At 57.8% G+C, this 45,020-nt stretch carries 38 protein-coding genes and 2 pseudogenes; 9 read left to right on the top strand and 31 right to left on the bottom strand.

Features of this window, described 5'->3' with window-relative positions:
- Window positions 1-101: 101 nt before the first annotated feature.
- Complete coding sequence (locus AS026_RS03150) at window positions 102-1,214, bottom strand: tyrosine-type recombinase/integrase (RefSeq protein ID WP_028748910.1); 1,113 nt, start codon at window positions 1,212-1,214, stop codon at window positions 102-104.
- A 127-nt stretch (window positions 1,215-1,341) separates the two neighbouring features.
- On the opposite strand from AS026_RS03150, the gene AS026_RS03145 reads away from it, so the two are divergent.
- Together AS026_RS03145 and scpB are read left to right on the top strand one after the other, a co-directional pair.
- Window positions 1,342-2,301 carry a DUF1403 family protein gene (locus AS026_RS03145; protein WP_028748909.1) on the top strand — a complete coding sequence of 320 codons (960 nt, stop codon included), beginning with the start codon at window positions 1,342-1,344 and terminating at the stop codon, window positions 2,299-2,301.
- Between the two features lie 2 nt (window positions 2,302-2,303).
- Window positions 2,304-2,996, top strand: coding sequence for an SMC-Scp complex subunit ScpB (gene scpB / locus AS026_RS03140; protein ID WP_051321166.1), 693 nt, complete (start codon window positions 2,304-2,306; stop codon window positions 2,994-2,996).
- Window positions 2,997-3,025: 29 nt separating this feature from the next.
- Here scpB and AS026_RS03135 read toward each other — a convergent pair whose 3' ends face one another.
- From AS026_RS03135 to AS026_RS03125, 3 genes are read right to left on the bottom strand one after another with little or no spacing between them, the layout of a single operon-like run.
- Window positions 3,026-4,048 (bottom strand): TniQ family protein, encoded by a 1,023-nt coding sequence (locus AS026_RS03135; protein WP_028746974.1) that lies wholly within the window; start codon window positions 4,046-4,048, stop codon window positions 3,026-3,028.
- Window positions 4,045-4,923, bottom strand: coding sequence for a TniB family NTP-binding protein (locus AS026_RS03130; protein WP_028746973.1), 879 nt, complete (start codon window positions 4,921-4,923; stop codon window positions 4,045-4,047). Before AS026_RS03130 ends, AS026_RS03135 begins: the two co-directional genes overlap by 4 nt.
- Window positions 4,924-4,925: 2 nt before the next feature.
- Window positions 4,926-6,512 (bottom strand): Mu transposase C-terminal domain-containing protein, encoded by a 1,587-nt coding sequence (locus AS026_RS03125; RefSeq protein ID WP_235777076.1) that lies wholly within the window; start codon window positions 6,510-6,512, stop codon window positions 4,926-4,928.
- A 171-nt stretch (window positions 6,513-6,683) separates the two neighbouring features.
- Between AS026_RS03125 and AS026_RS03120 the strand changes: the two are divergent.
- A pseudogene (locus tag AS026_RS03120) lies at window positions 6,684-7,748 on the top strand (RHE_PE00001 family protein); the annotation flags it as partial.
- 102 nt (window positions 7,749-7,850) lie between these two features.
- On the opposite strand, the gene AS026_RS03115 reads toward AS026_RS03120, so the two are convergent.
- The 11 genes and pseudogenes from AS026_RS03115 to dndB form a co-directional block, all read right to left on the bottom strand.
- Complete coding sequence (locus AS026_RS03115) at window positions 7,851-8,393, bottom strand: GNAT family N-acetyltransferase (RefSeq protein ID WP_081687992.1); 543 nt, start codon at window positions 8,391-8,393, stop codon at window positions 7,851-7,853.
- On the bottom strand, window positions 8,381-10,318 hold the full coding sequence (locus AS026_RS03110; protein WP_051321142.1) for a carbamoyltransferase C-terminal domain-containing protein: 1,938 nt from the start codon (window positions 10,316-10,318) through the stop codon (window positions 8,381-8,383). The genes AS026_RS03115 and AS026_RS03110 overlap by 13 nt, the downstream gene beginning before the upstream one ends.
- A 1-nt stretch (window position 10,319) precedes the next feature.
- Entirely contained in the window at window positions 10,320-11,033 is a 714-nt protein-coding gene (locus tag AS026_RS39120; protein WP_131815270.1) for a 2OG-Fe(II) oxygenase, read from the bottom strand.
- Window positions 11,034-11,047: 14 nt separating this feature from the next.
- A complete protein-coding gene (locus tag AS026_RS03100; protein WP_028748373.1) occupies window positions 11,048-12,853 on the bottom strand; it encodes a B12-binding domain-containing radical SAM protein in 1,806 nt (601 codons plus the stop codon).
- Window positions 12,853-13,527, bottom strand: coding sequence for a hypothetical protein (locus AS026_RS03095; RefSeq protein WP_028748374.1), 675 nt, complete (start codon window positions 13,525-13,527; stop codon window positions 12,853-12,855). The genes AS026_RS03100 and AS026_RS03095 overlap by 1 nt, the downstream gene beginning before the upstream one ends.
- Before the next feature lie 54 nt (window positions 13,528-13,581).
- Complete coding sequence (locus AS026_RS03090) at window positions 13,582-13,860, bottom strand: hypothetical protein (protein WP_028748375.1); 279 nt, start codon at window positions 13,858-13,860, stop codon at window positions 13,582-13,584.
- Between the two features lie 163 nt (window positions 13,861-14,023).
- A pseudogene (locus tag AS026_RS39115) lies at window positions 14,024-14,198 on the bottom strand (helix-turn-helix domain-containing protein); the annotation flags it as partial.
- Between the two features lie 40 nt (window positions 14,199-14,238).
- Window positions 14,239-14,613 carry a DNA sulfur modification protein DndE gene (gene dndE, locus AS026_RS39110; RefSeq protein ID WP_028748376.1) on the bottom strand — a complete coding sequence of 125 codons (375 nt, stop codon included), beginning with the start codon at window positions 14,611-14,613 and terminating at the stop codon, window positions 14,239-14,241.
- Window positions 14,613-16,595, bottom strand: a complete 1,983-nt coding sequence (dndD, locus tag AS026_RS03085; protein ID WP_028748377.1) for a DNA sulfur modification protein DndD — start codon at window positions 16,593-16,595, stop codon at window positions 14,613-14,615. Before dndD ends, dndE begins: the two co-directional genes overlap by 1 nt.
- Entirely contained in the window at window positions 16,592-18,166 is a 1,575-nt protein-coding gene (gene dndC / locus AS026_RS03080) for a DNA phosphorothioation system sulfurtransferase DndC (protein WP_062368618.1), read from the bottom strand. Before dndC ends, dndD begins: the two co-directional genes overlap by 4 nt.
- Entirely contained in the window at window positions 18,156-19,241 is a 1,086-nt protein-coding gene (dndB, locus tag AS026_RS03075) for a DNA sulfur modification protein DndB (protein ID WP_081687995.1), read from the bottom strand. The genes dndC and dndB overlap by 11 nt, the downstream gene beginning before the upstream one ends.
- A gap of 88 nt (window positions 19,242-19,329) precedes the next feature.
- Here dndB and dndA point away from each other — a divergent pair, with 88 nt between their 5' ends.
- Window positions 19,330-20,466 (top strand): cysteine desulfurase DndA, encoded by a 1,137-nt coding sequence (gene dndA, locus AS026_RS03070; protein WP_028748379.1) that lies wholly within the window; start codon window positions 19,330-19,332, stop codon window positions 20,464-20,466.
- A 9-nt stretch (window positions 20,467-20,475) separates the two neighbouring features.
- Window positions 20,476-21,291 (top strand): restriction endonuclease, encoded by an 816-nt coding sequence (locus AS026_RS03065; RefSeq protein WP_028748380.1) that lies wholly within the window; start codon window positions 20,476-20,478, stop codon window positions 21,289-21,291.
- 189 nt (window positions 21,292-21,480) lie between these two features.
- Here the strand turns inward: AS026_RS03065 and AS026_RS03060 are convergent, their stop codons facing one another.
- From AS026_RS03060 to AS026_RS03020, 9 genes are all read right to left on the bottom strand, one after another.
- Window positions 21,481-21,951, bottom strand: coding sequence for a hypothetical protein (locus AS026_RS03060; RefSeq protein WP_028748381.1), 471 nt, complete (start codon window positions 21,949-21,951; stop codon window positions 21,481-21,483).
- Window positions 21,951-23,921 carry a coiled-coil domain-containing protein gene (locus AS026_RS03055; protein WP_028748382.1) on the bottom strand — a complete coding sequence of 657 codons (1,971 nt, stop codon included), beginning with the start codon at window positions 23,919-23,921 and terminating at the stop codon, window positions 21,951-21,953. Before AS026_RS03055 ends, AS026_RS03060 begins: the two co-directional genes overlap by 1 nt.
- A complete protein-coding gene (locus AS026_RS03050; RefSeq protein ID WP_037075844.1) occupies window positions 23,921-24,169 on the bottom strand; it encodes a CxC ATPase DNA modification system associated small protein in 249 nt (82 codons plus the stop codon). Before AS026_RS03050 ends, AS026_RS03055 begins: the two co-directional genes overlap by 1 nt.
- On the bottom strand, window positions 24,166-26,091 hold the full coding sequence (locus tag AS026_RS03045) for a DEAD/DEAH box helicase family protein (protein WP_028748383.1): 1,926 nt from the start codon (window positions 26,089-26,091) through the stop codon (window positions 24,166-24,168). The genes AS026_RS03050 and AS026_RS03045 overlap by 4 nt, the downstream gene beginning before the upstream one ends.
- 242 nt (window positions 26,092-26,333) lie before the next feature.
- Window positions 26,334-27,299, bottom strand: a complete 966-nt coding sequence (locus tag AS026_RS03040; protein ID WP_028748384.1) for an HNH endonuclease — start codon at window positions 27,297-27,299, stop codon at window positions 26,334-26,336.
- A gap of 4 nt (window positions 27,300-27,303) precedes the next feature.
- A complete protein-coding gene (locus tag AS026_RS03035) occupies window positions 27,304-28,650 on the bottom strand; it encodes a ParB N-terminal domain-containing protein (protein ID WP_131815269.1) in 1,347 nt (448 codons plus the stop codon).
- 584 nt (window positions 28,651-29,234) lie between these two features.
- Window positions 29,235-30,296: an NAD(P)/FAD-dependent oxidoreductase gene (locus AS026_RS03030; protein WP_028748386.1), complete on the bottom strand. Its 1,062-nt coding sequence runs from the start codon at window positions 30,294-30,296 to the stop codon at window positions 29,235-29,237.
- Window positions 30,293-34,534, bottom strand: a complete 4,242-nt coding sequence (locus AS026_RS03025) for a LodA/GoxA family CTQ-dependent oxidase (protein WP_028748387.1) — start codon at window positions 34,532-34,534, stop codon at window positions 30,293-30,295. Before AS026_RS03025 ends, AS026_RS03030 begins: the two co-directional genes overlap by 4 nt.
- Window positions 34,535-34,918: 384 nt before the next feature.
- Window positions 34,919-35,599 (bottom strand): hypothetical protein, encoded by a 681-nt coding sequence (locus AS026_RS03020; RefSeq protein ID WP_028748389.1) that lies wholly within the window; start codon window positions 35,597-35,599, stop codon window positions 34,919-34,921.
- 339 nt (window positions 35,600-35,938) lie between these two features.
- Between AS026_RS03020 and AS026_RS03015 the strand changes: the two genes are divergently transcribed.
- The gene (locus AS026_RS03015; protein WP_028748390.1) at window positions 35,939-36,418 is read left to right on the top strand and encodes a molybdopterin-dependent oxidoreductase; all 480 of its coding nucleotides are present in this window, start codon (window positions 35,939-35,941) and stop codon (window positions 36,416-36,418) included.
- 99 nt (window positions 36,419-36,517) lie between these two features.
- Here the strand turns inward: AS026_RS03015 and AS026_RS03010 are convergent, their stop codons facing one another.
- The 3 genes from AS026_RS03010 to AS026_RS03000 all read right to left on the bottom strand — a co-directional run bounded on the left by AS026_RS03010 (window position 36,518) and on the right by AS026_RS03000 (window position 38,487).
- Window positions 36,518-37,558: a nucleotidyl transferase AbiEii/AbiGii toxin family protein gene (locus tag AS026_RS03010; protein ID WP_028748391.1), complete on the bottom strand. Its 1,041-nt coding sequence runs from the start codon at window positions 37,556-37,558 to the stop codon at window positions 36,518-36,520.
- Window positions 37,551-38,144 (bottom strand): DUF6088 family protein, encoded by a 594-nt coding sequence (locus AS026_RS03005; RefSeq protein WP_028748392.1) that lies wholly within the window; start codon window positions 38,142-38,144, stop codon window positions 37,551-37,553. The genes AS026_RS03010 and AS026_RS03005 overlap by 8 nt, the downstream gene beginning before the upstream one ends.
- Before the next feature lie 136 nt (window positions 38,145-38,280).
- Window positions 38,281-38,487: a hypothetical protein gene (locus tag AS026_RS03000; protein WP_028748393.1), complete on the bottom strand. Its 207-nt coding sequence runs from the start codon at window positions 38,485-38,487 to the stop codon at window positions 38,281-38,283.
- A gap of 602 nt (window positions 38,488-39,089) precedes the next feature.
- Between AS026_RS03000 and AS026_RS02995 the strand changes: the two genes are divergently transcribed.
- From AS026_RS02995 to AS026_RS02985, 3 genes are all read left to right on the top strand, one after another.
- The gene (locus AS026_RS02995) at window positions 39,090-41,024 is read left to right on the top strand and encodes a ParB/RepB/Spo0J family partition protein (protein ID WP_028748394.1); all 1,935 of its coding nucleotides are present in this window, start codon (window positions 39,090-39,092) and stop codon (window positions 41,022-41,024) included.
- A 70-nt stretch (window positions 41,025-41,094) separates the two neighbouring features.
- Window positions 41,095-41,277: a hypothetical protein gene (locus AS026_RS02990; protein WP_028748395.1), complete on the top strand. Its 183-nt coding sequence runs from the start codon at window positions 41,095-41,097 to the stop codon at window positions 41,275-41,277.
- 203 nt (window positions 41,278-41,480) lie between these two features.
- Entirely contained in the window at window positions 41,481-41,867 is a 387-nt protein-coding gene (locus AS026_RS02985; protein ID WP_062368617.1) for a hypothetical protein, read from the top strand.
- Between the two features lie 65 nt (window positions 41,868-41,932).
- Here the strand turns inward: AS026_RS02985 and AS026_RS02980 are convergent, their stop codons facing one another.
- The 4 genes from AS026_RS02980 to tnpA are packed head-to-tail and all read right to left on the bottom strand — an operon-like array spanning window position 41,933 to window position 44,939.
- A complete protein-coding gene (locus AS026_RS02980; RefSeq protein ID WP_062368490.1) occupies window positions 41,933-42,496 on the bottom strand; it encodes a UPF0149 family protein in 564 nt (187 codons plus the stop codon).
- Window positions 42,493-44,067, bottom strand: coding sequence for an IS66 family transposase (gene tnpC / locus AS026_RS02975; RefSeq protein ID WP_028749712.1), 1,575 nt, complete (start codon window positions 44,065-44,067; stop codon window positions 42,493-42,495). The genes AS026_RS02980 and tnpC overlap by 4 nt, the downstream gene beginning before the upstream one ends.
- A gap of 48 nt (window positions 44,068-44,115) precedes the next feature.
- The gene (gene tnpB / locus AS026_RS02970; RefSeq protein ID WP_028749713.1) at window positions 44,116-44,472 is read right to left on the bottom strand and encodes an IS66 family insertion sequence element accessory protein TnpB; all 357 of its coding nucleotides are present in this window, start codon (window positions 44,470-44,472) and stop codon (window positions 44,116-44,118) included.
- Window positions 44,469-44,939 (bottom strand): IS66-like element accessory protein TnpA, encoded by a 471-nt coding sequence (gene tnpA, locus AS026_RS02965; protein WP_062368489.1) that lies wholly within the window; start codon window positions 44,937-44,939, stop codon window positions 44,469-44,471. The genes tnpB and tnpA overlap by 4 nt, the downstream gene beginning before the upstream one ends.
- Window positions 44,940-45,020: the final 81 nt, after the last annotated feature.

Genomic DNA, 45,020 nt, shown 5'->3' with positions numbered 1-45,020 from the left:
GCTGTGGCTTTTGCTTCCCGATTTCAATTGAAGCGCTAAGCTGAAAATCCGGCACGCAATTTTGACCTAACGATTTCATGCCGGGCGAGGGGAGGGGCCTCTTAAAGCCCTGACGCCTTTGTCAGATTGGTGCGGAAGCGGTCGCGCCGCCGCTGATATTTACGCGTCATCTCCGCCGAGGCGTGACCCAGCTGTTTCTGAACATACCGCTCCTCGATGTCGGCTGAGGAGGCAAGGCCGGCGCGCAGCGAGTGGCCTGAGAACAGCAACGCACGTTCCCCTTCCGTAAGATCGGAACGGACGCCTGCGGCGAGTGCGGTCTGCTTGACCAGACGGGCGACATGTTTGTCGGAAAGCCGCTCGACGTCGACCGTCTTGTTGTCCTTGAAGATGCGGCGGAAGAGGGGGCCGCGCGCAATCCGGCCGAAGCGGATCCAGCTCTCGAGGGCTGCCACGGGGCAGGTCTCGCTGGAGGCGCCGCGGCCGACCTCGACCTCGCGCCATCCGGTTTTGCCGCGCAGCGTCACCAGGACGCCTTGGTCGGGAAAAATCTCGATCCAGCCATGGCCATCGCTCTTGTCGTCGCGGACAGCGTCGAGGCCGGCGATCTCGGAGCGCCGCAGGCCGCCGGCGAAGCCCAGGAGCAGGATGGCCCGGTCACGCAGGCCCCTCAGATCGTGGCCGAGGGTGTTGACCATCGCCTTGATGTCGTCGCCAAGCACGGCCTCCTTCTGTCGCGGCGGCTTGGCGTGCTTGCGGCGAATGCCGGCGAGCACCGTCGCAATATGCCGGTCGGTGCGATCCATCGGCACGCCGCGCTGGGTAAAATTCCAGGCGAGGCCGGAGAGACGTCGCTCGATCGTCGCCACCGAGAGGGCAGGGGCACTGCGTTTCGGGTTTTCGGCAGAGATGCCCGAAGCACAGGCGCCGATATAGAGGCCGATCACCTGGCTTGAGGGGGGCAGCGGTTCAAAACCTTCGCGGCGGCACCAGGCGGTGAAATGCCGCCAGTCCTTGGCGTAGGCATCGCGGGTGTTTTCGGAACTGGCGGCGTTGGCATAAGCTGTCGCGGTCTCGACCAAGGCTTCCAGCCGCGCCGGGACACGGGGTGTCGGCCCGGGGGCGGGAGGTGAAGCGCCCAATTCGCTGCCGGGATCGACGACGTTGGTGCTAGAATCGTCGATTTTGGGCGTGTTTGCCGGGGGATTTTCCATGGTTCGGGATGCTATCACTTTATGTCCGGTAATGGAAGGTTACCGGACATAAAACAGTGTTGACGGGCCGTGCGGTTTCGGCAGAACCGCATGGCATAAACTGCACGCTTCGATTATGCTCGGCAGCATGGATTCGCGCTCCCGCTCGCCTCTCGTCACCCCAGTTCCGCCCACGGCCGTGCCGCCCCTGCCGGCCTGGGTTTTGCCGCGCGGCGGCGAGCTGGGTGAGGCGGACGCCGCCTTCGCCGCCGGCATCGCCCTGAAATCCTTGGACGATCTGGTGCGCACCGAACCCGCTTGGGCCGGCTGCTGGCGTCAACGGCTGGCGCTCAGATGCGCGCAATCGGCGGTGCAGCTGATCGGCCGCACCGAGAGCGAACCGGCCTTGCGCGATGCGCTGCTGCTCACCACACCCGACGACGATCCCGGACCGGCCGGCACAATGGTTTTGGCCTTCCAAAGGCTGGCGGCGAAGAAGCGGACGATCGGCAGCAAGGTTCTGCAGGGGTTGGCGGCACTGATCGGCTTGCGCCGCGACGGCCTGGACGAGCTCGCCGATCTGTTCGACGCCGCGCTGCAGTCGCCGCGCACAGCACCCTTCGCCGTCGCCGAGCTGGTGGCGAAAATCTGCGCCGCCCGGCCCGACGCTGAAATCCTCGCCTGGTGGTTGGCCGATCGGCTGTTGGCGGAAAAACTCGGCTGGGCGTGCGGCGTGCCGCTGCTGATGGCCGAACGCTATGGCGCCGCATTTAAGACGATCGGCGGCCGCGGACGGGTGCGGTCCGGCGAGCCTGGCTTTGCGCGGGCAGTGTGCCTGGCGCTCGTGTCAGGGACGACCGAGGCCCTGCGGCAGGCCAATGACATCGGCCGGCGCGCCGAGGCATTGCTGGCGGCGGCGCCGAAGGTGCGGACGAAGGGCGCCGGTGTCGTCTTCGAAAAGCTGCTCGACGAGGATGCCGTGCCGGCTTCCGCGCCCGGCAGCGATCTTTCCCGCTGGGCGGCGACGCGGCTGTTCGAGCGGCTCGAGAGTTTTGGCGCGGTGCGCGAACTCTCCGGCCGCACGTCCTTCCGGATTTTTGGATTGTGACGATGACCGGATCGGGGGCAACCAGGACACATCGAGGAAGGAAATCGAGGTCGGAGGATGAAATCCTCTATGACCGGGAACTTGAGGATCTACCGCCGGAGCTGCGCTGGCGCGAATGGATGCTGAGGGTGGAGGCGGTCATTTTTGCCGCCGTGGAACCGGTTAGCCGCGAGACGCTGGCGCGGGTGGTCGGAAAGAGCTGCAGCATCGAGCTGCTCATCGATGATCTGCGCGAGGACCTGCGGTCGCGTCCTTATGACATCGTTACGGTCGCCGGCGGCTGGCAGCACCGAAGCCGCTCGGCCTATGCGGCCGCGATCCGCGCGTCGCAGGCGCCGACGCGGTCGTCTCCGGTGTCGCTGTCCGAGCACGAAGCCGCGGTGCTGGCGGCCATCGCCTACCTGCAACCGGTGACCCGCGGCGAGCTGTCGAAGATGTTCGGCAAAGAGGTGAGCCGCGACACGATCGCCAGTTTGCGCGACGCCGGCTTTCTTGGCTCCGGGCCGCGCAGCCCGACACCCGGCGCGCCCTATACTTATGTGACCACCAGGCATTTCCTGTCGGCGTTCGGCCTCGAGACGCTACGCGATCTTCCCGACCTCGAACGGTTGGAGGACGCGGGACTGCTCAGCCGGCAGGCGCTCGAGGGGGATGCACTGCCGATGCGCGAGAGCGAAGCATCGGAGAACGACTGATTCATCCAAGAGCTATGTTTCGGCCTGTCTCACGCCGATCGACGACGTCGACCACGCTCCATCACACGCGCATACGCTCCGAGCAGGGCGGCCACGTCCACGGGCTTTGGCTGGACAGTCGTCTTAGCCTGGCGTTCCCGGAGTTCTCTTCGTTTCTCGAGGCAGTCCGCAAAACGCTCGATGAGCCTCCGGTGGCCCTTCGCCGCCAAGATCAGAAGTCGCCACTGCGCGGCTGCCGTTTCGTCGCCGGCCGTCAGCCAGTCGTCGTCCGGTCGGTTTGCTGCCCACGCAATGCAGTGCGCCCGTGCCGCCGTGGACAGGCTGATCAGGTTCGCCGTCGAATAGATGCCATCGGGCAGGTTCAAAAGGCGTCGAATGAGCGAACGGCTGGATGGCGTATTTCTCATCCCTTCCAATCGACAGATGTCGTCGATGCAGCGATCGAGTTGTCTTGCCGCTGGACTGATGCCAATTCTCGATGCGCGACGCAGGTCGTAGCCACAGCGGGCACAGTAATGTTGCGGCACCAGTTCAGCTTGGTCAAAGACCGCGATGCAGCTTTGGCAGGACGGACATCGGTCGCGCAATCGACAGCTATGTTTCGAGCATGAAACCCGGGTTGCCAGTCGCCATCTCCGCCGAAAATAGGGCTGTGCATCCTCGGCGAGACAGTAAGAACAAAACTGCAGCCAGGTTGACTCTGTCCGATGTCCGCCGTTGCGAAGCGGCAGCAGAAGCTGCCTCGGCAGGGCGTGCGGCAACATCATCGCCGCCAGCTCATCGGGCGCGATACCGGTGTTGGCGCTCAGCAGCTTTGCGATTTCACCCGGCAGCCGGAAATCAAGGGCTGGCGACCACATTACCGCATTGCGCCGGAGCACGCGAGCGAAGGCTCGCGGCGGAACACCATTGGCATGTGCAAGCCGGTGTAGCCAGCTCGACAGCAACTCGTCTGCCTGGGGCACGACGGTGACCGGCCAGCGGTCGGACGCGACGTCACGATAGTGTTCACGGATGCTGATCGTCGGTGCAGGCGCGTCGACCGTCGTCATAGAAGGCTCTCGCGCAGAGCCGCGTTGCGCCGCTTAGAAACCGGCACGTGGCGGAGCTCGTCGATGCTGGCCTTGCTGATGCGTTCGGTTCCGGATCCAATCGCCGCGACGGCCGCCTTGGTGACGATGGTGACGATCTCGCCGATCAAGCCTTCCGAGAGGCTGAATATCCGACGCGCCAACGGCTCGTTCGACAAATCGGAGCTTTTGGCCAGCGGCAATGCGGCCTCGAGACTGTCGAGCAGCATGAGATAGTTTTCGTCATACTGCCAGCGTGGGACCGCGACCAGCTCGAAGCGGCTCGCCATCTCGCTGGTGGCGTTGATGAAATCGCAGACGGCCACCTCGCCGATCAGCACCGGCGAGATGTCGTACTGGCGGCCGATCCGCCGCAGGAAGGCAAAGACGGCTTCGACGTCGCGGGCACGGCCCCGCAGCGCATTGTGGAACTCGTCGAGAATCAGCACCTTCGGCTTGAGGCTCTCCAGCAAGTGGTCGAGTTGCTCCGCCTTGCGACCGACATCCCACATATCGCCGCCGGGAGCGCGCAGCGCCTGCAGAATACTGGCATAGAAATGGCCGAGGCCGGCGCCTTCGCGTGTCTGGACCATCCAGACTTTTTGCGCGGGCGCGGCTCTCAGGTGCTCGACGGCGAAGCGTTCGGCGATCATCGTCTTGCCGTTGGCGTAGGGGCCGACCAACATCAGCCCCTGGGTTCGCAAAGACGGAGGTCGTTCCAGGAGCTCGGCCAGCCGCCGATGGCTGTCCTGGGCGACATGATGCCCGATCCAACGGGGTGCGCGGATATAGGCGATCCGCTCTTCCCGATCACGGCCGAGATATGGCCGGACATGCTCGAGCAAATGATCCGACATGGCTACCAATCCTCGACCGGCAACCGGCTCTTTTGGCGCGGCGGATGCTCTGCCGGTAGAGGCGCCGGCGGCCGCATGACCGCATAAGGCTTGTCCGCTGTGGCGGCATGTGCGCTGCGGACAGCGTCGCGCAACTGGCGCTTGGAAGCCTTTGCGGTCTCCGCTATGGCTGCGATCTCGCGGCGGACCGCCACCTTCTCGACGTTTGAGCGTCGATTGGTTGTGCGCCGACGGGTGCGCTCGGCCGCATGTTCCCATAGGGTCACTGGCGACAACTGGCCATCGCGTCGCTCGACCGGCCGAAACTGTCTTGTTTCCGGGTCGCGGACATAGACATGACTGATGTCGCGGGGATCGTATCGCACCTCGAGCTTTCCGAGCCGGTCCCGCTCTGGAACGAAGACGCCCAGCCACGCCGAATAATAGTGCAGGGCGAACATGCTGATCCCTTGCGGCGACAATTGCCTCTCCGTTCTTGGTAGAAACGACAGCAGCACGCGTTGCGGATCGTCGCCGAAGACCGGCAATGCCGAACCGTTGCGTTGCCATTCGGTCAGCGGCACCTTCAGGGTCTTGGAATTTTCCTGCAGATTGTGATCGATCACGGCCAGCGCGACGCAGCGCTCGAGATCGGCGAAGCTCAGGCAGGCGCGCCGCTCGGATGGATATTCATCGCGGTGGGCGACGGAACGCCCCGAGGAGCCCGGATAGGTAGCGAGAACTCCGTTGACTTTGCCCAACAGCCGTTCAACCACGCCGCCGTGATGGACCCTGCCACGATCGCGGGGGCGGATCCGAATGCCGTAATCCTCACAGCCTTGTTGGAATGCATGCCCCTTGAACTCCATCGCCGAGTCCGCGACCAGCAGCCGCGGTCGACCGAACATCGGCCAGGCGTGATTGAGATTGCGCGCGGCAAGCCATGCGTCTTTCGGACACATGGCCTGGGCGAGGCATAGCGCGACAGACAGCACCGACGGCTTCTCCAAGGTGAGGCAGAAGCCGAGGATGGATCGTGTCGCCACGTCGGTGATGACAGTCAGGTAAGGGCGGCCGACGAACACACCAGCCCCGTCAACAACCTCCACGAAATTGATATCGGTCGGCGTATGGTCGATTTGGCAGACGGCGAGCGGGTGCGGCGCATGGATATAGCCGGGTCGCGGCTTCAGCCGCAAAAAGTGCTTCGGATTGGCCGAACGCTTCTTGGCGATCTCTTCAGGCGAAAACAAGACCGGGATGCGTCGAGCGACCGTCACATAGGACGGCACGGCAAGACCGGCTTCCTCGCAGCGCGCGCGGATCTCGTCGACCACGGGAGCAAGTCCGGTCGGCTCGAGCGTCAGCCACTTCTCCCGAAGTGTGGTCGCGATGATCTCCTCGATCTGTTCCGACAGCCGTTTGCGCCGACTGACCGCAGTGCGAGGCAGCAGGGCCGTCACCGTCCGATCGGCGCGATATCGGGCGAGGAGATTGTAGATTTGCCGTGTGGTTAGGCGCAGTTCAGCCGCCGCGCGCGTGATGGTAGCCTGCCTCGGGCCGCGACCGTCGAGGATCTTGTCCAACTCGCGGGCAATGCGACGCGCCATCGACCACTGCTCGTCCGAGATCGGGCGATCCGCCGGCAAGGTTCGATCGTGAAATCGCTTTGGCAAGGGGCTTCATTTGAAATCGTTAGCGAAAAATCGACACCGATTTAGCGTCTAAACCTAACGCCTGTATGACATTTTCCGATTTGAAATCCGAAAGTAAAAGCCACAGCCGCTTCGGCGCTCGCGCGCCTCGACGAGCGCATCGCCCGTTCGCCGGTCGGCGCCGGTTGGATCGAACGATCGCACTATGTCGACGCCTGCGCCTCGCTGTGGATCGACGGCGAGCTCGTCCACCTCGAAGACCTGGTGCTGCACGACGCCCACCTCGACGTCCGTGCGCCCACCCATGAGCTGACCATCGCCACCGATGTGCTGCGTAGCCGCCGACGGATCACAGCGCAGCCAGCCGCCTGGGCACTGAGCCCCGAGGGGCTAAGGATACTCCGTCGTCATGGAGACGATATGACACCCGGAGCTGGCGGGCGAGGCAGCGCCGAGGTCGCCGAGGGCCAGCCCGCGTTTGCGCCGAGCGGGGAGGGGGCCGACGTATCCGATCCACTCGCCGTACAGCTCGCCGCAATGGACGCGGTTCTGGCCCGGTCCGATGCGGCGCTGACAAAGGCGAGGGCGCCGGCCTCCATTGCCTCCCCCGAAAAGGATCCGCTGGTCTACGATCTCGATTGGAATGAGGACGAGAGGCTGGAGGAATGGGGCGTTGTGGTCGACGAGACCGAAGGTCTGCCGCCGGTGCTGCGCGCGGCGCTGTTGCTCGACGCATGGAACGATCTGCAAGTCCTGCAGCACGCCTCGTGGCTTGGCCGGCTGCTCGCCGCCGCCACGCTGCGGCAAGAGGGGCTGACGACGGCGGCGCATCTGGCCGCGATCAATCTCGGTCTCAAATCCATCCCCGTCGAGCGTCGCCGCCATCGCGCCCGCGACACCCGGCTGCTGGCAATCGTCAACGGGATGATCGTGGCAGCAGAATTGGGTCTGAAGGAGCATGACCGGTTGACGCTAGCGCTGACGATGATGGAGCGGCGGTTGGTCGGCCGGCGCTCGACCTCCAATCTGCCGGGCCTAATCGAGTTGGTGATGTCCCGGCCGCTGGTCTCGGCCGGCATGGTCGCCGAGACATTGAAGGTGACGCCGCGGGCGGCGCTTCGGATCGTCGCGGAGCTGGGGCTCAGGGAAATGACGGGGAGGGGGAGGTTTCGGGCATGGGGAAATCTTTAGCCGAATGTGCGAGCCCATTGAGACGGAAAGCTGATGCGATTAGGCGAGAATTTTTCAAAGGTAACACCAGATAGCGTTTGCGCCACGATCTCCTGAAGCGAACTAGCTTGCCACGTGACGTTCATATACAAACTCGTCGCTCGAACGACCTTTGAAGTAGTCGGCCTGCTTCGTTATGCCAATTTGCTGAAAATCAAGCGCTTCGACCAGCTTTCTTGAAGCGGTGTTCAGTGTGTCCATTTCAACCCTGAAATGGCGAACATCGCCAGCGGCGATTAGTTCGTTGATCACTGCGTTACATGCTTCCTTTGCGAAACCCTGTCGTCGAAACGGATGAAACGTCTGATACGCGAGCATTGCAGTGGCGTCGGTCGGTCGCACAGTAGCCTGCACAAAACACACATAGGCCCCATCGGCTTTCAACCTTCCAAACCAATTCAACCATAGCTCGTTTTCGGGAGCTTCGGATAAGATAAACTTGTATCGTTGGATAAGTTCATCGACTTTCACAGGCGGATCCTGAGGTACATAGACATAGAGCTCGGGATCTCGCAACTTGTCGAAACAAAGAGCGGCATGCTCGGTGCGGAGTGCTTCGAGCACGAGTCTTTCCGTTTCGATTTCCGCGCGCATCAATCCCTGCATTCAATTACACCCAATCCGACAAATTTCATAATGAGGTCGGCGGAAAGCATCTCGCCTATCCCAATATCCTTCAATTGTGTCCAGGCTCTGGCGGTAAGGAGGAAAGAGTATTCGGCATCGCTGAGTTGATGCACGTCAGTTTTACTATGAACTTTGAATTTCATTTGCCCAAACTGGAAGTCGGTAGAAAGCTTGGCCGAAGGAGCGAGCCGCATTGAAAGGTTTTCGTTTGTGAGGAATTTTGTTGATCTGGTGATCAGTCTGTTTTGTAGTAGTAAATAGTCGACGTCAGGTGATCTGATGAATAGCCGGATAGCATCTTCAGGCTTTTCACAAATAGGCTCTCCCCTCGTATTGAGGGAGGTGTTGACGAGAATGGGTACCCCGCTAAGTGCACCAAATTCACCCAGCAGTTCCCATAAAGCGTCATCCCAACCAGGTTCCAAAATTTGTGCACGCGTTGTTAAATCCGGATGAAACAACGCCTTCAACGTCTCGGTGAAAGGCGGTCGGAGCCTGTGAGTGTAACTCATATAGTGGCTTTGGCAGGGGCCGGTAAGCAGCCGCATGAAATCGGCCGATCGAACAACGGGTGCAACAGGTCTCCAGGACTGCCTTCCTTTAATCCCGTTGAGTCGTTGCTTTGAAGATTCAAGTAATGGCGATGCGAGAAAACTTCTACCCCCCAACGCCCGTGGCCCGAATTCGGATGCACCATGCCAACGGGCAAGCACTGCTCCGTTCAGCAGCAACTTGGCCAGTCGGGGCGCAGACGCGTTTTCGTCTAGCACGTCCAGGAAGTCTCGGTATTGGTGGACGGCAGATGCCTGCTCATCGTCTCGATATATCCGTCCAAACCGGTCGGAGGACTGGACTGTCGAAAATGGGAAGTGCCGACCAGCCAATTTCGACTCCGCGTAGATTGCGCATCCGATCGAAATTCCAGCGTCATTAGGTGCGCTCGGCACATGATATCCCTCGAACAGACCAGAATCAGCAATGGCCGAGTTAGAAGGAATATTCATGAATACCCCACCTGCGACAGCGAGAGTGTTCAGACCAGTACTCTCCTTTGCCTTTTCTGCATAAGACAGGAGCGCTGACTCCGTGGCCCGCTGAGTAGCACGAGCAAGGTCGGCGTGTTCTATCGGATCGGATGATCGACGAAAGCGCGTCTGCCAGTCGTTTCGAAAGACGGGAAGCGAGGAAGGAGACTCTTGTACAAGGTCGTCCTCCGACACACCGGAATTAGGACTTCCCAACGAAGCAAGTGCCATCAATTGCCCGTACGCGTCGCCTCCTCCAAATACGAAACGTGAGACGTTTTCATAGAGAGATGCAACTGACTGAACCATTACGTCGGACGCAATGTGCGGAAGCGTGTGGCCTTTTTCGACTGAAGAGAGACCGTTTTCCCGACCAACGTAGATTGAAAAATTCTCTGATCGAAGTGGGACCGGTGAAACTCGTTCGGTAACGATCTTAAACCATTCACGAAAAGGCAGCGCGAAATCTAGGCCATCCGCTGTGGCCGAGCCTGCGAGGTCAGCAATCAGGACGGCCGCGCTAGCCCATCCTGACGTTCCGAACGCATGGTAGGCGTGGGCTAGATGATGTGAGATCACGTAGTGCCGCGGATCGAACGGATCGAATAGCGAAAATCGCTCGGCGATCAAATGATGGCCAAGGCCTTCGCCACACGGGCCGGCCCCCTGAAACGACGAGCAAATGAAATCGAGGTCCGCGAGGTGAACCCCAGCCGCATCGAGACAATACCTTACGGGCAGCTCGTCGTGTAGCCCAAAGCTGAATTGATGCTTCTGGCGAGTCAGGCGCTCTTTTTGTATCGCTACCAAAACGACTCCGTCTCTGAGAAGAGCGCACGAGGCGTCATGGCCTAGATGAATTCCCAAACAAAGTGCCATCTCAGAGCCGCGCTGCCTTGGGAGAAAAGCCGACCGTCAAGATGGAAATGCGCTCCCCTTCTTTCAGTTTTTCTCGCGCGTGGACCAGCGCGGAGCCATCGAAGATCACGATTTCCCCTGGCTTCAAGAGAAGCCGCCTCGGCTCCGCAGCATCCTCATAGAGGACCAGATGGGAGGGATGCTGCACGTAACAATGTTCGAGCATCAAGAGTACGTTCAGGCTGAACATATTGGTATCGAGGTGTGGAGGTATGCCGTCACCGGCCGCGAAGTAATAGACGAAGCTCGCAACTCCGGTTGGTAGAGAGCCGGGCGAAACCTCCTCCATCAGTTTCGTCAATTGCTCAGATACCGAGAAGGCGTTTGCTTGAATCGAGCCTGGGTGAAAATGATGTCCCGCAGCCCGTGTTGCTCTGCCCGATAGGCTCTCCGCCTCAACGCGCAGGTCGCGCAACAAATCAGCTGACATGAAAGAGGGGCGGCCTCTCCACAGGAGCCTGCCTGATGAAAATCTTTTGAGTCCAGCGACAATTGCTTGGAACGCAGCGTTTTGCTGTTTCGTTCTCGTTTCGCCTGGCAACGGCGCAAGTTGAGACACCGCTTGACACAGCAATGCTCGAAGATTGTCCAGGTCCGCTCCAGAGCCAACCGTCTGCAACAAGGTTCCTAAGGCCTCGCCCAGACTTTTCGCAGGCACAAGATGTGTTTCAGCCATGGTTCGAACCTCTGCTATCCTGAAGATTCCGTCTCGCTAAGATTCATCGCTTTCCTCAAGACCCCCAACCAGCGCTGTGGAACTGAAGCGACATGCCCAGTTGCAGCATTTGTGACCACGACGCGATCATCATTTTTGAAGAAGTCGACGTGACAGTTAGCTCTTCCGCTCGGATTTGCGAAAGGCGCCGGTATTTCCTGCGCGAGAAGCATCTTCATCCGTGCATTATGTTGACTCACAAAACGGCTGAATTTTTGCAAAATGTCGAGCCGCTCCGCTTCAGTCATCGAAAGGTCCGCATACCCAATGTGATTGCTCGCGAACTGAGCTTGGCCCGATGTTATTGGAGAGAGTTGCAGCTTTAGTCCGAAATGATCGGGGGAGCGTCCGACTTGGCTGGATTTCGTGGCTTCGAACGGAAATAGCGACAGTTCTCCCATCAATATTTCATGCGCCCGAAAATATTCTAAAGATTCAATGGCTTCTCTGTATGTTGTCGTGGGAAGGTCTGGAATGATGTTTACAGTCAGCTCTAGGCCAGCTGCCTTTGCATGATGCAGGAACGCAATGTTTTTCTCGCGTGTCCCAGCTTTTTGGACGAGCGCCAGCACCCTGTCAGTCATCGATTCCATCCCGATCACCAGATTTCGACATCCAGCCTTTTTCATGAGCCTAAAGAGGTCTTCATCGAAGCGGTGGTCCACCATGGCAAATGATGTCCACGTCACCGCCAGATCCCGTCGCAGAATTTCGGAGCTAACTTTTCTTGCGAATGAAGGGGGAATGGATTCGGTCACCAGGACGAAATCGGTCAGCCCAGTTTCTGCTACCTGGTATTCTATTTCGTCGACGAAGTTCGAAACTCGCCGTGTGCGATACGTGGCGCTGCCTTCATAAAGTTCGATGAAATCACAGTAAGCGCATTTGCCCCAATAGCAGCCCCTCGCCTGGGTGATCGCCAGGGAGGGTCGATGCAATCTGCCGAGCAGCGCTTTTGAATATCGGGGCATCGGTAGCGTATCGAGCGATGGTCCCGGCACGAGCTTGGTAACCTTGAGACGACGTTTTTCCAGAAAGCTTGCGTTCGGTATGTCACGAGGCTCAAAATAGCCGCACGTCATCGAGCGTAGGATCGCTCCGATCGCCGGCTCGCCATCGTATTGAACAATAATACTCTCTTGCGGCGCCAGACCCAGAAAGCACTCTTTCTCGCCTTCTTCCATAAGGCTCATCGATGGACCGCCGAAAATTACTGGCTTGGATGATCCGCTGGCTGCCAAACACCGCGCCAGGACGAGTGCAGGAATTAGCTGAGGACCCATTGGCACGGAGATGGCAAACAGGTCGATGTCGTCTAACTCCCCGAAAGAAGCGATCCATGCTTCAAAAAATCTACGGTAGGCCCGGCATATGCCGGAACCTTCCAAGAAATCACTGTCAATGGAGGATATGGCGACGTCGATACGGCATTGTTCGGCGAGAACCCCCAGCATGGAGGAAAGCCCTCCCGCGCCTGATCTCTGCCGCCCGTCACCTGTGTAAAGCTCGCTTCGGTTTCGCCTGAGGATCCGAGCATATGCGCAGATCTGGCTGGTCGGATCCACGGACTCCCCGTTGAACAATCTGCCACCACCGACTTCGGAAAGATTCGAATCGGAAAGTAGCGCATCGAGGAATTCGGCGTTGAGATCGACCTGCAAGACATCAGCACCGAACTTTTCAATCGAACTCGCCAAAACGGGAAGCGAGGGATAGTAACAGCCAAAGTTGGTTTCAACGAAAGGCGGAAATAGCAAAAGCGTCTTTAGTTTCTGGCTCATCAAGATAGCTTGAATAAGAGGACCAACAAGATGACAGACTCCCCAGCGCGCAGTTGTTCCCTCCCGTGCAGCACTTTCGATCCTTGGAAGATCGCCGCCTCTCCATTCTCCAGATCGTAAAAAATTCGGCCGGCCTCCGGTGCAACGAGCATCAGGCGGGAACGCGGTACACCGGGCAAGCTATCGTGCCGAAGCATGATGACGGTGCTGAGAGAAGATGCCGGATCGTCCAGATGAAGATCCAGACGGTCGCCTTCCTCATAATAAGTGTAGGTGGCAAGCTGGAGGCGGAAAGGCTGGGCTGGGTCTGAAACCAAGGTCTTTAAATTCGTGTTGGACAAGAACGCCGTCGCTATCGGCCCAATGTGATGAAGTCGACAATGATTGTTTACGTGGGCTTTTGAGCGAAGCAATTTTGCTTCAGAATACAAATTTTCAAGAATCTCATTGGTAATCGAAACCGGCCGTCGACGCTCGGGCGCCACCGAGTCCTCCAACAACGTACCTGCAATGGTTGCAAGCAGCTGAACGTTTGCTTCACACGCCGTTTGGTCCGCTATCGGGCCTGTCCCTGCGGCCAACGACAATATGGTCTTCAGATGCATCGCTTCCTCGAACGAAGCACTTGCAATGAGCTTGCTCAGCTTCGACGAGAGAGAGTTGTCTCGTTCCACCTTGGGGTCACCTTAGTGTTGCTCCACGCCTTTCGATACCTACTTCGGAGCGGGCTATTCGTTCTTTTCCCCTGAGAGATCCTTTGCAAGATCGACATAGGCTTTACGCATGTCTGCAGAGCTGTGCACCGACATGGATTTTGCGAACTTCATATCTGGTGCACCCTCGTCGTGGGCATCCAAACTCTCTGCGTGAGATGCTGCGGATTGTAGGATTTCCTCCAAAACCGCCTTCTCCTCCGGATCTAACGTGCCATGAAGTTCTTTGATTTTATCCACTAAGCCTGGGAGCGCAGCTTCCAGGTTTCCTGCAGGTTTGTCGCTGTCAGCCATCGCAATATCTCCCAGAATTTTCAGGTTGACGGTAGTCACTCACGAAACAAGAAAAAATAGGGGCGAAGTTCTATACTCAGGACGCCGATGCAATAATAGCGACAGAGTACCGCTCTCTTCTCGCCTTTAGGTTAAGCAAAAGTTCTGAAACTGGCAAGCGAATTTACTTCTCCCTCAAGCCCAGCTCCTCGACGATCCTGAGCGCCGCCCGCGGCGTCACCTTCAGCATCTCAGCGATCATGCCGGCCGGCCAGGCGCCGCTCCATCATCTGCCTGGCGAGCGCCAGCCGGTCATGCTCCTTGAGGCCGAGTTCGGCCGCCGCAATGATCCCATTCGCAGATAGGGCTCACGTTTTGTATGCGGTCACATTTTTCCATCTAGGCCGCGAAATCAATCAGAGAGCCGATGTCGCGTACCTTACGATCGTTCGCCAAGTAAGCAATGCCTCGATGGAGATGAAGTCGGAATTGCACGGCCAGCTCTTCATCGTTAATTGGTATACCGTCGACGACGCAGCGCTGCTTAAGTAGTGCAAGATAGAGATCAGCATGACGCCCACCGAAGACTCGCCAAGACATCTCGACATTGCTGTCGGCAGGAATCTTTGCTGGGGGCGGCACTGATTTTTCAGCTAGAGAACGACAAAATGCCCAGCGACACAGGATATTCCAATGTTCAATACCTGTGTGGCGTTTTAATCGAATGAGTTGCTCGCGGGCCTGCTTGGACAGTCGGATGTGCTCGATTATCATCAGGCGGCCTCCTCGTGAAAGTATCCAGTCTCTACGATCGTCCGGCCCTCCACCTCATTGAATCGAAGATGGTAGCAGCGGCCGACATAGGGCAGAAGCGCCTGGTAATCGGGACCGCTTAGCTCTTTGTCCGTCGACAGCAGCATCACCTGGTGGCTCGCCCAGGGGAAGTAGCGGCTCACCAGCCGCGAACGATGCTCTGAGTCCAATCGACCAAGAGGAGTATCGATCACGGTGGGCAATGGACGCCCGGAAGCACGTGCCAACCCCCAAAGGATTGCGATGGCCAGAAGCTGCCGCTCGCCAGCCGATAGCCGCTCGGCGGTTAGAGCTTGCCCATCACCCCCCCGGAGGGAAAGATGAAATTTCACAGGATCAATTGATAATCCCGTGAGAAGGGTAGCTTTCCGCGCAAGTTGCTGAAAACTGTCAAAGACATACTGCTCGATGCGCGAAACGTGTCGGGCGATGACAGCCGTTCGAAATTGCTCAAGTGTTGAGCGGACACGCGATGAATGAGCGAGAAGCCGGGCAACGTCCTCTTGTTCAAATTTCTGACGGGCGACGTTCTCAAGCAATCGTGCCTCTTTAGCCCGTGCTGCTTCGAGCTCTCTCTCGAGCCGGGAGATCTCATCATCACGTTTTTTCTGTTCGAACTCCGCAAGCCGAACGGCGTCCTTTGCCGCCTCGCGTTGGGAGATGAGTTCGGCAACCGATGCTTGGCTCGGTACTGCGGCAAGGGTGCCCTTGAGCTGCTCGGAGTTTGATACCAAGTGTTTATGCTGGGAGAGCAACTCTTTCGCTTGCGCCTGAACATCCAACAGGCCTGTGGTCGCGATTGTTTCTGCCATCGCGCTGGTCGTATTGTCGAGATTGAGATAGCGCGGGCCGTCCGCCTTGCTGCGATACGCGTCGAGCCTCCGTTGAAGATGGTTGCTAATTTCCTCTCTGGCCTCAGATGAAAGGCCAAGGATTCCGTCAAGTCCGAGGACTTCATTGTATTCGGAAGCCAATATGTCGGCGGTCTGTGCGCTACGGCCCCGCTCCTCCTCGAGCTTCGCTTGGATGGCAACGTCGGAAATCAAGTCGGCGACGAGTGCAAGGGGAAGAGCCCCGCCAGCAAGTTCGCGCAGCGAGCGCTCCACAGCATCTTTACCGCGGCTTGTCACGGCAAGCTCGGCTTCAAGCCGACCCCTATCTTCGAATAGCGCTCCACCTTCGCGCTCGTATCTCTGATCCAGCTCAAGCGAGCGCCGCTTGGCTTGGTCCATATCGTTGAGGCCGGAGGCGCGTTCACGGAGCAGACGAGCGCGGTTTGTCACCAACGACTGGATATCTTCCCGTAGCGCATTCAGCTCTTCAGCTTCAGCTGGCGCTGCCAGGTCGCTCTTCCTTTTCTTTTCGATTGAAACGAGGTCGCTACCGAGACGTTCCACGATGTCTAGGCCCAGAAGATTCTGGATTGCCGTTCGTATCAGAGCGGGCGCCTCTTCGAGATCGGCATACTTTTCGACTTTCTCACCGTCGAACAGAAACAGGGGTGCGATGCGCGCAGGAATAAACTCTTCAACCTGAGTGCTCCAATGCTCGCTCGCGGCTTTGTCGAAGACCTCGTCTCGAAAAACCTGAAAGCGCTCTTTGACGGTGTCGTTGGCTGTCCAGGAGCGGGACAGTCGCCACCTCTGTTCGGAACCATCAACAGTGTGTCTAAAGCTAACTTCGATACCAGCCTCCGACGAAATTGCTCCTCTATGGACGGATCGCCGCAGAAATTCGTCATAAGCGAGATCAGCTCGCCCTGCACATTGCGCCACATTACCGAAGAAGCACAGCTGGAGGGCATCGAGAAGCGTCGTCTTGCCGCCGCCATTCAAGCCGCCAAAGAGTATGATTGGGCGTTCAGCTGACTCAGGCGTCAACGTGATTGTCTGGCGCCCGCCATAAGTCCCAAAGTCATGTAGAATTATTTCGTCGAGGATCATATCGATTTCATTTCCTCGTCCAAGGATACGAGACCGGGCAGCAGAGGCGATGAATCCTCATCGTCCTCGATAGCTTCTTCACCGTCGTAAAGCTCGTCCATGATGTTGCGCCGCCGCAAGGCTGTCTGCTCGGCTTCTTCGGCGCTGTCATATGAACCGCGCCTCAGCGATTGCTCCAACGCTTTGAACAAGCCAGACCGACGAGCCATTGTCCGGTGCTGTCGCTCGATATCGAGCAGCTCACGGGTTAGCTGAAAATGAAGCTCATCCTCCCCGCAGATCTCCCGCAAGATGTCCATTTCGGCGCGGCCAAAGGCGAAGCTATCGTCTAAGCGACCGTCCGGAAACGGTTCACCAAGGACCTCTTCGTATATCCGGGGCAGACTGTCTTCTATCTCATGCTTTTCGACCACCCAGAGCCGGCGGATCTCTCGTAGCTCTTCCAACGAGATCAGCTTGATGTCGGAGACGCCGGACGGCCCGTTTTTCTGAATATGGCGTTGAGCTTCGAGAACCTTGCGCAACCAGCGCTCGCGGGAGGCTTGCAGATAGGGTCCGTGGACAAGACGGTCGTTGTGAAGCTGCAGCGCGCCTGTCATTTTTCGGAAATCCCGCAGATGGCGGTCATCGCGCTTTCCGGTCTCCGTATTGCGGACGTCCAACTCATTCCGCAACTCAAGGAGCGGGAGCATCCATTCCTTTTCGACATCGTTCTGAATCATGGCGGTCATCGACTTGTCGCGTTCGACCATGGTGCAAACCCAGCAGCCAAATCGGCTGTCGCCGCAGCTCGGCGTCGATGCATCGATGACGAGCGGGCATTCGCCGTCTGCTGACGCGCCCTGGTACATCGTCAGCAAATCTTTATTGTCGAACCCCCAAGGGTTTCGCACCTGCATCAAGAACGTCCAAACGTCGTCGTTGGTCCAATCCTCGATAGGGGAGTAAACGTAGGAATTGGGCAGCTTGCCATTGGGGCTCAGCTTTTCTCGCACGCGTTTGGTCTCGAAGCGCTCCATCGCCTTAGCGCGCGCCTGGCTCTCTGCCTTTCTCGTCCCCAACACCACAATGGCTTCGCCGCTTGCCTTCACAACTCGGGAGATGAAGCGGTTCGATGGGTTAATCTTCAGTCTGTCGGTGCACCAACGGAATTTTGGTCGAGGCGCCGGGTAACCACGCCCGATCAGGGTCGTCCAGAAAGACTCCGAAGCATCTGGGGTCAAACGGTTGCTCGTCAACGGAAGGCCACCTTTCGCTGCAGCCTCTCCCATCTTGTCAAGAGAGCGGGCAACCCAAGCCGCAACGATAGGGTTCTCGACGAGAGTATCAGTGCTGATCACATAGACCGGCTTCAGTCGGACAGTGGGATCGAGACGGGACAACGCCATCCAGACCAGCTGTAGCGTTGCGGTAGAGTCTTTCCCTCCACTATACCCGACGACCCAAGGCGTGCTGTCAGCCTGATACAGTGCGCAAATCTCGTCAAGAAGCGCACTGATCGTACCTCTTAAGCCGAGGGAGCTGAATGCGGACGGCTTCGTGGTTCCTTTGCCTTCCAAGTCAAGCTGCATGCGCGTGCCTCCTGAAAGCGTCTTCAAGTGATTGCTCGTCAGCTGAGAGTGGTAAACCGAGATGCGACTTAATCACGTTCGCGGTGAGCGTGACGCTCTGATGGGTCTTCTGCATGCGGCCTGCGATGACTGCTCGCCCATCCCAGATATCGGCGGAACGCCTCCAATCAATGGAGGTCAGACGAGGTAACGGATCTTCCAGCGTTTTCTTTTTCGTCAATTTGAGCAGAGAATTGCCCACTCGCCCAAGCGCATGGAGTGCCACGCTATGCGAGTTGATATAGGTGTCGCGTAGCGCCCCTGAGGTCATGGCGCCGCATCGGACATCGTCCCAATGGGGCATTTGCTTGGCGACCGCGCTCCAAAACCCGGCGGCTGCATTATCTCTTTCATCGGGACTCTCGAGCTCGAAATCCACGAGCAGCGCTTCAGTGGCTGTATAGAACGCACTCAGCGTGAAAAGAGCTTTCGATCGCGGAGACAAGCTCGTTCTTTCGAACTCAACCAACTCGGCGATGGACGGAAGCCGGGTTAGCAGCAGTTTGGAAACGACCGCCAACTCATCTCGATGGTCGAATAGGAGGCTCAACGAGCGGGAAGGTCGAACCGCGTAACGATTGAGATCGGCGAACATCTGTTGGCACCGCTCGAGACCACGATCGAAGAATAGCACCACAGCAATCGTTTCGTCAGCCAGCTCAGGCGCTTTTTCGAGCGCCGCCTCGATCGCTGCTCGACGGTGCTGGCCATCGTTGATGATGATCTTCGACGTCTTCATCTGAACACGCAACGTGCCCGTGAGGTCATCGCCCGGGTTTGGTATGAACTCGGCGTCGCCGTCTATTGAGGCAGTGATGGCAGAAAATACGTAGTCGTCACGGTTTTCAATAAGATAGCGCGTTATTTCCGGCACGCGCCCGCGATTGAGTTGGCGCTGCGACCGCTGCTCCGGCGTCAAACCTGATTCGTTGAAAAGGAAGATCTTAGGCACCAAGCCGAGAGGACACATGGAGATATAGTACTCCCGCCCAGCCTGTATCCCACGAACGGTGGGAAACTCCAGAACAGCTTTCATAACGACCTCAAAAGCGCTTCCATTATGTGTGGGATCGTATAAACCTGTTCATGAACAAGTCAACCAAACAAAACAAACAGACACAAACATGAGCATATATTTGGATATGGCGGCAACAACGCCGACGGATCCGCGTGTCGCTGAGCGCGTCCTGGAGTTCATGGTTCGCGAGTTCGGTAACGCTGGCAGCAGGACACATGTTTACGGTGCCGATGCGCAGTCAGCCGTGAATGCTGCGCGAGCTCAAATCGCGGGGACGCTCAAAGTTGATGCGTCCGATGTGATATTCACAAGCGGTGCCACAGAAGCCGACAATCTCGCAATTCTCGGACTTGCACCCGAGGGGCAAGAGCTAGGAAGGCGCCACATCGTATCGACGGCAATTGAACATAAGGCTGTCTTGGAACCGCTCGACCATTTGCGATCCGCTGGCTTTGAGGTCACGCTCGTGAAACCCGATCGTCAGGGCTACATCGACGCGCGAGATGTTCTGGATGCGATCAGACAGGATACGTTGCTGGTGTCGGTTATGCACGCGAACAACGAAACAGGAGCAATTCAGCCGATCGATGTGATTGCGGAGAAACTTACCGACACCGGCGTCTATTTCCACGTGGATGCCGCGCAGACCTTTGGTCGCGTAAATTCCGTTTTGGCTCATCCCCGCATCGATCTGATCAGCATATCGGGACATAAAGTCTACGCTCCCAAAGGCGTCGGCGCGCTCATCATGAAACGACGAGGCGGGCGGCGGGCACCTTTAAAACCTTTGATGTTTGGCGGAGGTCAGGAAAGAAGCCTCCGGCCAGGAACGTTACCTGTGCCGTTGATAGTAGGATTTGGATTGGCGGCAAAGCTTGCAGACAGCGAAGCAAGAGCTCGCCATAAGCGGTGCGCGGAACTACGAGCAGACGCGCTTGCTGCCCTCAACCCATTGACACCTTATGTGCACGGCGACGAGACACGAGGTGTTTTGCCTCATATTTTGAGCGTTTCGATTGGTGGTGTGGACTCCGAAGCGGTGATGGTTGCCACGAAGGACATTGTCGCGATTTCCAACGGCTCTGCTTGCACCTCAGCAAGTTACGAACCTAGCCACGTCCTTAAAGCAATGGATGTTTCTCCTGATGTCCTAAGCGGTACGGTGCGAATATCCTGGTCGCACGCAACGCCGTCCCCGCCATGGAAAGACTTTGTTGAACGGCTTGCCGATTTGCGATTTTGAGAGGGAAAGATGGAAGAATCGGGCGGCGCGAGAGGTCTCACAATTGCAGGCGCTGTTGTCGAGGTTATGCGCCACAAGGGGCGTCCTCTCTCGCCTGCTGAGGCTTACGGGGCTATCGTCGAAGCCAAGCTCTATCACTTCAATACCGACGATCCTGTCTCCATTGTCCGAACGCAAATTCGAAGACGGTGCGAAGGTCTGGACTTTCCGAGCGCCCTGCCCTCAAAGTTGTTCCGCTCCACCAATGACGGAAGGTACACGCTCGTCGATCCAAGGGTTCCCGTTCTTGCCGGCGACGATAGCGCCGTCAATCCCGGTCCTACTCTACACACGTTGGTCGTTTTGCAGCAGGAATACGACGCAATCACCCGTGATCGCGTCCTCACTGCGCTGAAAAACCTTCCACCGCCCACTTTTGAACTGTTCGCCATGCGACTGCTTCATGCCTACGGTTTTCAGGATGTCATTGTCACGAAAAAATCTCGGGACGGAGGTATAGATGGTCACGGACATTTGCCTGTCGGGCTATCCAGTGTAAGTGTTGCCTTCCAGTGCAAGAGATATTTGGAAAAAGCAGTTGGACGGGAAGCAATTGACAGCTTTCGCGGCGCCATATCAGGGCTGCACGAACAGGGCTACTTTTTCACTACGTCACGGTTCACGTCGGAAGCCGTAAATGCGCAGCGTCGTGCCGGCGCTGTCCCCGTGATCCTATTTGATGGCGCTAAAATCGTCGACATAATGTTTGATCGTGGTTTCGGCGTGAGTTTTCGGGAGTTGCGGATACCTGAATTGGCGTTGGATACTATCCTGGAAGAGGCTTGATCCCTTTCCTGCACTCCAGACAGCGCACGGTCGATGCGAGCCTTATGGGCTGGGACAGAACCGTGCAATGTCCTCGCAACACGCCAAGGGCAAGTGCCCCCGAGCGTATAAGCTGCCGACTTGACGATCTGAGAATTTAACCTCAAGACGCCAACCGTGCTCAGAACCAAGTGACGCTGGAAAACATGGTTAGCCGACATTCGATAGTTGCGCGTCGAGTTTACGCTTGAATTGCCGCTCGAACGTGTCGAGCGAACGAGGTCGATCGTCGAACCACTCGAGCAGTATATCGAATCCGCCGTGCGCATACTGGCTGAATTCGCCGACCCCAGCGGCGGTGAGGTGGTTGCTGGAGTCATGACGCACCAGTTTGGCGATCTCGAGGTGGACGCGCTCGCGCTCGGTCATAACTAGTCCGAGTTTTTCCATTTCAGCTGACAGGAATAGGCCAACGAGAATCTTGCTACTCGCGCCGTAGGGCTGGGGAAAGTAATCAATCATCTCGGACGTGTCCTCGCCCGTCATCGCCCGCTTCCGACCCGTTGCCACGCCAGCGATAAAGCAAAAGTAAAACGTGTCGAAGTCGATTTTGAAGCTCTTGTCTCGATATAGGTCTTTGAACCAAGACTTCGCGTCTTTCCTCACCCTGAAGGGCACCATCAGGCCGCCTCCTCTTCTTCGAGCTGGAATCCGTTGAAGAACGCCTCCCCCGCCACCTTCAGACCGTCTATGGTTTCGACGACGTCGCCGGTGGCATGCGCCTGACGCTCGATCTCCGGCTTGCCGCGCCGGAAGACAGTGAGATACTGGATCGGCTCGTGGCTTGCACGCTTCAGCCACGGCACAAACTGTGTCCGTTCGGATGAGATGGTGAAGGCGACGAATTGGGACGTCAGCCGCGGCACTAGTTGGCCGATCTTCGGTCTCACGGCGAGGTCGATCGGGCCGGCGGGGCTGTCGACGATGAAAGGCAGGGTGTGGTCGGATCTGTCGAACAAGGTGGCTAGGAAGCCGTAGGCGACTGACAGAGTCTCGCCGACGCTGCCGCCCTCCTGCCCATCGAGCACTAGGCAGTGCTCGATGCGCTCGATACGGATGTCATTGTCGGGCATCAACTCGCCAATCTTGGTATTGGCTTCGGCGCACACCTCGGTCATCACGCCCTCTCGAGCAAGTCCGTGGGCGCGGTTGAGGACGCGCTTGAGCAAGTCGCGGCGGCGACGCAGTTCAAGGGTTTCGCTCGTCTTTGCCAGCTTCTCTTCGGCAGCCTCGAGGCGCTTCTGCATGACGTCGATGCCCCATGTGCTGTCCAGCGCCTGCTGGTTATCCTTGTCCTCGAAGCGCTCCAATTGGTCCTCGAAGTCGCCCACCAGCTTTTCCAACCGCTCGATTTCCTCCTTTGCCGCCTGCACGCGCGGATCGGCTCGCTCGGCAGCGACGCGCAGGGCGTCTAGCACGTTGTTGGCGTTCCGCTCGGTCGAAACCTTCGAATTTAGGTCTGCTATTTCGGCGTGAAGCGCGGCGGCGGGCGCGTCGCGCGACACACCGACGGCTTCTTCAATGTCAGTCTTCATCGCGTTGAGGAAGCCGACCTCGTCAGAGCCGAGGTAATTCGCGGCCCGCTCTCGAATAGTCTCTCGCAACTTGTCGTCAATCGGCGTGCCGCACACGCACCGCTCCTCATTCGACAAGTCTTGGAAAAACTCGCGTGCCGCCGTGCCTGGAAGCTTCGCCCGGTCGAGATTGCGCTTCAGCTCGTAAATTGCTTCGGCAAACGAGGTCGACAAGCGGTGCGGAACGCGCATTGAATCAAGGACGGTAAACGCATGTTCACGCACCTCACTCTGGGCCTTTTCGAGGTTATCTTGCGCCTCCTTCATCTCCCGCTCGGACGTTTGACCTTTGGCGATCTCTTCGTTGTAAAGGACGCGTTGCGCGTCCAACTTGGCGGATGCTTCGTCGCGTTCTTTACTGATGCGGCGACGCTCGCGCTTTAGCTCAATGAGACGCGTGCGAATACGGCCGAGCTTTGTCTCGCGCTTCTTCTTCGCCTGCTCATCACCTTTCTCCTCCGCATGTCGCTCCCAGTAGTCTGCGACCTTTTCCCCCGCCTTTTGTAACGTACTGAGTTGAAACAGTGCCTCGACCACCGAGTTTGCGTCGGTATACTTGTCATCAAGCAAATGGGCTGCGAGTTCGCCGTCAAACACGAAGAAGTCGACGAAGTCAGTGTTCAGGAAACGCCTAAAGTTAGGCGGTGGATCGAACTTTTCCATCTGGCCCGATCCCCGTGTAGTGCGATACCGCACGCGTCCTGCCTCGAAATCGAACTCGAGGCGGATCGTCACGCGCTGCTGGTTCATCATCAGCTTGACCTCGAATAGTCCGGTCGGTGCGCCACCCTTCTTCTGGAGCTTGCGCAGCTCAGACGAAGTGGGCGCCTGCGTCGCCCATCGTCCCGAGAGAGCATTGCGCAGCAGCGTCAGCGTGGTGGTCTTGCCGGTACCGTTCGGCATTTGGATCAGCGTGATCGCGTGCGGCTGCCCAGAAGCCTTCAGGCATGATATTTCATGGTCGGGGCAGCGTAGCCCTTCCGACTTCCAGCCAAGGATTTGGAGCGTGGCGGACATCAATCGTTCTCCTCGCCGTCGTCGTCATCGCCGCCAGCTGTTTCGTCGTCCTTCACGTCGCTGCTCAGCGAGACAGCCTCGTAGACGATCTCGAGGCGCCGGTCGGTTACAGCGGTGTCGTTGATGTCCTCGCTCTCATCGGCGACGGCCTCCAGCCAGGCAATCAGCCTGCGGGCCAACGCAGGCGGCTGCCCATATTCGTCTGCGGCGGTCTCGATCGCCTCGATGATCTTAGTGTCCAGGATCAAGCATCGTCCTCCATCCTAATACTCGCAAGCTCAGCCAACCAAGCGGCACGGTCGTCGTCCGCATTTGGACCCGCAGCGTCGGGATCGGGCTGCCGCACAAAGTCAACGACGCTGGCCACCTTGCCGGGATCCTCGGGATCGCTGCGCAAGCACCGTCCCATTCTCTGGATCGTTTCAAGCCGCGCGCGCGAGGATGAGAACAGAATCACCGACGAGAGCGATTGGATGTCGATGCCCTCCGAAACGCGGTGGCACGTGATGAGACATTCGAGGTCCCCGCGCGCAAAGCGCCGCAGCGTTTCAGCGTCTTCACCACCGAAGTAGGTATGGAAATCGGGACGGTGCCTGTGAACAATTTCCAGCACTGGTCTGGCGTATTCGGTTGTCTCAACGAAAATAATTGAGCGCCGCAGTAGGTCAGGGCAACCTGCGATGAAGTCACGGAATACCGGCAGCTTCGCCTCGGATGTCTTGTAAACGCGCGCGAGTTCGGTCCACAGCTCCTGATCGCTCATTGGCTCGCCTGCGAGTGCCCGAGCGGCCTTGCGCCGATATACGTCCTTGAGACGCTCGCGGTCGTCGACCGTCAAGCGGTATGGAAGCGGGTAATAGTCGAAGGGCGCCAGGATCCCACGCCTGATCGCGTCTCCTAATTCGAACCTGAAGATCTCTGGCCCAATATGTGCGGTGATGAAGTCATTGCCCTCGACATCGTATTCGCGCTCAGGCGTTGCGCTGAGTCCAAGGAGAAAGCGGATGCCGTCCGATAGCCCGGTTAGGTTGTCGCGGTTACTAGGGCTGCCCAATTTGTGGACCTCGTCATGTACGAGGAGCGTCCGGCGCTGCTCTTTGGTACTGAGAGACCGCATCGCAGCTGCCAACGGATCGCGTCCGCCCATGGCGCGCCGCGAGACCAGGAGAATGGCTTTCGCTGGCGCGAGCGTGAACTCTTGAAGCTCGCGGAACTGTTCGAAGTCTGTAAAGAGCTGAAATCCCGGGAGCTCGGCACGCAGCCTTAGCAGCTCGGCGCGCCACTGCTTCAACAGGTCCGTCCCATCTGTCGTGACGATGATCGTGTCGATCTCGCCGGAGTCAACGAGCTTACGGGCTATGCGAAGCGCAGTCCGGGTCTTGCCGGTGCCAGTCGCCATGTTCAGCACCCCGCGCTCTGCGGCGATGAACTTCTCGGTAGCTTCGCGCTGGTGGCGCCACTTCCACTCAGGATCGGGCGTTAACTCGGAACGTCTGTTTGAACTGGCCCTTTGCTCCTCCACCTTGCGGAGTAGGCGGCGGCGCGCCGCTTCCGGGAACTCGAGGGTCTCGACCGCGTCGTCCACCTTGTTCCAGATCGCGTCGAAGTGCGCGCGCTTGCGGGCGGCACGGCGGGGCTCCGACCACGATGGATAAACTTCAACGCACTCGCTGTTTTCCTCGAACGCGAAACGGCTTTCGTTCGCCGAACCTGTGAATGAGACGTAGTCGTCGCCATCGAAAAAGACGCCGATCTTCTCGTGGTAGATGCCACTGCCGTGCCGCGGCAACGCGATCCTTATTTCGAGGCGTTCGAGCTCTAACAGCCGTGCAAGTCTGTCGATGCCTGCTCCTATGCCTTCACCAAACTGGCTTTCGATTATTTCTTCAAGACGGTCAGCACAGACTTCGGCGCGAGTTCTCTTCCGACTCTGGATGACTGCCATGTCCTCGGGACGTAATTCCACCGAAGTGATTAGCCGGATACGCCCATCCTTGCGCAGGAACTCCCCAAGAGGAGCCCCAAACAGTTCGAGGGACGAGCTTGAGAAGTAACCGACGGCGCGCCAGTAGTTGGTCGACTCCCCGAGAGCAGGGCGGAAGAAGTGGTCAACGAGCGTCCGGGCACCCGACCTGTAGTCGTCCTCGAATGCGATGTCGCGAAGAGCCAAAGCTCACACCTCTCTCGGGCGACCATACGGTGCGACGCACGCAAGAATGCAACTCACCCGAATCATGACCTTCCCCCTCTGGTAGCATGCAGTGCAACCGCCTACTCCGCAAGTCACCGTGCCGCTGGGCGCAGTATTACCGCAAGAAAAAGTTTCTCTCGACTAAAACGCGTGGGCAACTATCCTGTGCCAGTGCATATGACGAAGGGAAACGGAACCCTCGCTGATTGCTGATCGATTCGTCAACGCCTTTCCCCCCAGAGCTTCGCCACGGCGGAGGCGGGGTAGAATCTTCTTCCGGCCATCGGATCGTGATGTTCACAGAATATCGCCAAATTGATAGGATTCGGCGAACCGCCCCAATCGACCAGTGAGACGAACATCTCCGCATCGTCCGCTGTTTTTACACAGCCCTCCGGATGCTGGCACCGCCTGCGTAGCGCCAAAACCCTAATTGTCCAGAAGGGATGCGGCAATTCATGAATTTCATGGGGTCCCATCTTGAAGCCCGACACCTGTGACGGAACCTGACTCGCCTCGTAGAGCGAAATTTTTGAGCTCTTGTATTTGTTGCACCAGCCGCATGCGAGACGCAGATTGTCCAGTCCGTGGCCACCATGCGCGACCGGAACGACATGCTCGATCTCGATGCTCACATCACGGTCCACAAGACGCGGACGGAACACGTCAACCAACTTCGGCCTCGTGATGTCATCGCGCATTGGCTTATTGATGAGCGCGTCCTGCGCTGCGTTCGAGAACGCGAAGCCGCATATGTAGCAGCGAGGAGGATCACGTTCAGCGAGCATCGCAACCTTGGTCGCTTTGTCAGCATAGTCGCGCTTTACATCCAGGCGAAGACGCTGAACGTCCGCGAAGAGGTGATCGGTGATCCTCTCAGTGAGATCGCGCCGTCTAACAGCATCCGCCGAAGGATACATGACTTCGATGCGCCTCAGGACTGCCGCGAACACATCAAGGCGCTGCAGCGCCCCATTCCGTGCGATCGCGATCGGACTTACTAGACCCTCAAGGAACCAGCGAAGCCACAGCCTATACTGATCGCCCTGCAGTATTGGTTGTTGGTCACCGAGAAATGCCTCGGGCAGCGGGCGCCCAGACATGGCAGTGACCGCCCCGTAGTCCCAGCTGCTCGCCACGCCGATCGGTGTAGAGGTGATGAAGAAAATGTCGTTGTCGATGGCCAAGGGATTAGCCTTTGTTAATCCTGGAGTATCCCTCCACAGCCGGTGGATTCCCTCCCTGCTGACGGTGGTTTGCCCACATCTTCGACCATTGCCGCCTTATGCCGATCGAGTCCTTCTTCACGCCGGACAGCTTCCAGTCGCGCGCGAAATATTGGCTCGACGCGTATTCCAGCCAACCATCCACTAGCCCTGGGATATCTTCGACTCCCTTCAGTTTGGTCTTCTGTTCTCGCAGATAAGAGAAAAAGTCGGCCGCAAGGATGTGCAGCATTGGCTTGTTGAAAATGTTTGAATCCCTGGGATTGCCCCAGAAGTTTGGGGCCTGCGGATCGTTGGACGCTAGCCTGTCACGGATTTCGCTCCAAAATGCTTTAAACACCGCGATCCACGGGCCGCTCATGTCCCTCCAAAAGGCTTCTGGAGTGGGATATTCTTGCGTCTTCCAATCTGCGACAATCTCAGAGCCTGCGAGATGGTGCTTCTGCCAGGTCAATGCGTGGTCGGTCGGCTCGTGATAAAGGCGTCCGCCCCGCAGATCGCGGAAAATGTCACTGAGAGATCCCAGCACATTCCACTGCAGCTTGGTGCTATCGTCCGACCCGAACCCCTTCGCGACGAGCCCTGAGAACGGGCTGTTGTCCGCTCGGGAAAGAATTGAGACGATGCGAGCCCCTTCAAGCGGGATCTTCGCATCCTCTAAGCGTTCAGCGATCGTGGTGAGCTCTTCTTCCACGAGACTTGTGGAGATGATTGTGCCCAGCAGCGCCTTTGGCACGGGCGTAGCCTTTTGATTGACAAGAACATATTGAAAGACGTGTTCCGCGGGAGAATCGTCCATCAGCAGAGACACCGGAAGGTGCCGGGCAAGTGTTTTGGAGACCACAGCGATAGCATTGGCTGGCGTCTCTCCCCCGGCAACCAGATCTTCGCCCTGCGTGCTCTCGTTTGCCTGATCCTCAGCTGCAAGGATGGCGCCGCGCAGGCGGTGCTGCCCATCAACGAGAATGATGGGACGCAGGTAGGAGATCAGCATCTCGCGCGAGAAGCCGGCCAGCTCTTCCGACTGGTCCTTCCCCTGCTTCCCGGTGATCTCTTCACGAGCGCGCAAGTGGTCCCAGAAGCTGGTAATCTGAGATTCGTCGAACAATGCGTCCTCGGCCGCCTCTATCGAACCGGTCTCGTCCACCTCGGACTCCTGCGCCTCGATGGTGTCCTCTGCTGTATTGTCGCTGGCGTTCATCCCGCCTTCAAGCTCCACGATGAGCTCGGTCGGCAGTTGGCGTCCCGCGAGAGCCGGAGCCCGGCTTTCCAGATAGGTGCGAGCCGCATGAAGCAATTCCTGCAACGTCATCGACCCGAAGTTGTCGAGTTCGATTTCGACGGAACCAGAGCGTCCGTTCACTTCCGTTGGAATGAAAGTGACCTTGAGCCCGGCCGACTGTCGAATAGCACACAGCAAAGGGTTCTGAATCACGTTGTGCGGATCGGCGAAGAACTTGCGAAGTGCCGCTTCGCGCGCCGGCGAAACGGTGCGTTGAAAACCCGAAGTCTCCGCGCCCGATAGGCTCAGGCGTTGCGGAATGCCGACCCAGCTCTCTATGTCCGTAGCAGATGCCGAAAATAGGAGAATGGATTTTCCGCCGGTCGATTGTTCGACCGTCACGCAAGGATATTTGAACGTCTGCGACACTTAAGCACTCCAATTGTTCGGCCGATTAATATGACGGCGCTCAAGGGCCGCCAAGAGATATTTGGAGTGCGCTACTCCAAACTTCTGCTGGAAGTGGAACTTCTAACTGTGTTGGAAGTCCATTTCGCGCTTCAAGCCTCGCGCCCAGAACGTAACTACGAGACCCGGCAGTCGCCCACCATCAATGGTCGCTGTTTGGACCGGCGTGGCATTGCTGACATCACTTTTCAAGTCGTAAAGGTTCATTACATCGTGGCAGTTCGGAGTTGTTCCGAGGTTCCATAGAAGCGACTTCTCCGGCTCAGCACCGTTTCGAAATCTTCCCGCGCGTCACCGCAGTATTTTCTCAACCGATCCATTCGCTCGTGTCTATCGATGGACGACAGTACATTCGCTGCGTCAAGACCTTGTCTAAGAGCCAGGAAATTGCCACTCGATGCCAACGGATCCAGTGTTTGCAATGCATCCCCACATGCTATCCAACCATCGCCATATGGCTGATTGAGAGCGCTCATCGTTGAATTACAAGTGGTTACTGCAGACCCGCACCAACCTTTGAACTCGATGCAGGCGGCCAAGTCTGGAATGCTTAAAGCTCTTTTCGCGATCGAAGCCGCCGAAGGTTTTTTCCGTAGTCGTGAACCTGCTGTAAAATAACCGATGGAACCGCGCCCAGGATCATTGGGAGCAAAAAAGATCCACCCGTCGCCAACAGTTGCGGTCAGAGTAGCGTGACTGAGGGCGCCCCACGTCTCGCCCGAGATCCAGAACGATACTAAAGAATCGTGAATCTTCCTCCGCACCCCGAATTGGCGCGCGAGTGAAGACGATCGTCCCGTCGCTTCAATTGCTGCTTGGGCTCGCACCAAACATATAGCACCATTGGCGGTGCGGCTTCGCACCAAAATCCCATCATCGGAGATCAGAGCTGCCTCAATTCGCTCGATTTCAACAATCTGGCAGCTCGAACGGCGCACCGCACTAATCAGCTGGGCGTCCAACTCGGATTTCCCCAAAAGCAAGGGAGCGTGCGAGTTCGGTAACATATCGATGGACTGAAAGGATCCACGACCCCACTGCGACAAGCGTGCATTGAGACGCGGGAACGCGCAATCAATCTGTTCGCGGTTGAGCCCCAGCTGAACCAGGATTGGAACTGCTGCTGGTGATAGCGTCTCAGGTAGTCCCTTGTCGGTGAACGCTCGACGAAGAAGAACCACCGTTTTGCCTGATCCCGACAGCGTTATCGCGGCGGCGCAGCCAGCGTGCCCTCCACCTGCCACGACCACATCGGCATTCAGAATCAATGCACTTCTCCGATCCCGTGAGTATGCAAGAGAAGTTTGGGGCCGAGGGATTTCGGCGGTTCTGCTACCTGCTTCTCACCAGGCAGCGGCTCGCCTGGTATCGGACAGCCCGCTCGAACCCATTCAATGACTATTTGCCGGCCAATTCTGTTGTTGATTAATGAGAATCGCTCGTCCAATGCATCGCCCATAGGTCGACCGCTTCTTGCCACATCCACCAAGAGCGGACTTTCTTCAGCGTGTCCGGGGACAATCCATCCATTGTCAGGATCTTTAAGGGCGCGCATCAGCTCGATGACATCCCCATCGGCGAAGAGGTCCGCAACAGATTTCTTCTCCCTCCCAGCGCCAGATGAAAGCTTGTAACGACGGTGTGACGTTGCCCCTTGAGCGACTGCACGTAGCTCATACAGGAGCTTTTCCATCGCTTGCCCCTTGTCAAAGTAGCGCTTGATCACGGCAGTATCGCCCTCCCGCCCAAGCCACCTAATCCAATCCTGCCATGATGTAAGGTCATTCGCATCGAAAATCTTGTACATTGGACCTTCGAATGTCGTGAGGTAATTGATCAGTTGACTTCGTTCGGGATCACCCGGAACAACCCAGCGAGAATTGGCGAGCACCGCCTGGAAAAGATCTGGGTCGTCGAACAGATCGTTAATTCGATGCGGTCCAATGCGCCCACCGAGGTGGTTTTGCGATCCGTAGTGTCGCTTACGCTGCATAACCTCGGCGATCGTTGACGCGGCGTTACCCGGCCGTCTCCTTGCGATACTGGTGTCGTCTCCATAGTCGCTGCCACCGACGACATTGAACGCGACAAAACCTCGCCAAATCCGATCCCAATGCTCCTGCACCGAGTCGTCTCCGCCGTCTTTCCGGATTTTGTCCAGGTACATGATAATGGCGTCACGCGCCTTCGCTCCGTGACCATTCGTGGCATTGTCAATGCCGATATGCATTTCCCAAAACTGGGTGTCGATCCCAAGATAATCGTTCCTCATAACCCCAGTTTGGAGACTCAGAACCTCCCACTCCAGAAAGAGCGTCATTCCGAGAAGTTCGGGATAGTACCGATCGGAGTTGAGCGAGATCGCGAGTTGGAAGACAGGATTGATGTAAGCTTCGGCAGGAATATTCGGGTTGTTCGCGTAAGCGAGGGTCGTAACGCCAGGCAGGCGCATTCCAAGGCTATCAAGAAGTGCAGTGTACAGATTGCCATGATGCAGCGCGGGATCACCGTTCCCGATCTCGTCACTCCATACTTCAAACAATAGACTTCGAACCTCATCACCCGGACCAGCTTCGGCGATATGGCGTAACCAGGCGCCATCGGTCTGATTGAACGGCGCCCGATCGAGGATCCGTCTCCTCACATCCTCGCTATTAATTGAGCAAAGCTCGTAAAAGAGCTCGAAATTCTGTGCTCGTGCGCGTAGGATCTCATAAATCTCATCGAGCTTTGCGCGGAAAGCTGTCTGGCTGTAAGCGATAGCGCTCTCGGGATGATCCTCGTCATCAATCGTGATCGAGTCGATTACTGACTGTGCATAGCTCAGGCCGCGCTCAACTATCCTGATCGTTTCCTCCGGAAAGTCAGGAAAGTCTTGGATGTTCATGAGTGCGTAAAACTGATCGCGCGGATTGGCTCCATCGTATTTTCTGCGCTCTGTCTCGACCTGCACCGTTATTGATTTCTCGTCGTCGACCTTAACGGTTCGCTGCACGACAAAGCCAAGCCTTCTCCAATCTTGAACCATGCCGTTGTCGCCGTTGCGACCGATATTCGCGACGTATCCAAGATCCATCATGGCATCGCGAAGCTCAACCGCCCTGAAACGGCCAAAAATCGGCGTATCGATCCGGACATCTGCCGTGTGAGCTTGGTTTATTCGATCAACTGTTTCCTCGGTGAAATCCGTCAGAGCGTCGTAAACCTTCGCTGCCGAACCCGGCTTTGCCTTGTCACTCGGTCCGGGATACGAGGGATGACCGGAAAGAACCTTTGAAACCTGCTCGGCGAGAAAGTGAAGAGCGGCCTTTATGTAAGCTGCGGAGACCTCGTCTAATGAAGTTGCGGCTTCTTCGTCCCGGATGGCGTCCCTCCAGATTTGATGCAAATCGTCAAAGGTAGAAATTTGGTATTTTTTAACGAGTTCGGGCCAGGACTCACGAATTTTCACCATCGACAACACTTCATCGGGTTTAGCAGCCCGAAGATGGAGGTATCGACCCGAATATGTGTCCAAAAATTCTTGGAGAAGGAACTGTTGCCTCCATGGGTTTCCTGATGGCCTTGCCTGCCGGATGATCATTCTTGCCCAAGAACCCGCGGTCCTTGTGACAAAGCTCTCAGCTCCTTCGTGATCGCGCTGATCCGAAGACAGCGCAAACAATCGGTCAACTCTAAACTTGCCACTTGGTCGAGGTGAGGCCTCGCCCACAGATCTGTCCCATGGCGCCCTCATCATTAAAGCGCGCTCGAGTGTGCCAGCGAGCGATCCCGTTGTTTCCGCAGTGAATTCTGCAAAAATCTCCTTGAATTCATCTTCCAGCACGACGTCATCCGGTCGCTGGGCGGGCCACCACCATCCCCGACACTCATAGAAGTCTGCCTGCCACGGACAGGCCATGTACTTGGTGATGTCTCCAGCCTCTAGGTGATCGTGCTCGAACCGGAAAGCCTCGCTATAGAGCGCGGGGTCTCGGACAATGGCCGTTGCTTCAATTCCGGGGTAGAAAGCCCCTCCAGCACAGCGCTCCAAAACCCTTCGGGTAAGTAACGCAGGATGGAGCGATCCGTCTTCCAGATAAGGGTCAATCGCGCCCTGGGCTGGGTACAGGAAAGGATCAGTGTGATTGTTCCATGCTTTGAGGCGGCAGTACTGCGCATATGTTACGGTGAGCCAGTTATCGATGGCACCAGTCTCGCAATCCCCTTCATCGCCACTGAGAGGCGGCATATAGCTGGCATTCGCATATGCCTTAGCGGCCTCCGGGTCTACGTCGACGGGTCGTCGACCGTCGGGGCCGGGATAGTTGGGCGGCCTAATCATCTTGACGATTTTATCACGGATCTGGGTGCCACCCTTTTTCAAGCTTTCACGGAAGCCCTCGACTGTCTCTGGTTGCATGCTTAAACCATCACCCGGCTTCCCCTGTCCGTGACCGCGGAGACCTGTTTGACTCACCCATCGATAACCTGCAGACCTTGCAATGATCGGCCAGATGTCTCTTTCGAGGTCCGGACTTTGAGGATCGTGGGGCTCGGGTGTTGTTGGGTTGACAAGCGAGGGGGCGTGGAGTGCCACTTCCTCCATGACGTCGTAGAGGGTGACCAAGTTCGTCACATCGGGCGCGAAATCTGGCGGGGCGACGATAATCCAAGCACCACCCCGCACTTCGATATCTCGCGCGGGGTTTCCCTCAGTCGCTCTAAGATTGACCTTGGCCGTAACAGGCCCATCACTCGTGTCGTCAAACCAACTATCGTTGTTGGCATAATGTACAATCCATTTGTCCTCTGGCGTTTCAAGTACATTGCCTTCATCGTCGACGGGCGAGGATATCCCGCGGCCGCCGAGGACAACAAGTCTTCCCGCCGCGTCCGTTGCGAGCTCACCAAGATATACACTTGTGGCATGATGGAATGAGCCGACGAAATCCAAATGTTCGCTCGATGCCTCTTCGGGCGAATGCTTTTTGTTCGGACCGCTCACGGACCGGACCGCCCCCGTAATCTCGAGCGCTGATGCGCGTTTTTCGTCAGCCACAAACCGGTGCCCGTGTGGACCGCCAGCCTCACGCTTCAGGGTGCCGAAGCGCTCATTTCGCCAAGCAAGGGGATTGCCATCGGCTGCGCGGGGCGGCTCTTCCGCCCGGAAAGCAGAGCGGGCGCCCTCTGCACCAAAGAAGCCAAACCAAGCCGCTTTCTTGTTTGCAAGTTCGGCGCTCCATTCGATGTCCCCGTGGGCATGGGTAATCTCGCCAAGACAGAGATCGTGGTTATCGAACGCATAGAGACGGAACCGAGCTGCCTGTCTTTTGACCTTGCCGGTCTTATCACGATACCGGAATTCATCATGCGGAACAGAGCCTTCCGGTCCCTCAATGAACCCATCTGGGCCCTCAGCAGCAAAGAAGTAACCGTCGTCCGCAGTGCTGTCGCCGACGCGGGCAATCCCGATCGGAGGATAGATCTTGCAGTATGCAACTTTTGCCAGGTCCAAATTCCCCATTGCGCCCTCCCGCAGTTAAGCCGTTCGCGTCAAATTTTTCGTTGCCACAAGTCATGTGTAGCTCGGATTCGATCCGGTTCAGCCCGACTGCGGCGTTGCCAAAATCGCGCCGTTACTAAGCAGCCCTAGAGGCTTGTTCGGCGAGTCCATCAATTTCCGCCAGGGCAGCGAGATAGGACGCATTGCCTGACGAGACGAGTATCCGGTAAATTGCGCTCCGCTCTTGGATCGCTTCAGCAAGAAATTGCCAAACCTTCGGATCAGGAAACACTTCGCGCCCGAGCCGAAGAGCGAGAATCCATGACGACAAATTGTCGGATGGATAGTGAACCCCGGCGAAAACTCTCCGATCTCCAATATCGACGCCGAATTGTTGGAGGGCATTTATTTGCGCGCGGTCCGAATGTATCCCCGCGTGAGCCACGCCTCATATATGCTCGCCGCTATGAAACAGCCTTGAAAGCAGTGGCCGCTCGTCATCGATGATGTCATGGAGGTGATTGCCAGTTCGAACGTGTGAGGCCGGCCGAGCAATTTTGCAACCTGATAGGCGCGCGGCCTCTGGATGATTTGTTTGAACTGAATGCTGACGCTGCCCGCTTTGTCTTTTAAACCTGCGCGCAGATCACTGGGAAGCTTATCGAGCTGTGTGGCAGGAAGGGTGTGGTCATAAAAGAAGTAACGCTCGCCGAGTTTGGCGGTGTCTTCGTCGGTAAAGTATTGGCGGTGGCTTGGAATGGAGGCGGCTGACGTCGAGGTCTGTGGAAACGTGTCTAGGATTTTCGTTGCCTCGAGACGTTCGAATAGGTCGAAGTCTGCCAATGTCAAGCCGAGCATCTGGCTCTCATCGGCGGCATGCCAGTTGTTGCTTGCCGTATCCCAGCTCGGCCAAAGTGTTCGATTTATTATGCTGATGGTTTCCGACCGCCACTGCAACCAAGTGCTCTCACGCTCCGAAAGTGGCAACGTCGGGCGCCATGCTGCTGGCGCCAGTCCTTGGGGATCGACCGACCTCTCATATATGAGAGCAAATTCGCCATACGCGGGAAACCTTGGTTCTTCCATCGCTCGTTCTCTCCCCTTTTATCTCGTGAGGCTAACACGTTTGGCTTGTATGTCACGCGGAATTGTTCGCGTTCTCTTTGAATTTTCGAGTTTTTGGAGTATTGATACAGTCACGGCTCAGATTTGGGTCGCCCGCTATCTTTGGTTGGTTGAACGCTGTTGTAAAATCAAGAAAGACGGCGTTCGTATTTTGTAAATATATTTTGCGACGGTAAGTATTATGTCGTCGGAGAATATAAAAACTTGTAAAATGTCGCAACAGTATCAACGTTGCATATAGGTGTCGATAAGTGAAGATAACATATCGATGAACTTCAGAGAAGTAATGGAGAGCTCCGGATGAGTGCTAATAAACTACAAATTGGCGTTTCTGCTGCCCTATTTTTAATCGCGAGCTCCGCCAGCGCTGGCCAGATTATACTTGACGGTGAGGTTAAGCCGCCTGTCAAGATATCCAGTGAGCAATTCGAAAGCTTTCCCCATATTGAGTTAGTGGTGAAGGGTCAGGACGGTACGCTCTTCAAATACTCAGGCGTTGAGCTCTCTAAAATTTTAACCTTTGCAAAGATTCCCATAAAAGGAGATCTCAAAGGAAAGGATATCGACAAATATTTAGTCGCTCTCGGCGCGGACGGGTTTGGTGCGGTTTTTTCGTTGCCTGAATTTGATGCTGGAAAATTCATCGTTGCTGACAAGCTCAATGGGAAACCACTTGCAGTTACTGACGGACCACTTCAGATTATCTCCCCAGATGAAACTCGTCGGTCGAGGTGGGTTAAAAACCTTGTGAGGCTTACGATTCAGAGGGCCCGTCCGTAGCGAATTCTGGCGTCCGTTCGCAGGAAGCGATAGAAATCAATGGTACGCCTCGATTGAATCGAGGCGCCGGTGGCTCGATTCGCGTCAAGGCGATTAAAACTATTCGCCTGTGTTATTCGATCCCGACATGTCGGCTTTGTTGGCGCGCGCCTGAATTTGCGTGCATCGCTCGATCAGGTGCTCGAACGGCTCGGAATCGCCGAGCAGCAGACCGTCGTCCACCATGCGTGCGTAATCCTCACCGAGCGCGCGTAGACCTTCTCCGGAGGGTGTCAGAACCAGATTGCCGTTGACGGCTGCGGCGTATTCAATGGGCGAGCGGTCGGTCGCCTTTTCCGCAAAGAACATGGATTTGTGTTTCGCCACGGCATTGGCAAGCTGCCGGTCCGCAAATGCTTTGTCGGCGAAACCGGCATCGTCCAGCCGGACGACGTCATGCCAGTGGCGGGCAAAACGATCTCCGCGAAGGCGCTCCTGCAGGCAGAAGACATGGATTGCCGTCGCCTTCTCCCAGAACGTCCGCTCCGCGTGCATGACGCGCGGGCTCGCTTTCGGAAATTCGACACCATCGACCCGACCCGAGGCGTCGCAGCGCACATCGCGGATACTGGCGGGCTCGCCGGTTGACCGTGCGCCGAATTCGAGCATGACGCTCGGGGCGACATAGCCGGATCCGCTGCTCACCGCTTCATAGTCCAGGTAGAGCGTATCGTCCTCGAGGCGGACTGCCGCCGGAAGAGATTGATCGCGCAGCGCACCGGCGATGACCGGCTCCACCGAGGCCGCCACCCAAATCGGAAGCCGCTTTCGCACCTCGCTGGTCCAGCGTTTCTCCTCGCTGCGGGTTTTCGGCAGTGCTTCGTCATTGTCGCCGATCAGATCCGGCGCCAGGGCGCGGATATCGTAGGTCAGGTCGACATCCTCGGAAAACCGCTTGATGACCCCATAGGCTTTCGAAAGCGAGGTGCCGCCCTTGAAGACGAGATGCTCGCCGAGCTTGGACGAAAAGAGGGTCTGCAGCGTCCAGACGACCCAGACATCCTTTTCGAGCAGATGAATGGGCCGTCCGGTGCGGTCGGCTACCACAGCCAAGGCTTCGTGCCGGTCATCCTTTGACAAGGTCAGGAACAGATCAGCCATGCGCAGCCTTTCCCACGCTTCTTGCAAGCCAGGTCGGGAACTGCGGAGCCGCCGCCACCAGCTCGCCGAACGCGTCCGGCGGCAGCTTTCGCTTGATCCGCGACAGTGCTTCATCGGCCTTCTCCGGCCCAAGCCAGGCGAGCGCACGGACCGCCACGCCGGCAGGCCGATCGGCCAAGGCCAGTTGCCAGCGAGGCACATGCCTGAGCTCGACCGTCTGCTGCCCAAGGTTCATCGTCCGGCTGCGGCCGGATGTCAGGTAGACAGAGCGGACCGGAACCTGGGTGGTCAGGCCCAGCGCATTCGCCGCGGCGGCGCCGTTTGCGACGATCACCTCGCCGCGTTGCTGCGCCACCGCCTCCACCGCTTGTTCAACTGTCGGCGGCCGGCTGCCAAAACGGCTTTTGACAGGCCGCATATAGATGCCACGGCCGGCCCGGACGAGTTCGCCGCGCTCGGCCAGGCGCGACAGAGCCTGGTCCAGGGCGGCACGATTTCCGAGATGCAAAAAGCTCTTTGCCGAAAGGGCGGATCCTTCCGGCAGTCGTTCAGCATGGCCCATGATTTGTGACGTCAGCCTTTGCATGGCATTTCTCCTGTCAGAAATATATGCGAGTTTCTGACAGTTTGCAACGGAAGGAGAAGGCCGGGGAGCCGAAGTGCGCTGACCAAAATTTATATCGAAATATTGGTCAGTAGCCCGCTTGTCGCTCCACCCAGCGCTACTCACCTATCAGGCCATCAAACACTTCCAACATCGCATCACTGATGGCCTTGCCGAGCGCGGCTGCAGTGTTCGCCAACGCCTCCTCGTTCATATCGCGGGCGGCCATGGCAAAAGCAGCTCCCTCGGACGTTACGATTTCCCGAGCCCGCTCGATCGCCCATAGGGCGAAGTCACTACGGTTGCTGATCTCCACGGTTTCCATATCGTCTCCTGATTTGTTCGAGGGGATGGCTTATACCGATTTGCCGAACAATGCAGTCTGAAGACTGAGCCCGAGAACGTGTTCGATTTGTCTTTTGAGCGCATCCCCGAAGGGAACGTGCTCTATTGCGCCGAGCCTTGCCGCTGCTTCGCTCTGACCAGGCACTGCTCCACCGAACCCCGAAGCGGGTTTCGGCCCATGCGGGTCACGATCACATTGCGCAGCTCGCCAGGCAGGCTTGGACGAGATCCGGAGGGCGCCGGCGCGCCCGCTTCCACAAGGAGCATCCGCCTCGAGGCAGACGCGCTTCTCCTCCGTGACATTGCCGCTCTTACGATAGGGCGAAGATCAGGCCAATGGGCAAGCGCGTCCGAGGGCGCTGTCGGCCGTGGGAAAAATAGGCTTTCACCGCTTTGCGCCGAACCTTCCGATTTTTCCCCCGTCCGACCCATGACCGGGCCTTCTCCCTACCGGGAGCGGGCTTACGCCCCCTCCCTTCGTCCCGAGGACGTGCGGGCACGTCCTTCGGATCAAAGGAAGAAGGCTTCGCCCACAGCGGGTTCTAAAGGCCCGATCCAACGGGAAATCAGGAGATTGAAGCCATGACGACCACCATCATCATTGAATTGAACAAGCTGGACGCCGACCCAAGGAACGTGCGCAAGACATACGATCCGGCAAAGATTGCCGAACTCGCCGCCAATATCGACGCGGAAGGCGTCCTGCAAAACCTCGTCGTGAGAGCCGGCGAGAAACGGGGCCGCTATTACGTGACCGCTGGCGAACGCCGGCGAAAGGCGCTGCTGCTGCTGGTGGAGCAGGGCAAGATCGCCAAGAACCATCCGGTCGAATGCAAGGTGCGCGATGGTGCCAACGCCACGGAAACCAGCCTGTCGGAGAACATCTTTCGCGAGGACATGCATCCGGTCGACCAGTTCGAGGCTTTCTCGACCATGGCGGATGGGGGCAAATCCATAGCCGATATCGCCGCCCATTTCAGCGTCACCGAAATCATCGTGCGCCGCCGTCTGGCGCTGGCGAAGGTATCGCCCAGGCTGCTTGAGCTTCACCGCGACGGCGTGATGACCTTCGAGCAGCTTTCCGCCTTCACCGTTTCCGATGACCATGAGCGGCAGGAACAGGTTTGGGACAATCTGCCGGGTTGGGATCGTCACGCCAACCGGATCAAATCCAATCTCGTAACCGGCGAGGTTGCCAGCACCGACCGGCGCGTAAAGCTGATCGGTGGACTGGACGCCTATGAACAGGCAGGCGGGGCCGTGCGCCGTGATCTCTTCGATGAGCAGGGCGGCGGTTACGTGCTCGATGTCGCATTGCTCGACAAGTTCGCTTCGGAAAGGCTGGACAAGGTCGCCGCGCCCTATCGCGAACAGGGCTGGAAATGGGTGGAAACCGCATTCGCACGCCCCGACTGGATTTTCAACATTCCGCGCATCTACCCCCAAGAGGTCGAGCTCTCCGCCGAGGACCAGGCCGACCATGATGCGCTCGCAAGCGAGCGGGACGATCTGGCGGAACTGATCGACAACGATGTTGCCGGCGATGACGCGGGCCAGCGTGTCGCTGAAATCGATAGGCGATTGGACGAGCTTTCCGGGAAACAGGAAGCCTATCGGCCTGACGATATGGCGCGCAGCGGCGTGATCGTCTTCATCAACCACTCCGGAAAGGCGGAGGCCGCGATCGGCATCGTCAGGGAAGAAGACGAAGCCGAGGAAACGGAAGACGACGCCAACAACGACGGAACGGGAAGCGGTGAAACCAACGCCGCCGGCGGGGGAAACATCGGGGCCGGCAAGAGTGGCCCGAAATTCGCTCATCCCCAAGCCTTGATCGAGGTTCTGACCGCGAAGAAAACCGCCGCTTTGCGTGTGGAACTGGCGCACAATCCCGATGTGGCCTTGGCCGCCGTCGTCCACGCGATGCTGTTGCGTATCAGTTATGGCGGGCTTGTGTCAGAGCAAAGCGCCCTGCAGGTGTCGATCACCCATGAGCGCATGGGCAAATGGATCAAGCAGCCGGCAGATTGTGCAGCCTCGGTTGCTTTCGAAAGCCTGCAGGAGAACTACGGGCACAAAATCCCCGGCAATCCAGCTGATCTATTCGACTGGTGCCTTGCGCAAAGCCGCGAGGAGCTTCTGTCGCTGCTGGCATATGCCGCCGCGCATGCCGTCAACGCGGTGGAGGTCAAATACAGCGACCGCCGGAACGGCATCGAACAGGCGAACCAGCTTGGCCGCGCCCTCAAGGTCGACATGACGGATTGGTTTGAAACGACCGCCGACAGCTATTTCAGCCACATCAATCGTCGCGGGATCGAACAGGCCGTTCTTGAGGCGCAAGGTTCCGACGCCGCCCTTGCGGTTTCGGCTGCATCCAAGAAGGCCGAGGCTGTCCTGATCGCGGAGCGGAGGATCAAGGGTTCAGGCTGGCTCCCAGCGCCCGTCCGGATCGCAGCCGATCCGAACGCGGAAGCCGAGGCCGAGGCACAATCCTTCCCGATGGCAGCGGAATAGTCCGCCGCAGCCGCCAGCCGGTCGCGCTTCTCCTGCGCGGCCGGTTCCTCCCTCTCAGACGAGAAATCCGATGTGCGATCAAACCTCCGATCCCACCCTCGCCGCCGAAGTCTGCTGCAACCTCATCAGTTCCTACCTTGCCGGTCATGAAGCCGTGAAGTGGAGCGATGTGCAGGACGCCCTGAACGCCGCCCTCAAGGCTTTCGATCTGCCCGAAACCCCTATCGCGGAATTGGAAGAGCGCGACCGATAACGCGCAGAGCGGCCGCCGTGGCGTCGATCCACGGCGGCGCTCATTGGACTTTTCCATCCATTCTTGAAGGACAGGGCAGGAGGCTCGGCCCTTCTCTCCCCAAACACCCTTCCGCCCACGTTCCCGCGACCCGGACGGCAGGTGACGCCTGCTTTCGGAAGACCGGAACCGGCTTCGCGGATCAATCAGCGTCGAGCCATTCCATGAACAACACCCGCCTCAAAACCATCGTCAAGCTTTACGAGACCTGCCGTTACAAGCATGACCTCTATTCGGTCTTTTCCGATTGGTGCGAATGCGCGGCCATCTCCATGAGCAACGCCGTCGATTTCGTGCAATTCGAGACGCGAGAAACGCGATATCTCGAAATTATCCGCAAATATGACCACTCCACAGTGGAGACGTTCGCCCGGATCATGGGGGAAGTCACGATGGCGCTGGAGGACACGCCGCAGGATATCCTGGGGGCGACCTTCCATGCGCTCGAATTGCACAACAAGGCGCGTGGACAATTCTTCACACCCTATCCCATTTGCCGGATGATGGCGCAGATGCTTGCCGGCAGCAGGGACGACATCGGAAAAATGTGAGCGCAACGAATGGCCCACGGCTTTCGTGATTTGACTAAATAGGTTTCTGGCTTTCTGGCTCTCGGTCAGAACTTCTGCTTTGCCCGCTTCGGCATAAAATAGGTTCGGATATTGACGAGTGCTTCGGCGACGGCAGCAGCATCCTGGTGGGTCGCTTTCCGTTTTACCTCGCCGAGCTTGCGGATCGGCGCAATGATATCCCCAGTGACGGCATGACCTCGAAGGACAGGCTGCCAAAGCCTTGGCGCGTGTCGTGTTCCAATGAGAAAGCAGATGTCCCAATCAAATGGATCAAGGGTCTGATCATCGATCTGGGTGAACCTTGGCCGGTGGTCTTTCGGTCTCTCGGAAAGGCTTGCAGATATCCGATTATACTCTGCAACGATCGTCTGCACGGCCCGATGTTCGGTTGTTTCCATCGGCAGGTTTAGGGCATCCGGGCCGGTCAGTTCCGGGATCCATTGCCGTGGGTCGATGAACCTGGGGCCGATGATGAGGGCCGTAAGATAACCATCGAGTCTGCTCATTGACCAGATAGGCGATGGCGGACGACGTCTCCTGATAAAGGCTTCGAATGCGTCGTCATCGAGCTTCGGTCGCGGCGTCATCTCCTGGCTGTTCTGTGTCATGCCGCTTGTCGCTCCTGCTGTGTCATCGCTTCGCGTTCCGCCTTCCAGGCCCAAGGCAAAAGGCTCTCCATCTCGTTGGCTTTCACTTTGCCGGAGATGATGCGCTCCAGCACATCGGCAAGCCAGACGTCGGGGTCCACGCCGTTAAGCTTTGCCGTGTTCACGAGCGATGCCAGGACAGCGAAGGTCTTTCCACCCCGCTCGTTGCCCACGAATAATGAGTTCTTTCTCGTCAAAGCCACGGATTTCATGGAACGCTCGACGACATTGGAGTCCACCTCGATCCGGCCATCCTCTAGAAAGGCTGTCAATCCGCTCCAGTGGTTGAGCATGTAAGTGACTGCCTTGCCAAGTGCCGATTTCGACGACACCTCGTCGCTCAGTTCGGTGAGATGGACCTTCAGTTCTCTCATGATGGGAGCTGCCTCACGACGCCTGCCGCTAAGCCGGGTATCTTCATCTTCCCCTCGTAGTTTTGCTTCGATGCGATAGATTTCGGCAATCCTGGCAAGGATCGACAAGGCCTCCGAAGAGCCGGTCAGTTTGACGACGTCAACGAACTTTCGCCGTGCATGAGCGAGGCAGAAGGCCAGCCGCATGGGGGCAACGTTGCTCTTGCCGCGTCGTTTGACCATGGTTTTATAGGCTTGATATCCATCAACCTGAAGCACGCCGGCGAACGACGACAGTTGCCCCTCGATCTCGCGAGCGCTGCGGCTTTCGGCAAAAATGTAGGCCACCGCCGGCGGCGCCGGACCGTTCCATGGCCGATCGTCAACCGCTTGTGCCCATAACTGGCAGACCTTGGTTCGTTTGCGCCCCGGATCGAGGCGCGGAAGTGGCGTCTCGTCACAGAACACCCTCGGCTGCGAGCGGATGAAGGCGGTGAGTGCATCGTAGAGAAGTTCGAGCCACCAGGCGACCCGCGTGACCCATGCCCCGAGCGTACCGCGATCAATGATGACGCCGCAGGAGGCCAGCATCTGCGCCTGGCGATGCAGCGGCAAATGCCAGGCAAACTTCGAAACGGCGACATGGGCTGCAAACGCCGTGGTCACCATGCCGCCGTCCATGATGCGTGCTGGTGCGGGTGCTTGCACGATGCCACTCTCGCAAGCCCGGCATGCATAGCGTGGCCGGATCGTCCGTTTCACCCGGACTACTGCAGGCACGATGTCGAGCGCCTCGCTGACATCAGTGCCGATGCAATGAAGTTCGAACGAACAGCAGGGGCAAGTCTTGCTCGCTGGCTCGATGAGCTCGTCATAACGCGGAAGGTGTTTCGGCAAACGGCCGATATTGCGGGCTGGCGATCGCCGTGCCTGCGTTTTGTCTTCATCGACCGGCGCGACATCGTCATTGGCAGCAACGGGAATGTCGCCTAGATCGCCAAGATCGAGCATTGCCTGCGTTGGATCGATCGTCGTCATCTTCTCCGATTTCGTCCCGAAGAGCTGGCGCTCAAGGAAGGCAACGCGCGCCTTGAGATCGGCATTCTCTTCGTCGAGCGAGAGAATGATCCGGGTCAATTGCGCAGCATCCTGGGGCAAGGGATCGGGTCGAAGCGGCATGACAGACCCTACCACACGGGTCTGAATCTTCAAGCAAAACCAATAGGATCAGCCTGCTTTTGAGGGCCTCCTCACCGCGTTTCGTTTGACGCGCGTCCAGTCAATGCCGGCCAGCAAAAGCGAGAACTCCTGGGCACTCATCTGCATAGCGCCATCGCGGATCGGAGGCCAAACGAACTTGCCCGCCTCCAACCACTTCGTCGCTAGGATCATGCCTGATCCGTCCCAATAAATGCAGCGAAGCCGATCAAGACGCTTGGCGCGGAACACGAACACGTCGCCACAATAGGGATCGGCCGCAAGGGCTGACGCCACCAAAGCTACCAGGCCATTCATGCCGCGCCGGAAGTCGACGGGTTGCGTCGCAACCATGATCTTCACGCCATTTGGCGAAACTCCGATCACCGGCGCCCTCGCAACGCCGCTACCATCGCCTGCGCCAGTTCAGGCGCTACCGAGCCGATGACCGTCATGCGTGCGCCCGCAATCTCGATCTCAATTCGGCCAGCGAGAACCTCTGGGGCATTCGATGGCGAGCCTTCGTGTCGTGCGCCATCCCCAACCACTGTCACCGGCACGAACACGGCAGGCGGCAAACTAGTCTTTGCCGACCGTTGAGAGGTTAGTCCGGCTTCCCGTCGCCACACATTCAGCAAGCCGCGATTGACGCCCCAGCGCCTCGCAACAGCCGAAATGTTCACTTCAGGTTCTGCGCTCTCCGCGAGAATCCGCGCCTTCTCCTCGTCAGTCCAATTCCGCCGCTGCCGCCGACCGGTGATCACCTCGATCCGCCGATACTTTCCCTCATGCCTGGCTTCATGCATGCCTTCATCCATGACTTCAAGCATGGCATCAGCGCGATCTCCAACCATCCCGGTCCACTCCTATCAATGATAGAGCTTATCTCGAGGCCTCATTCACAAAAGAAAAGGTGGGCTGTTCGTCGCGCTCAC

Origin of the sequence: Rhizobium altiplani (assembly GCF_001542405.1) — a bacterium.
GTDB lineage: Bacteria > Pseudomonadota > Alphaproteobacteria > Rhizobiales > Rhizobiaceae > Rhizobium > Rhizobium altiplani.
This window is presented reverse-complemented; position numbering and strand designations above follow the sequence as displayed.

Excerpts from the sequence above, each read along its gene's own strand:
- AS026_RS03150 (WP_028748910.1), bottom strand. The coding sequence starts at position 1,214 with ATGGAAAATCCCCCGGCAAACACGCCCAAAATCGACGATTCTAGCACC.
- AS026_RS03110 (WP_051321142.1), bottom strand. The coding sequence starts at position 10,318 with ATGGCACTTTGTTTGGGAATTCATCTAGGCCATGACGCCTCGTGCGCT.
- AS026_RS03005 (WP_028748392.1), bottom strand. The coding sequence starts at position 38,144 with ATGCAAAGGCTGACGTCACAAATCATGGGCCATGCTGAACGACTGCCG.
- dndA (WP_028748379.1), top strand. The coding sequence starts at position 19,330 with ATGAGCATATATTTGGATATGGCGGCAACAACGCCGACGGATCCGCGT.
- AS026_RS03010 (WP_028748391.1), bottom strand. The coding sequence starts at position 37,558 with ATGGCTGATCTGTTCCTGACCTTGTCAAAGGATGACCGGCACGAAGCC.
- tnpC (WP_028749712.1), bottom strand. The coding sequence starts at position 44,067 with ATGCCGCTTCGACCCGATCCCTTGCCCCAGGATGCTGCGCAATTGACC.
- AS026_RS03060 (WP_028748381.1), bottom strand. The coding sequence starts at position 21,951 with ATGGTGCCCTTCAGGGTGAGGAAAGACGCGAAGTCTTGGTTCAAAGAC.
- AS026_RS03090 (WP_028748375.1), bottom strand. The coding sequence starts at position 13,860 with ATGGCTGACAGCGACAAACCTGCAGGAAACCTGGAAGCTGCGCTCCCA.
- AS026_RS02995 (WP_028748394.1), top strand. The coding sequence starts at position 39,090 with ATGACGACCACCATCATCATTGAATTGAACAAGCTGGACGCCGACCCA.
- AS026_RS03130 (WP_028746973.1), bottom strand. The coding sequence starts at position 4,923 with ATGTCGGATCATTTGCTCGAGCATGTCCGGCCATATCTCGGCCGTGAT.
- dndC (WP_062368618.1), bottom strand. The coding sequence starts at position 18,166 with ATGCAGCTTGACTTGGAAGGCAAAGGAACCACGAAGCCGTCCGCATTC.
- dndD (WP_028748377.1), bottom strand. The coding sequence starts at position 16,595 with ATGATCCTCGACGAAATAATTCTACATGACTTTGGGACTTATGGCGGG.
- AS026_RS03025 (WP_028748387.1), bottom strand. The coding sequence starts at position 34,534 with ATGGGGAATTTGGACCTGGCAAAAGTTGCATACTGCAAGATCTATCCT.
- AS026_RS03135 (WP_028746974.1), bottom strand. The coding sequence starts at position 4,048 with ATGACGACGGTCGACGCGCCTGCACCGACGATCAGCATCCGTGAACAC.
- AS026_RS02980 (WP_062368490.1), bottom strand. The coding sequence starts at position 42,496 with ATGACACAGAACAGCCAGGAGATGACGCCGCGACCGAAGCTCGATGAC.
- AS026_RS03035 (WP_131815269.1), bottom strand. The coding sequence starts at position 28,650 with ATGACGTTGCAGGAATTGCTTCATGCGGCTCGCACCTATCTGGAAAGC.
- AS026_RS03055 (WP_028748382.1), bottom strand. The coding sequence starts at position 23,921 with ATGTCCGCCACGCTCCAAATCCTTGGCTGGAAGTCGGAAGGGCTACGC.
- dndE (WP_028748376.1), bottom strand. The coding sequence starts at position 14,613 with ATGATAATCGAGCACATCCGACTGTCCAAGCAGGCCCGCGAGCAACTC.
- AS026_RS03145 (WP_028748909.1), top strand. The coding sequence starts at position 1,342 with ATGGATTCGCGCTCCCGCTCGCCTCTCGTCACCCCAGTTCCGCCCACG.
- AS026_RS03065 (WP_028748380.1), top strand. The coding sequence starts at position 20,476 with ATGGAAGAATCGGGCGGCGCGAGAGGTCTCACAATTGCAGGCGCTGTT.
- scpB (WP_051321166.1), top strand. The coding sequence starts at position 2,304 with ATGACCGGATCGGGGGCAACCAGGACACATCGAGGAAGGAAATCGAGG.
- AS026_RS03015 (WP_028748390.1), top strand. The coding sequence starts at position 35,939 with ATGAGTGCTAATAAACTACAAATTGGCGTTTCTGCTGCCCTATTTTTA.
- dndB (WP_081687995.1), bottom strand. The coding sequence starts at position 19,241 with ATGAAAGCTGTTCTGGAGTTTCCCACCGTTCGTGGGATACAGGCTGGG.
- AS026_RS03115 (WP_081687992.1), bottom strand. The coding sequence starts at position 8,393 with ATGCAGGGATTGATGCGCGCGGAAATCGAAACGGAAAGACTCGTGCTC.
- AS026_RS39120 (WP_131815270.1), bottom strand. The coding sequence starts at position 11,033 with ATGGCTGAAACACATCTTGTGCCTGCGAAAAGTCTGGGCGAGGCCTTA.
- AS026_RS03020 (WP_028748389.1), bottom strand. The coding sequence starts at position 35,599 with ATGGAAGAACCAAGGTTTCCCGCGTATGGCGAATTTGCTCTCATATAT.
- AS026_RS03125 (WP_235777076.1), bottom strand. The coding sequence starts at position 6,512 with ATGGCGCGTCGCATTGCCCGCGAGTTGGACAAGATCCTCGACGGTCGC.
- tnpA (WP_062368489.1), bottom strand. The coding sequence starts at position 44,939 with ATGGTTGGAGATCGCGCTGATGCCATGCTTGAAGTCATGGATGAAGGC.
- AS026_RS03100 (WP_028748373.1), bottom strand. The coding sequence starts at position 12,853 with ATGAGCCAGAAACTAAAGACGCTTTTGCTATTTCCGCCTTTCGTTGAA.
- AS026_RS03000 (WP_028748393.1), bottom strand. The coding sequence starts at position 38,487 with ATGGAAACCGTGGAGATCAGCAACCGTAGTGACTTCGCCCTATGGGCG.
- AS026_RS02985 (WP_062368617.1), top strand. The coding sequence starts at position 41,481 with ATGAACAACACCCGCCTCAAAACCATCGTCAAGCTTTACGAGACCTGC.
- AS026_RS02990 (WP_028748395.1), top strand. The coding sequence starts at position 41,095 with ATGTGCGATCAAACCTCCGATCCCACCCTCGCCGCCGAAGTCTGCTGC.